Here is a 40,741-nt window from a genome sequence, read left to right on the forward strand (position 1 = left end):
GCGGGTCCATGTCGGCCCCTACATGACGGCGGAAAGGAGCTTCACGAAGCCAATGGCCGCGGCGAACAAGCCTGCTGTGGCGACGAAGGGGTACCAACGGGCCTCGGCATTTATCTTCGCCGTCTCGGCCATGAGCTTTCCGATTTCGGCGCGGACCTTTTCCAGCTCGTCGGGGGACATCGGCCTCGTCTCGATCTTTGGGGGCATGGTGCGGTTCCTAGCGTAACACCGTGCCCCGTAGTGTTCGTCGAACGCTCCAGACGTGCATGGGCCGCACGGCTCCCAGTTCGGTTGGAACCGTCCGCCCGTTGCCGTCAGCCACGCCCGTGTCTGGCCTCCGTGCGGCGGGCGACAAAGACGCCGAGCGCGGCGAGCACCACGGTAATGGCGAAGTTCGCCGCGAAGGCCGCGGTATGCGACTTGTCGAGCAACGCGGCGAACAGTGAGCCACCGATGGCCAGCGTCGTGGCCACCATCAACGATTCGCACAGTTGCAGCGCCGAACTGTTCGCGCCTTGCTCGTGCTCGCCCGACATCGACAGCGCGAGCACGGCGACCGTGCCGTAGAGCATGCCCATGCCGAGGCCTGTCAGCAGCCATCCCGCGACCGACGCGAATACCGGCATCCACGCAAAGGTGCTCAACGATGCCGCCACGGTGCCGACCACCATCATCGCCGTGCCGCGGCGAAGCAGGGTCTGTCGCGACACCTTCGCGTAGTGTCCCTGGTACCACGAACCCGAGAACCAGCCGATGGCGCCGACGCTGATGGCGACGCCCGACCACATCGGCGAGAGCCCGTGTTCCCGCGCGAATGCGAGCGGAAGGAAGGCCTCGGTGCCGAAGAACGCGGAGGCGGCCACGCCGCGCAGCGCGATGACGGCCGGCAGGCCGCGGGCGGCGCGTAGCGTGCCGGCCGGAAGCAGCCGCTTGCCGCAAGCGAGCAGGAGGATGACCCCGGGGACGAGGATCGCGGCGGCGAGCCAGCCGCGTTCCTGTCCGGCAACGAACACGAGGCATACGCCTAGCGCGGCCCCGACGGCGTTGGCCATCCGGCGGCCAGTGCCAGTGCCGGCCTGGCCGGTCGGGCTGCCCAGCGAGCGCAAGGCGCCGCGAAGCGCCGCCGCGGCCGGAATGGCGAGCACAGGCACGCCGAGGAACACCCAGCGCCAGCCGACGTGCTCGACGATCGCGCCGCTTACGGCGGGCCCGATCAGGGCCGGCACGACCCAGCCGGCCGAAAAGGCGGCGAATACCTTCGGTCTCAGCGATTCCGGATACAACCGCCCGACGATCACATAGAGGGCCGGCGACAGGCATCCCGCGCCGAGGCCCTGGACCAGGCGTCCGATAAGGAGCGTGGGCATGTCGCGGGCGAATCCGGCGACGAACAATCCGGCCACGAATCCGACCAGCCCGGTCCACATCGCCGGTGCCGGCCCCTTGCGGTCGCTCCAGCGGCCCGACAGGGTCATGCCGATCACGCTGGTGGCGAGCACGCCGCCGAAAGCGAGCGCGTAGGCCTTCAGGCCGTCCAGGTCCCGCGCCACGGTGGGCATGGCCGTGGTGACGGCCAGCGCCTCGAAGGCGACCAGCGAGATGAGGGCCACCATGCCCACCGTGGCGGCGCGATAGGGCGGGGCGAGAATGCCTTGGGCCTCGTCGGCCAGGACGGGTGCGTCGGACGTTGCCACGTTCATCGGGTTTCCTTGGGGGACGGGGAGTCTCGCACGGTTGCGTGGGGGAACCGGGAGGCGCAGGATGCAACCTCAACCATTGTTGAGGTCAAGCGATGCGCGAGCTGAGTGTCGGCGAGGCGGCAAGGCGGGCCGGGGTGGCGGTGTCGGCGCTGCACTTCTACGAGCGCAAGGGCCTGATCCGCAGCCTTCGCACGGCGGGGAACCAGCGCCGGTATGCCGCCGACGTACTGCGGCGGATCGCCGTGATCCGGGTGGCGCAGCGCGTGGGTATTCCGCTGGAGGCGGTGCGGCAGGCCTTCGAAGCCCTTCCGGACGAGCGGACGCCCACCCGTGAGGAATGGGCTCGGATGTCCGCCAGCTGGCACGGGGAGCTGGACCGCCGGATCGCCCAGCTGGTCAATCTGCGGGACCGCCTGACCGACTGCATCGGCTGTGGCTGTCTTTCCCTGACGGCCTGTACCCTCGCCAATCCGGACGATCGGCTGGCCGACGGAGGGGAGGGGCCAAGGCGTTGGGAATCCTCGTGAGGCAGGTTGCGGCGGCGCCGGGGCAAAACGTAGAATGGGCAGTCATTTGCGGGGTTTTTTGCCGCCAGGGGGAAGGTCGCGGCGGCCGGCCCTGCATTCGCGGCGGTCCCATTGTTTCGGTTACGGCGGACGGATGTCCGCCATCGCGCCACGTCCGTGGTGGTTTCAGGAGAGGTCATGCAGGTTTCGGTTGAGAATGTGGGCAAGCTCGGGCGCAAGCTCACGGTGAAGTTCCCGGCAGAGCGTCTCGAGACGCAGGTCAGCGAGCGCATCGCGGAAATGGGCCGTACGGTGCGCCTCAAGGGCTTCCGTCCCGGCAAGGTGCCGACCAACGTGATCAAGCAGCGCTTCGGCGCGCAGGTCCGCGGCGAAGCCCTCTCCGATCTCATCGGCAGCACTCTTCGCGAGGCCTTCCAGCAAGAGAAGCTGCAGCCGATCGCCAACCCGTCGGTGGACACCACGGGCAACGCCGAGAACGGCGAAATCGCCTACACGGCCACCTTCGAAGTGATGCCGGAGTTCCCGGCCATCGACGTCTCGTCGATCGAGATCGCCCGTCCGAAGGCCGAAGTGAAGGACGCCGACATCGACAAGATGATAGAAACCCTTCGCACCCAGCGCCGCAGCTTCGATGAAGTCACCCGCGCCTCGAAGGAAGGCGACTTCGTCATGTTCGAATACGCCGCCGAATCGGGCGACTACCGCTTCCCGGCTGAGGGCCTGGAGCGCGCCGGCAGCGTGCTGGGCTCGGGCACCCTGTTCAAGGCGCTGGACGAGGCCCTGACCGGCCGCAGCGCGGGCGAAGACCTGGTCCAGGACGTCGCCTTCCCGGAAGACTTCCGTAACCCGGACCTGGCCGGCAAGACCGCCAAGGTCACCTTCAAGATCGTGAAGGTACAGGAGCCGAACCTCCCGGCCGTGGACGCCGACTTCGTGAAGATGTTCGGCGTGGCCGACGGCGACATCGACACCTTCCGCAAGGAAGTCCGCGCCAACCTCGAGCGCGAGCTCAAGGCCACGCTCATGGCCCGCCTCAAGTCGGAAGTGGCCGAGAAGCTGGCTGGCGCGCATCCGGACCTCGACGTACCGGACCTGATGGCCAACGCCGAGGCGCGCAGCCTGGCTTCCGGCAACCTGCCGCGTGGCCAGGAGCCCAGCCCGGAAATGGTGGCCGAGGCCCTGCCGTTCGCCCGCAAGCGCGTCATCGCCGCTCTCCTGATGGGTGAGATCGCGCGCAAGAACGAACTCCGCCTCGATCGCAAGCGTCTGAGCGACATGCTGGCCGCCATCGCTTCGACCTACGAAGAGCCGGAAAAGGTCATTGAACTGTACAACGGCGACCCCCAACTGATGTCGGGACTGCAGAACCGCGTCATGGAAGACCAGGTGGCCGAGTGGGTGGCGGACAACGCCAAGACCACCGACCAGGAACTGAGCTTCGACGAGGTAATGCGGCCGATCGGCGCCTGAGGGCGTCGGTCGTCGTAACCCCGGGCCCCACACGTAGGAGAGACCGCATGTCCATGGCTCCGATCCAGAACCTCAACCTGGTGCCCATCGTCGTCGAGCAGACCTCGCGCGGCGAGCGTTCGTACGACATCTATTCGCGCCTCCTCAAGGAGCGCGTGATCTTCGCGGTCGGTCCGGTCGACGACTACATGGCCAACGTCATCGTGGCCCAGCTGCTGTTCCTGGAGTCGGAAAATCCGGACAAGGACATCAGCCTGTACATCAACAGCCCCGGCGGCTCGGTCACCGCGGGCATGGCGATCTACGACACGATGCAGTTCGTGAAGCCGGATGTCAGCACCATGTGCATCGGCCAGGCCGCCTCGATGGGCGCCCTGCTGCTGGCGGCGGGTGCAGCGGGCAAGCGGTACTCCCTGCCGCATTCGCGCATCATGATCCACCAGCCGTGGGCCGGCGGCATCTCCGGCCAGGCGACCGACATCGAGATCCACGCCCGTGAGATCCTGACGATGCGCGAGCGCCTGAACGCGATCCTCGCCCGCCACAGCGGCAAGACGGTGGAAGAGATCGCCCGCGATACCGAGCGCGACCGCTTCATGAGCGGGGCGGAAGCCCAGGCTTACGGACTGATCGACTCGGTGCTCGACAAGCGTACGGTCGATACCGTCCGTTCAGCTTGATTGTACTTTTTCGCTTGTGAAAACCGGCACTTCGCCCCTCCTTCCGGGGGCGGAGTGCTGTGCTATTCTCAAAGCGCACCTGGATTCTCAGTAGGGCCCAAAGCATGAGCGACGAGCGGCAGAGCCGTTCCAACGACGGCGGCAAGATTCTTTACTGCTCTTTCTGCGGCAAGAGCCAGCACGAGGTTCGCAAGCTGATCGCTGGCCCCAGCGTGTTCATCTGCGACGAATGCGTCGAGCTGTGCAACGACATCATCCGCGAGGAACTGGAAGAAAAGGCGGCCTCCGGCCGTACTCAGCTTCCGAAGCCGCGCGAGATCATGGAGGCGCTCGACCAGTACGTGGTTGGACAGACGCGCGCCAAGAAGGCGCTGTCGGTGGCCGTGTACAACCATTACAAGCGCATGGAATCGCGCCAGAAGAACGACGACGTCGAACTCGGCAAGTCGAACATCCTCCTGATCGGTCCGACCGGTTCGGGCAAGACGCTGCTGGCCGAGACGCTGGCGCGCCTGCTCAACGTGCCGTTCACGATCGCCGACGCCACCACGCTCACCGAAGCGGGTTACGTGGGTGAAGATGTCGAGAACATCATCCAGAAGCTCCTGCAGAAGTGCGACTACGACGTCGAGAAGGCGCAGAGCGGCATCGTCTACATCGATGAAATCGACAAGATCTCGCGTAAGAGCGAGAACCCGTCGATCACCCGCGACGTGTCGGGCGAAGGCGTGCAGCAGGCCCTGCTGAAGCTCATCGAGGGCACGCTTGCCTCGGTGCCGCCGCAGGGTGGCCGCAAGCATCCGCAGCAGGAATTCCTGCAGGTCGACACGCGGAACATCCTCTTCATCTGCGGCGGCGCGTTCGCCGGGCTGGAGAAGGTGATCCAGCAGCGTTCCGAGACTACCGGCATCGGCTTCGGCGCCGAGGTCCGCTCGAAGGAGCGCACCGAGAACGTCGGCAAGATGCTGTCGGAAGTGGAACCGGCCGACCTGGTCCGTTTCGGTCTCATTCCGGAATTCGTCGGCCGCCTGCCGGTCGTGGCCACGCTCGACGAACTCGACGAGGCTGCCCTGGTGCAGATCCTCACCGAGCCGAAGAACGCCGTCACGAAGCAGTTCCGCAAGCTGTTCGACATGGAAGGCGCCGAGCTGGAGTTCCGGCCCGAGGCCCTGTCCGCCATCGCCCGTCGCGCGCTGAAGCGAAAGACCGGCGCACGCGGATTGCGCACCATTCTCGAACAGGTGCTGCTCGACACGATGTTCGAACTGCCGTCGCTGGAACACGTCAGCAAGGTGGTGGTCGACGATGCCGTGATCGACGGCCAGGCCGAGCCCTACCTCATCTACCGTGGCAACCTGCAGCAACAGCGGATCGCGGGCGAGGGCGGCGACGCGGCCTGATCTTAGTCCGTAGGTAAATCCGGCGGCCCCGGCGTCCCACGACGCCGGGGCCGTTTTTCTTTGCGCGGCGCGGTCTTGATGGATCGTTCGCGAACCACCACTTGACGTCTATGGCGGCTCCGGCGCAGTGTCGAGCTGCGCCCCACACACCTGAGGGAAACCCCAATCACATGGCGAAGATTCGCAGACAAACCACGAGTGGAGCCGAGCTCGACCTGTTGCCGGTCCTGCCCTTGCGCGACGTCGTCGTCTACCCGCACATGGTCATTCCGTTGTTCGTCGGGCGCGACAAATCCATGCGCGCGCTCGAGCGGGCGATGGAAGGCGAGCGGCAGATCCTGCTCGTGGCGCAGAAGAGCCCCGACATCGACGATCCGGCCATCGGCGACCTGCATTCCGTAGGCACCCTGGCGGGCGTGCTGCAGCTGCTGAAGCTCCCGGACGGCACCGTGAAGGTGCTGGTCGAGGGCCAGTCGCGCGTGCAGATCGACGCCTTCGAAGACGATGCCGGCATGATGAGCGGGCGCGCAAAGGTCATCGAGCCCATCTACAGCAACAACGAGCGCGAGCTGGACGTGGTTTCGCGCTCGCTGGTGTCGCTCTTCGAGCAGCTGGTGAAGCAGAGCCGCAAGCTTCCCCCGGAAATTCTTGCGACCCTTTCCGGCATCGACGATCCGTCGCGCCTGGCCGATTCCATCGCCGCCCACCTTTCCGTGCGCATGGCCGACAAGCAGCGCGTGCTCGAGACGGCCGACGTCGGCCAGCGCCTCGAACTGCTCATTGGCCTCGTCGACGGCGAAATGGACCTCCAGCAGGTCGAGAAGCGCATCCGCGGCCGCGTGAAGTCGCAGATGGAGAAAAGCCAGCGCGAGTACTACCTCAACGAGCAGATGAAGGCCATCCAGAAGGAACTGGGTGAGGGCGAGGAGGGCGCGAACGAGATCGAGGAACTGCAGAAGAAGATCGACGGCGCCGGCATGCCGCCGGCCGTGCTCGCGAAGGCGCGTCAGGAATTCAACAAGCTGAAGCAGATGTCGCCGATGTCCGCGGAAGCCACCGTGGTGCGCAACTACCTCGACTGGGTGGTTGGCGTGCCGTGGAAGAAGCGCAGCAAGGTGCGCAAGGACCTCGCGCTTGCGCAGGAAACGTTGGACGCCGACCACTTCGGCCTCGAGAAGGTGAAGGAGCGCATCCTCGAATACCTCGCCGTCCAGCAGCGCGTGAACACGATGAAGGGCCCGATCCTGTGCCTCGTCGGTCCGCCCGGCGTGGGCAAGACCTCACTCGGCCAATCCATCGCCAAGGCCACGAACCGCAAGTTCGTCCGCATGAGCCTGGGTGGCGTGCGCGACGAAGCCGAGATCCGCGGCCATCGCCGCACGTACATCGGTTCCATGCCCGGTCGCATCGTGCAGAACCTCAACAAGGTCGGCACGAAGAACCCGCTGTTCGTGCTCGACGAGATCGACAAGATGTCGATGGACTTCCGCGGCGATCCGTCGTCCGCGCTGCTCGAAGTGCTCGATCCGGAGCAGAACAACGCGTTCAACGACCATTACCTGGAGGTCGATCTCGATCTCTCGGAGGTCATGTGGATCGCCACGGCGAACTCGCTGAACATTCCGGGTCCGCTGCTCGACCGCATGGAAGTGATCCGCATCCCGGGTTACACCGAAGACGAAAAGCTCAACATCGCGCAGAAGTACCTCCTGCCCAAGCAGCTGAAGGCCAACGGCCTGAAGGCGGAAGAACTGGAAGTGGGCGAGGACGCCCTGCGCGACATCGTGCGTTACTACACGCGCGAGTCCGGCGTGCGCAACCTCGAACGCGAGATCTCGAAGATCTGCCGCAAGGTGGTGAAGGAGCTGGCGCTCGGCACCGTGCCCGATAAGGCCAGGGCCAAACCGGCCAAGGCGACGAAGGCCGCCAAGGGCAAGGTCGCGGCACCGGGACACGTGCGCGTCGATGGCGAGAACCTCGACCACTACCTCGGCGTGCGCCGCTTCGACTTCGGCCGGGCGGAGCAGCAGAACGAAGTGGGCCTCGTCACGGGCCTTGCCTGGACCCAGGTGGGCGGCGACCTCCTCAGCATCGAGGCCTCCGTGGTCCCGGGCAAGGGGCGCCTCGTACACACGGGCCAGCTCGGCGACGTCATGAAGGAATCGATCCAGGCGGCGCTCAGCGTCGTGCGGGCGAGGGCGGCTGCGCTGGGCATCGAGCCCGACTTCCACGAGAAGCTCGACATCCACATCCACGTGCCGGAGGGCGCCACGCCGAAGGACGGTCCGAGTGCGGGTATCGCCATGTGCACGGCGCTCGTCTCGGCGCTGACGAAGGTGCCGGTGCGCTCCGAGGTCGCCATGACGGGCGAGATCACGCTGCGCGGCCGCGTGCTGCCGATCGGCGGGCTCAAGGAGAAGCTGCTCGCGGCGCATCGTGGCGGCATCACCACGGTGATCATCCCCGACGAAAACAAGAAGGACCTTGTGGACATCCCGGAGAACATCACCAGCTCGCTCGACATCCATCCGGTGAAATGGATCGACGAAGTTCTCGACCTCGCCCTCGAGCGGCCACTGGGCCTCAAGAAGACGGACGAGAACGGCAACGCGGTGGAAGTGCCGCGCGCGCAGGGCAAGCGGGGCAAGGGCAAGTCGTCGCCGTCGCTCACGCATTGATCTTTCATCGTTCCACGATACGAACAAGGGCGCACTCCAGTGCGCCCTTTTCGCTTTCGTCGTTCTGTCATCGACCCTTGCCGATAATCGTTTTTTGCCTTGCGCGCAAGCCTCCCCGGACGATGCACATGTGCTGAAAGCCTTGGTATTGCTTGTCTTGCGATGGTGGGGGGGCGCTGGTATAAAGGCCACACCGCCATCGCCGCGCCGCAAGGGCGCCCTGGATCGCGGGGTTGCCGTTTTCGTTGCCGAAAGGTGGCGTTCGCAGCCTGACGTCTTCTCGTGAAGGATCGCCGTCCGGCGATTCGAATTACCTTTGAAGGGAGTTACGTAATGAATAAATCCGAGCTTATCGACGCCATCGCCGAAAAGGCCGAACTGTCGAAGGCCGATGCGGGCCGCGCCCTGCAGGGCCTCATCGAAGCCGTCAAGGACGCCCTGAAGAAGGGTGACGATGTCGCCGTCGTTGGCTTCGGCACCTTCAAGGTGCGCAGCCGCGCAGCCCGTACCGGCCGCAACCCGCGCACGAACGAAGAGATCAAGATCCCGGCCTCGAAGGTCCCGGCCTTCACGGCTGGCAAGGCGCTCAAGGATCACGTAAACTAAACGGTCTTACCGTCGAGGGTGCTTAGCTCAGCGGTAGAGCGTCGCCTTTACACGGCGCTGGTCGGGGGTTCGATCCCCTCAGCACCCACCAGACGGAAGTGGAGTGGTAGTTCAGTCGGTTAGAATGCTGGCCTGTCACGCCGGAGGTCGCGGGTTCGAGTCCCGTCCACTCCGCCATTGGTCCGCAAAGGCGCCCGCGTGGCGCCTTTGTTTTATCTACCGCCGGCAAGGACTTGCCGGCGCAACCTTCGCGAGTCGCATCATGCTGCAAGCCCTGCGTAACAAGATCCATGGCTGGCCCGCCGCCATCGTCCTCGGAGTCTCGGTTTTCGCCGTCGCGTTCTTCGGCATCGAGTCGTACTTCGTCTCCCACGTGGACACGTACGTCGCGAAGGTCGGCGAGCACGAGATCTCGCAGCAGGACTGGCAGCAGCGCCTCAATGAACTTCGCCAGCAGGCCGCGCAGGATCCGAACTCGCCGTTCACGGCGGCCGACCTCGAGAAGCCGGAGCTCAAGCAGCGCGTGCTCGACGGCATGATCAGCCAGGCCCTGTTGCAGCAGGCGAACACCGACCTCGGCCTTGCCGTTTCCGACGCCAGCGTGCGCAGCGCGATCGCCGGCGATCCCGGCTTCCAGGTCAACGGCCAGTTCAGCCCGGAGACCTATCGCGCCGTGCTCGCCATGCAGGGCATGAGCCCGGGCATGTACGAGCAGCGCGTGCGCAGCTCGCTCGCCACCCAGCTCATCCCACAGGCTATCTCAAGCACCACGCTGGTCAGCGACGCGGACGTCGATAGCTTCTTCCGCCTGCGTTTGCAGCAGCGTGACCTCCGCTTCGTCGCACTGCCGCGCCCTTCGCTTACCGATGCGAACGTGCCGGACAGCGAGATCGAGGCGTTCTACAAGTCGCACATCGCCGACTACACCACGCCGGAACAGGTGTCGGTGCAATACCTCGAAGTGAAGCAGGCCGACCTGAAGGTGGGCGAACCCACCGACGAGCAGCTTCGCGAGTACTACGACAAGTTCAAGCAGCGCTACGCACAGCCGGAGCAGCGCGAGGCTTCGCACATCCTGGTGAACGTGCCGAAGAACGCCACGCCGGAACAGCAGAAGGCCGCGCTGGAGAAAGCCAAGAAGATCGCCGCGGAAGCTACGCCAGAGAACTTCGCCAAGCTTGCCGCCGAGAACTCCGATGACTTCGGTTCGAAGCGCACCGGCGGCGACCTCGGCTGGCTGGAGAAAGGCGTGGCCAACGCCGCCTTCGACACCGCGTTGTTCGGCATGAAGAAGGGCGAGATCACGAAGGAACCCGTGCTGTCGCCGGAAGAGGGTTACCACATCATCTGGCTGCGCGACGCCCGCGATGGCGACGCCAAGCCCTTCGCCGAGGTGCGTAGTCAGCTCGCCGCCGACTGGGCGAAGAGCGAGGGCGAGCGCCTGTACAACGAGCGCGCCGGCCAGCTCGCCGACCTCGCGGAGCGCAACCCTGGCTCGCTGGAGCCGGCGACGAAGGAACTCGGCCTCGAGATCAAGACGTCGCCGCTGTTCGGCCGCGACGGCGGCCCCGGCATTCCGGCCGATCCGAAGTTCGTGACGGCCGCGTTCGCAGACGACGTACTCGCGCAGGGCAACAACTCGTCGCTGGTGCAGATCGGCAAGGGGGACGCGTTGGTCATGCACCTCGCCAAGCACAATCCGGCGGCGCCGAAGGCACTTGCCGAGGTCACCGACGCGATCCGCCAGCGCATCCTCGACGAGCGCGTCGACACGCTGGCAAAGCAGAATGCCGACAAGATCGTCGCGGACCTCGCCAAGGGTGGCGACGTGGCGGCACTCGCGAAGGCGCCGGTGCGCACGCTTGCGGGCGTTGAGCGCAGCAAGCTCGCCACACTGACCGACGTGCCCCCGGCCATCCTGCGCCAGGCCTTCACGCTGCCGCATCCGGTGAACGGCAAGCCGAGCTGGACCACGGTGAAGACGGACAACGGTGCCTATGCCCTGGTGGCCGTGGACAAAGTCGTCGACGGCGATCCGGCGAAGGTCGAGAAGGCGCAGCGCGACGCACTGCGCGGCCAGATGATGGACGCGATGGCGCAGGCGGCCACGCTCGAATACGTCGAGGCGCTGAAGGCCCGCGGCGAGATCAAGATCGCGCAGGACCGGATGTAAGACTTCCGAAACGACCCGCAAGCTGGATGGACTTCCAGCTTGCGGGCCGAGGGTTGATCGGTGGAACCCTCACACGCTTGATACTTCCTCGTGCAGGTCAGCCCTGCGATGGACCTGGATCGCGTCCTTTGCCCTTTCCGATCTTCGCCACCGTCTTGCGTCCCTTGTTTCCGCTGGGCATCGCCTCGCTTCCGCGCGTGTCCAGGCCTTTTTTACTGCCCGCCAGCATTCCCCGGTCGTTGGCGCGATCCGCGCCCGCCGCGGGTTTCCGCAGGTTCTCCGGCAGCGGAGGTACGGGTGGAACGTCCGCGCTGGCCTGCCCGCTGATAAACGAGCGCGCCTTTCGCAACAGCTTCCCGGAACCGGATTCTTTTTTTGCCAAGCTCACGGTGGAAGCGGACGCCTTAGGCGCCAGTTTGTTCGCCGTTCCTGGGACTTGACCGTAGTCGGACGACGCCGCACTTGCCTTGGCGTTCTCGATTTTGGCTGCGTTTTCACCGAAGAAACTCGCGAGTTTTTGGTTACTGCGGAGTGACCCCTTTGCATTAAGTTCCTTCGCGGTGCGAACCGCCGACTGGTCGGGGTTGGGAGCGAATGTGACCGAGGCGAGACTGGGAGAAGGAGAGGGAGAACGAGAGGGGCCACCGGGTTCGCTCGCCATCCGCAATCCGCTAGGGGATTCAGCGCGCATGGGATGTCGATCGGGGCCGGTCGAGCCGACGGACGGAAGGCTTGACGTGCTGGTCGTGCTTGCCACGCTTTGGGCGTCGAATGGTGCACCTAATCTTCCCAGGTCGGACGAAGAACCCTCCACCTGGTTCCTCGGGATTGATCCCTTGGTCATCTTTTTTGGAAGATTGGTTAGCGACTTCGAGGCGTTTGTCATCGACTTCGACAAATTCGTAAACGATTTCGACGCCTGTTTTTTCATACCCTTCAGTTTACTTTTCATCTTTCTTTTCCTGCTTGTGCATCGTTGATGGCGCTTGCGTCCGGCCGGATCGCAAGCTTCTCGCGGCTATTCAGGGTCGGGTCCTCCTTCTTCGCCTTACGCGGACGACTGGTTCCTGTTGCGTGCCGGGTGTCGACGGAGCTGACCTCTGCCGCCAACTGCCTGAAAAATGTCTTCATGTTCGTGGCTTCCGATAGTGATTACCTGTTTAACGCGCGGTCGTCAGAGCGACGGCCCGCTCCTGTCGCTGCCACGACTTTTCGTGCTTGAAAGCGAGGGACTGCGCGAAGGCGGATCGATCGCCCGTTGCTTGCCCCTGGCTTTTTCGCTCATCGGAGGGTGGGCAGGAGGATTGTTTTCTTGTTGGATTCGTCGCTGCTCCCGCAATTTCTGTTGATTGCGGAAGAAGGGCGGTACCTCGACACCTGACTTTTGCTCGTCACCGCTCTTGCTGCGGTTGGGTAGCGGTGGCAAGGGACGCACTGTCTTGGAGACGTTCGGGGCGGACTGGCTGGCGCCACCGTGACGGTAGGGTCCGGCGTTTGCGTGGCCTGGTGGCGTGACCGGGCGGGACGCTTCCGTGCGCATGCCTTGTTGTTCCCGCACCGCGAGCGCGTCAGCATGCGCAAGGCGCGACGTGGATGCATGCTGACGGCGGTCGGACGCCCGGGCGCCTTGAGCCACCATGAGCGTCGCTTCATCGGTGCTCAAGGTGGGACCGGCGGTCTTCTTTCCCGCCAACTTGTCACGGTCTGCTTGGGTCAACTTGGCGAGCCCGGCATTCAATTTCGACAGAGAGTCTCGATCGAGGGCTCCCTGCGGCCGACGAAGCGGCTGCAATGCCGGTATCGGCGGCGGCACCAGCGATGACATCGCAGCAACCAAGCCGTCTTCGTACGTGGCAATCAAGGTATTACGCTTGCCATTCGGCGAAGCGCGGTCGGAGGAAGACGGGGCCGTCTGGTTCGTCTCGGCGTTCCTTTCTTTTTTCTTCCGTTTACCGGGTATGAGATCGGTTAACCATCGCATGTCATTACCTCTCTGGTGGTGGTGAGGTCATTCATTTCCCGCCGATCGCGGTTTCCACGCTCGTCAGGGACGGCAGCGTTCGGCCTGCGGCAAGGTCGCCGGCAATGTTGTCGCGGATGCGTTCCATGAATCGTCGATACGCATCGGGCGGCAGTCGTTCGTCGGCCGCCGCCGCGATGGTGTCTTCCAGCGCGAATGCGTGCTCGAGCGCGGGATGGTTTCTTATGGCCGATATGCGTTCATCGGCGGTAAACGCGCCCAGGTAGGACGACACTGCGTCCCGTGCAGATTCCGATAAATGAAGCGCTTCGCCCATGCCCGCCTCGTCGTGTGTTGCCTGGAACTCGTCGATGGCATCGACATTCCCCGTTCGGGACAGCTCCGGCTGCTCGGCGTCGATATCGGTGATTTCCGCGTAGAAGTTGTCCGCCATCAGTCCGGCTTCTTCTTCCGACACATGCACTTCGTCGTCATCCGGCGCGTCGTCGTCGTGGGAAATCGGATCCGGGTAGACGATGGCCTCGATCACCGGCAACGGTGCGGTGGGAACATCCGGCACCGGCATCACGCGGCTCTTGAAGGTTTCTTCCTGGTACCAGCGGATCTTCGTCGCCTTGATCGGAGGGCATCCGCGCGCAAAGATCAGTTCCTCGTCCTGCGTGATGTTCTTGACCTCCTGGGGAAGCATCAGTGCGCGCGACTGTTCGTTGAAGTTCACCGAGCGCGATCGCGGTTGCCCCATGCCGCCGCTGCGGGAGGTGGACTTCACGTTGACGGTGAAGTTGCCCATCTCGCGGCTGATCTCCGTCGCCACGTCCATGTCGGCCGGGGTGTAGCAGATGCGCACGGCGTGGTTCTGGAAGAAGTTCTTGGCAGCGTCCTCGCCGTACACCTCGCGCACCTGGCTGGGCGACTGGAAGATCGGCAGCAGGCGCACGCCGTAGCCGCGGAGGAAGGCGATGGCATCCACCACGATCTGCAGTTTTCCCAACGAACGGAACTCGTCGAGGATGAGCAGGCATTGGTACTTGAGCGACGGATTGTGCTCGGGAAGCTCGCGGGTATTGATGTCCACCACCTGCTGGAAGAAGAGGTTCAGCAGGGGCGCCAGGCGGCTGAGGTTGTCCGGCGTGATGCCGATGTAGACGGTGATGCGCCGCTCGCGAAGCGCGCGGAGATCGAAGTCGTTCTCGGTGGTGGCGGCGTCGAGGATGGGATTGAGGAACAGCTCGAAGCGCGAGGTGAAGGTTTTGCGGATCGACGTACGCGTGTTGTCCGCCGTGTTGATGTAGTCCTTCAGCGAACTGGAACACACGATGGAAAGCGGCTTGTCGCTGCGTTCGCGGTGCTCGATGAGGGCGGTGAGGTTCTCGTCGCTGCCTTGCAACGCCTCGCGCGCCACCTGGCCCAGCGTGCGCGGCTTGCCCTCCGTCTCGAACACGTACAGCACCAGGCCAAGGAAGAGCGAGCGGCAGCTGGCCGTCCACAGGGGATCGGTGCCGGGTACGTCGGGAAAGATGATGTTGCCGATCTTCTGGATGTCGTCGACGATCAGGCCAGGGTCGTCGCGGATGTACGCGAGCGGGTTCCAGCGGTGGGTGTGCCGCTCCGGCGAGGCGGGGTCGAACAGGTATACCTCGTGACCGTTGGCCTTGCGGAAACCCGCGGTGAGCGTCCAGTTCTCCTTCTTGATGTCCAGGACCACCGCGGAGTGGTTCCAGTTGAGCAGGTTGGGGATGACGATGCCCACGCCCTTGCCCGATCCGGTGGGTGCCGCAAGCATGATGTGCGGCAACTGCTGCAGGCTGGCCGTGAGGAAGCGATTGCCCTGGCGGCCGAGGATGACGCCATCGCCCTGGTTGGTCAGCAAGCCATGCCTGCGCATGTCGGAGGCCCGGGCGAAGCGCGCACTGCCGTGCAACGACTGGCGCGGCTTGACGAAGGCAAGCGCGAGCGGTGCGAGCAGGGCCAGGGTGGCGGCACCGGCGCCGATCAGCAGCGGTTTCCTCACACCGGTCGCGGTGCCGTAGCTGCCGTAATAGTCGAACCACGTGCCCAGGCCCACGTCCTGCGGCACATTGCGAAAGAGCACCAGCAGGAACACATAGCCGGCGACATACATCCACACGGGCACTGCGGTGGCGAGCAGGCCGATAGCGACTGCCGCCTTAACCCAGGATGGTGCGCTTGCGTTGAGGTTCATAATAAATTCCCGTAACGCGACGGCGGCCGTCCACGACGCTGAACTGCACGACGATGTCGACCAGCATGAACAACAGCTGCTTGATGTCTTCGCGGGCAAGCTGCGAGCCTCCCGCCGATTCCTTCACCAGCAACATCAGCTGCTCGATGGCCAGCTGCGGACTGGTGGCATGCACCGACGTGATCGACCCGGGATGCCCCGAGTTCACGTTGCGCATGAAATAGAACGCCTCGTCGCTTCTCAGCTCGGCCAGCAGGATGCGGTCCGGCTTCATGCGCAGGCACGATTCCAGCAATGTTTTCGGCGTCGCCTTGCTCACGCCTTGCCCGTCCTTGGAATAGAACAGGCGAACGTGGTTGGGCTGGTGCAGGATCTCCAGCTCGGGGGTGTCCTCGATGGTGATGAGGCGCTCGTGCGGCGGTATGAGATCCACCAGCGCCTTCATGATCGTGGTCTTGCCCGAACCGGTGGCGCCGGAAATGACGATGTTCTGGTGCGAGCGCACGGCAAGTTCGAGGAAGTCCCGGATGCTTCCTGCGTGGAGCAGGCGGAGCAGTTCCTCTTCCACGGCGAGGTTGCCGTGTCCATGCACGGTCACCTTCTCGAACGCGCCGCTGCGTTCGTAATCGTCGAGCGTGAGCCGCAGCTGCGACGGCTTGCGGATCGTCAGGCTGACCGTGCCCGGGCGCACGGCAGGCGGCACGATGGCCTGCACGCGTTCACCGGAGGGCAGGGCGGCCGATACGACCGGCGCGGTTTCGGAGATCGTCTGCTGCGTGGACGTGGCGATCAGCTTCGCCAGCATGCGCAGGTGGTCGTAGGTCAGTTCCGGCATCTCGTGCCGCGTCCAACCGCCGCTGCCTTCCGTCCAGGCCTCGCCCGGCTGGTTGACCACCACCTCCGTCACCATGCCGGCCAGCAGCCGGCGCAGGGGCGCGAGATAGGTTTCCACCGCCGAGAACGGAAGTGCCGGCTCCGCCTTTGGCGCGACATCGATGTCCCTCAGGGGCACGCTCATGTCACGTTCCTTCCGAAGGCTGCGGCGTGGTCGCCGAAAGTCCGTACACGCCGCTGAAATCGACGTCGCGTGCCACGAAGATCGAGATGTGTCCACCCTGGGCCTTGTCGAGCGTGGGCGGAATGTTCACGGTGTTCTGGAGGATGGTGGACACCGCGTCGTTCGAACCGCTCGCCGCCGACGCGCCGAAGTTGAGCGTGTTGCCACCGTTCTCATTCTTCGACGACTCGTACTGGCTGAGGTCGTTCACGAACGAAACAAGAAGCGCGGCACCGAAGCGGGCCCAGAAGTGGTTGTTCACCACGCCGTCCAGGCCCGAGCGGCCGAGCGCATCCGTGGAAGGGGAGTCGATGTTCACGATCACGCCATGCGGCGTTTCCACGCGTGTCCAGAGCACGAAGATGCGATCCAGTCCCGGCCGCAACTGGGCCGACTGGTACTGGCCCACGACGCGAGAGCCCTTTTCGAGGAGAAGCACCTCGCCATCCGTGGAGTAGATGTCGCGCGTTAGCAGGCACGACGTCATGCCCGGTTGCTGACTGTTGATCGCGGTCACCAGTACGCAATCGAGGAACGTACCTTGCGTGATGGTGAGGTGCGGATCCGCCAGCAGCGACGCAGACACACCGTTGCCCCGCGTTGCCGTGAGCGCGTTGCCGAGGCTGGAGCCGCCCGCGCCGGGTGCGCCAGGCGCACCGGGCTGCGCCAGCGCCAGTCCCTGCGCACCATCCGCGGGGCCTGGCTTGTGCACCGTCGCCAGCAGCGGTGCCCGGCGACGGCGCGCGGCGAGGGCGAGCGCGGCTCGCTGCTCATCGCTCAACTGTGCCGGTGGAGGCGGCGCGGCAGCCGCGCCGCCGCTCGCCGTGGCAGGCAGGGGAGGCTTGTCGACATGCCTGGCGGCGAACGCGTCGCGTGTCATCGTCGGTAACACGGTGGCCGCCGCCTTCGCCTCCTCCTTGCCCGCGTTACGCTCGCGCAGGTTGCCGAGCAGCCTGTGCACGCCCAGCGAGATCAACATCACCACGGCGGCCGCAACGAGGAACAGTACCAGCCAGCGATTGCCGCGACGGTTCTTGCCCACCTGCGGTATGCCACGGCCCTGCTCGGTCTCGGTGGGTACCTGTTCGCCGGGCATACTCATCGCGTGTGGCCTCCTGTCGTTTGCTTGTTGTCGGGCATGGGCCATCCGCCCGGGCCGAGCGGGGGCGGCAAGGGCTGGCCCTGCGCCCCGTTACCGTTGGATCGGGTGGTAGGCGTGGTGGACGGCGTGGCGGGAACGTCCGGGGCACCGCCGGCCGTTGCCTTCACCGTGCGGGTTACGTCGGGCGACGCGGTGCCCGTTTGCGACGGCACGCCGTAATAGTCGTAGCTGCGGTTCTGGATGCAGGCCACGGACTTGCCGCGACGGAGCACGAAACGCGCGGCCGTGCGTTGCACCACGTAATACTCGCCGCGCATGCTGGCGTTCACGATGCTTTCGTCGCCTTCCTTGTCCACGATGAAGATGGCGGGAATTTCCTGGGCCGCTGGGAACCGCATATAGGTGAAGCGGCCATCGTCGAACACTTCGGACGGCTGCATGTCGCGCCCGCCACAGCCGTAGTAATTCCAGTTGCGTGCTTCGGGCGGTTTCGCGAACGCCTGCTGCACCTGGCGCTTGCTTGCCATGGCCGCGCCGTGGGCGTCGTCGTCCGGATAGACGTAACGCACCTGGAAGTACATGTCGTGGCTTCTGCCGGAGGAACGGCCGTGGACGTCGCTCGCGTCCAGCGAAATCTGGTAGACACGCTTGTTGGTGACCACGGTCATGTTGGTGACGGCGTTGTCTTCGCTGGGCTTGACGAAAAGATGGTTGGCGGCCGGGGCCACCTCCCATGCCACGGAATCGCCGAGCGCGATGTTCTCCGTCGTTTCGCCGGGCGCGAACTGGATATCGGTGGAATAGCCGTAGTGGCCTACCACCTTCACTACATCGGCCGGGTTGTACAGCACGTCCTTGATACGGGCGTCGTAACGTCCGTCCTTCGGCTGCGCTTCGGCGTGGGCCACTCCCGTGGCCATGGACAGGGCGATCAGCCCCCAGGCAAGTCGTCGCATCGTCAGCTTCCCGTTGCCACCGTGACCGGATCCAGCCGGTAATCGTCCACCTGGAAGCCCACCGGATTGACCAGACGCGCCTTGGCGTCGACGGCGGTTTTCATGTAGCGATAAGTGATCGTCGCGATCCAGCTGGTGTCGCGCGGCGCGGCGTTGGGGAAGCGCTCCACGCGCGAGAAACGCACCTGTGCGACGCCCTTGCCAAGGAAGGCGATCGAGTTGACCGCGATCTCCACGGTTCCGTCGGTGCCGTACACCTTGGTGGGCGATTGCGGGTTGTCCGGCTTGATCTTGGCGGTATAGGCGTCTGCCACGTTGCGGGCCGACATCAACGACACCGCCTCGTAATCGGGGTATGCCATTGCCGTGGAGTATTCCTCGCGATAGTTCACATAGCGGGCAAGGAAGTACTTGTCGATCGCTTCATTGAAGGTCACGGTCTGTTCGTCGAGATGGGTCACGATGTCCGTCGCTCCGGTGTTCTTGTCGACGCGCACCACGAAGGGTTCGACTGTCTTCAGCGGCGTGAGCAGGGCCACCGCCACGCAGGCCACGAGCCCGGTGGCCATGCCGCCCGCGGCCACCATCCATGCGCGCTGCTCGCTCTTGCGGGCCCGCGCGATTTCGTCGGTTTCCCAGTATTTCGAAGCTTCGGCGAAAGCCTTGATGGACGCGTCGGTCATCGGGAAGGATCCTTGCCGCCGGGCACCAGGTAGTGGTCGGGCGAGTTCAGCGGGTAGTAGCTACCGGAGCAGCGAGGGGGCTTGTCCATGCTTCTGGCGCAGCCGGTGACGCCGGTGGCCATGGCCGCGAGGAGGGCCATCCATAGGAGTGATCGCATCGGGTGGGTCTCTGTGTTCGCTGTCTTCGTGGAATGCGTCAGCCGCCGGAATAGGTTTTCCTGGCCAGTCCCTGGACACGGGAAAGCGGCGAATTGAGAGAGGCGGCGCCGTACTGGCTGCCAAGGCCGCCACGGCCGCCTTGTCCGCCGCCGAGCGAGGGGGCGCCGAGGCGGCTGGCGATTCGATTGCCGGACCCGGCCAGGCGCCCGGCGAACTGTTGCGCCGACATGGCGATGCCCTGGCCCAGCGCGGCGGCCATCACCTGGGTCTGCCACAGCACCGTGATGATGGCGATGGCGGCAGTCAGTACCTTCACCATGTTGAGGATCGTGTCTTCCCAGCTGTCCTGAGGTAGCGCGGTGACGAACTTGTCGAAGACCGAGAAGCACAGCGACACGGCCGAGGCGACGAGGAGGAAAAGGATGGCCATGCTCACCACCTGGCCCAGCCACGCCTCGAAGAAGCGCTGCGTGGTCTGGAAGATGGCCATCAGGATGAAGAACGGCCCCACGGCGAGGAGTAGCGCCAGGGAAATGAAGGTCACGAAGACGATCCCCGTCGCGATGGCGACGATGATCGCCACGACGAGGTAAAGGATCATCGCGATGAGGTAATAGCCGATGGCACCGTCGAAGATGCTCAGGCTTTCCGCCATATCCCACGCCTTGCCGGCGATCTGCAGGCCCTGGGCGAGGGCGTTGTCGAGGATGTCGGCGAGCGTGGCCGCCCCTCCGCCGGCGGCCGCCCCGGAACCCGGGGCGACCATCGTCGAGGCAAGTTCCGCCGGCGCGTGGACGAAGAATTCCACGATCACCGCCTGGTAGTCGCTCGCGGTGAGGCCGATCAACGAGATGGTGACGATACGCAGGATGCGCCGGATGCCGTCGCCGAATGGCTCGTGGATCTGGCCGCTGGCGATGCCGGCACCCCAGAGCAGCACATAGATCACCATCATGTCGGCGGCCGGGCGCGCGATGGCTTCGATCAATGTCTGCGAGTTGGTCTGCGCGAACTGCGTGATCGTGTCGACGATGCCGTCGAGGAGAAAGTGCGCCACGCGTGTGTTGTCGGCAGCACCGCCGCCGTCCGCCGGAACAGCCTGGAACATGGGTCAGTAGCTCCTGCTGTTGCGGCCGAACATCTTTTGCTTGGTCTGGACTTCGCGCACCTTGTCCGCGTGCTCTTCCATGTTTTCCAGCGCCTGCGTCTTCACGAGCTCATTGGTGATGTCCGCCGTTTCCAACTGGATGCGCGCGGACAGGTCGGCCGTGTCCTTGAGGCTCATCGCCGTCGCGATCTTCAGCCGCAAGGCGTCCAGCCGCGCCGAATGCTGCACGGCGTTCTGGTAGATGTCCTCGTTGGCGGCCATGGAACTGGCCGCGCTGTCGAGGTCGGCGGACATGGTCCCCTTGGCGAACGGGTTCACCTTGGAGAAGAACGACTGCGACGTGCTGGAGCTATCCTTCTGGATCGAACGCGCCATGTCGCTGGCCGCGCCGCTGGAGTTCATCAGGTTGAGCGTGCCCCGCGCATCGCCGGGCAGGCTGTCGTCGGGCTGGAACGAAAGGTTGCCGAACTGCGTGGCGCCGGAACCGATGGCGGTCTTGACGTCGTTGAGCCTTTCCACCGTTTCGGCGGCCGATGCGGCGGTCTTCGTGGCAATGACGACTTGCGTGGCAAGCGAAGCATTCGCCGCGGTGAGTTCCGTGTCGGCATCAGGCGTGGACACGACGAATTGCGCCTTGGCACCGGGGGCGACCAGGCCGGCGACAAGGAACAGGCCGAAGGCCAGGACGTGGAAGGACGTGGATTTCATGGTCATCTCCTGTGGGGTATCGATTACCCGCGTTCCCTGCGCATGGCGTGGAACACGGGCAACCAGTCGTCCGGCCGAGCGCCCGCGCGGGCGATGGCGCGCTCGGCGAGATCGACCGTGCCGGCGGTTCCCGACAGCACGGCCAGTTCGTCATCGAAACCGCGGAGGTTCAATTCGCAGACGGTGGAATTGGGGCCTTGCTTGAACAGGAAGCCGCGCAGGTTGGCTTCGACCATGTCCTTGCGGACGATGTCGTATTCGCGTTCGGACAGCTTGAAGCCGTCGACGTAGTCGTCACGGGTCGCTTTCGCATTGGGCAGGTAAAGCTGCGTCACGCATTGTTCGATCAGTTGCTTGCTGATACGCGAACGCAGCACGTCGGAGGGGCTTTGCGTGCCGAACAAGGCCAGCGCATTGCGCTTGCGGTAGGTCTTCACCGCGTCCAGCGCCTTGCTCTCGAAGTACTCGTCCATCAGCATCTTCCAGAACTCGTCCATGTTCAGGATGAAACGGCGGCCGTCGATCAGCTGCTCCATGCGATGGAACAGGTACATTACGGTGACCGTGCGCGTTTCGTCGTTCTCCAGGAAGTCGGTCACGTCGTAGCCGAAGTGGCGGCCATCGGCGAGGTTGATGAGATCGACGGGGTTGTCGAGCAGCCAGCCCAGCGATCCGCCCGCACACCATTTGCGGAAGCGCGCGGCGTTGCCGTCGGGATCGGTGGGGTCGAGGAACTCCAGGATCGACGAAAAGCGGCGCGCCTCGAACGGCATGGCGTACACGCCGTTGACGGCGTCCTGTACCTCGCGTTCCCGGTTTGGCGAGAAACGGAAGGTCGGATCGTCACCCTTGATGCAGCGCCGGACCAGCTGCATCACCATGGCCCGGTTGCCCGGGGTGTCTTCCATGGCGCACGGATTGAAACCCGTCGGTACGCCATTCTTCAGCGTGAAGTACTGGCCGCCCATGGCCTTGATGAAGATCGCCTGACCCTGGTCCTTGTCGAACGTGAAAACCGTGGGTTTGTATTTCTCCGCCTGGGCTAGCATGAACGTCTGGATCACCGTCTTGCCCGCGCCCGTAGGCCCCAGCAGCAAGGTGTGGCCGGCCACGCGATCGTCCGCGTCGCTCTCGGTGACGCCGCGCCGCGATGAAGGCGGCAGGTGAAAATTGAAGTAGAACGGCGTGCCGGAGGTGGTCTTCAGCAACGTGAGCGCCGGCCCCCACTGGTTGCCGCCGAAACGGCCATGGGGGTAGTTGTGGAAACCGGTGTATCCGACGATGTTGCTTGAACTGATCGGTGCCGGCCGCGGCCGCATGCGGAAGTTGCCAGGCAGCTGTGCGAAGAACGCCGCTTCGATGCATTCGTCTTCGCGCGCCACGAGGAAGCCCGCCTCACCGAGCACGGCGCGGCTGATGGCGATGCGTTCGGACAATTCCTTTTGCGTGTCGCCGAGCAGCATCATGCTCAGGTGGTGCTCGCCGAAGACGACCCGTCCGGCGGTCAGGTCGTCGAGCGCCTGTCCGATATCGCCGATCTGCGAGGCAGAGGTATCGTTCGCGTTCACCAGCAGGCGCTGCTGCTTTTGCAGCGCTTCCGACGCCTTCTGCCTGCCGAACACGGCAAACGACTGCGTCAGCACGAAAGGGAAGGGCACCGTCAGCAGCATGTTCAGGTGCCCTGGCTCGGTGCGCTCCACCTGGTACGACGCGGCGCCGAGCATGGCGCCGATGCGAACCTGCGTCGCGCCGCGGATCTCCATCTGGTCGACGCCGAACGAGACCCGGCTGTTCACCATGCCGTAGCGCACCGATCCCTTGGGCACCGGAATGCGCTGCCATTCGCCGTTCAGCAGCATCGCGAACAGCTCCAGGGGCTCGGAACACACCACGCCCTTGTGCTCGTACAGTTCCAGGCGGCGCACGCCGTAGCGAGAGAGGCCCGCCATGATGGAGTCCGTGATCTCGTCGAGGCGCTCGTTGCTCTCGTGGATGCTCTCCAGCGCCGCCTCATGGTTTCGCCGCTGGCCGAAGCGCAGCACGTTCGACTTGCCCGACCTGGCGCGCACGACGATGGTCAGGTAGTGCGAATTGACCATCATCTCCAGGCCGCCCAGGCTGGTCCGGTAGCGCTCGTTCAGACGGCCGGCGAAATCCTCGCCGAAGCTGCCGTCGGGGTAGTCGCTCCGCGCTTCCCGGACCGTATGCATCCAGAACGCGATGTCTTCGCTCGCCACATTGCGTATGAGCCCGGTAAGGGCGTCGTGCCAAGCCTGGATGTCGGCATCGTCGGCCGCTTCGTGGGCGACGCCGGCGATCTTGAGGGTCGTCAGCGTGTCGCCGGCCTGCGTGCGCAGGTTGTATTTCGAAACATGCGAGGAGAACGGAATGTACTCCGCCAGCGGTTTCGACTGGTTCATCAGGGGTTGTTTCGGCGACAACATGTCTTCAGCGCCGCGAGCGGGTGGGCAGGGCGGCATAGGAACCGCTGCGCCAGTAGGCGCGGTCCCTGTGCGTCGCCTTGGTGGTGAGTTGCAGGGAGAGGTAGCGGAACGCACGCGGATCGCGTGCGCATACCAGTCGCGCGAGCCCGTAAAGCACGATGCCCATGCCCAGCGCGGCGATTTTCCACGTCACGTCGAGCTGGATCAGGTTCGCGACAAGGAAGCTCACCGCGCTGCTGCCGACGATGAAGATCAGCGCGTCCACGGGCAGGCCGAACAGGGTGGCCGGGCGGGTCAGGCCGCCGAAGAGGGGGTCGCTGCGGAGATCGGCCACGATCAGCCCCCCGATCCATAGAGAGCGTCGACCACCTCGGTCGCCAGACCGGCCACTACCGCACCGATGATGACCTGTCCCACCGTGGCCCATGACATGCGGCCGAAGGCGGCCAGGACACCGGACCCGATCACGGACACCACGAGGATCGCGTGCACGGCGGTCTTGATCCAGTTCACCGCGCTGTTCGACTTGGTGGTAAGGGATCCCAGGTCCTGGGCCAGTGCCAGGTTCGGGCACAGCATTATGAAAGCGACTATCGCCAATCCCATTAATGTGGAAATGAGAGCGCTGCGGTCAAGGGAATAAGTCGATTTATTGGCGTGTATCACTGCATTTTCCTGTCGATCGGCAATAGGCTTTCTTGACCCCTATCCAGGGGCCTGTCCGGGTGAATGGAAATCGGTAATTCCCGCTGATCAGGGTCCTTCCATGGACCCGCATACCACGGCTATTGGGTTGTCTGATTGACGCTGGTAACGAATGAGGCCTGGGGAGTCGCCGATACGTGCTGGTTGGGATCCGGCTTTTCGGCCGGAGGCGCTTCCTCTTGGCGCCACCGGGCCCGAGCGAACACGTCCCACGCCGGTGGTTCGCCCTGTGTCGCCACACCTTGGCGCTCCATACCTTCGCGCAGGGACTTCTCCACGGCGTCAGGAGGCTCGCCGCGGGCGACCCGCGCGTTTGCCTCGCGCAGCATGTCGTCGACCATGCCATGGGCGTCCATCGACCAGGCCCACTGGGCGAACGAAAGCAGCAGGAGTGTGCATCCCGATCTTATGGGAATTTTTGTTCTTGGCATTTTGGGGGATTAATACCGTGGAGCGCCGTGCGATAAAACAGGGCCGCGTCCATCTCGATTGGGGATTCGATAAGCCATTAGTAACGCATGCCTCCCCTTGGTTATTGCTCCCCCAAACGGGGGTAATGGGGACAGAGGTGCGCGATTGGTGACACGGTTCGCAATTCATGCAATGACGCATGCCGGCGATGCAACCTTCCAGCGAATCGCCGTATCGACTCGCGCGGTCCGGAACATGCGGAAGCGCATGGAAGGGCGCAGCGATTACAATGGCGGCCTTGACGCGTCGAAGGAACTATCCGTGATCATCCAACCCAAGGTCCGTGGCTTCATCTGCACCACCGCTCATCCGGTGGGCTGCGCGAAGAACGTCGAAGAACAGATCGCCATCACCAAGGCCAGCGGCGCGTTCGCCGACGGTCCGAAGAGCGTGCTCGTCATCGGCGCGTCCACGGGTTATGGCCTTGCGTCGCGCATCACGGCCGCCTTCGGCCACGGTGCCGCCACGCTCGGCGTGTTCTTCGAGAAGCCGTCGAGCGAAACGAAGACGGGCACGGCCGGCTGGTACAACTCGGCCGCCTTCGACAGGCTTGCGCGCGAGGGTGGCCTCTTCAGCCGCTCGATCAACGGCGATGCCTTCGCCGACCAGACGCGCGCCCGCGCCATCGACATCATCCGTAACGAGATGGGCGGCAAGGTCGACCTCGTCGTCTATTCGCTGGCGTCGCCCGTGCGCAAACTGCCGAAGACCGGCGAAGTGGTTCGTTCGGCACTGAAGACCATCGGCGAGACGTTCACCGCGTCGTCCGTCGACACGAACAAGGACGCCGTGGTGCAGGCCACGGTGGAGCCTGCGACGGAGCAGGAGATCAAGGACACCGTTACCGTCATGGGCGGCGAAGACTGGGCGCTGTGGATCGACGCGCTGAGCGAAGCCGGCGTGCTCGCGGACAACGCCACCACCATCGCCTATAGCTACGTGGGCACCGAGATTACCTGGCCCATCTACTGGCACGGCACGCTCGGCCAGGCCAAGCAGCACCTCGATCGCACGGCAAAGGAGCTCGGCGTGCGTCACGCCGCCAAGGGCCTGCGTTCCTACGTGGGCGTGATGAAGTCGGTGGTCACCCAGGCCAGCTCGGCCATCCCGGTCATTCCGCTCTATGTCTCCATGGTGTTCAAGATCATGAAGGCGAAGGGCATCCACGAAGGCACTATCGAGCAGATCAACCGTCTGTTCCACGACCGCCTGTACCGCGCGGACGGAAAGGCGGCGGAGACCGATGCGGAAGGGCGCCTGCGCCTCGACGACTGGGAACTTCGCGACGACGTGCAGGGCGAATGCAAGGCGCTGTGGCCCACCGTCACCACGGAAAACCTCTGGCAGGTCACCGACTACGCCGGCTACAAGCACGACTTCATCAAGCTGTTCGGGTTCGAGGCGAAGGGTGTCGATTACGACGCCGACGTGAACCCCGACGTGCAGTGGGACGTGGTGCAGCTTTAAGCGCCGGCATCCGCGATACCGGGCCGCACGAGCGTGCGGCCCGGCCGTTTACGCGATCAGCGGGAAGCGGAGAGCTTCAGCACCTGTCCCGGCTTCACCGCCTGCGTCCGCAGGTCGTTCCACTTCATCAGCTGTTCGACGCTCACCTGGTGACGGCGCGCGATCGACCACAGCGATTCGCCGTTGTTCACCTTGTGGAAGACGATCTGCGACTCGTCGCGCGCGGCGCTCTTCGCGGACTTCTTCGGCGCCTTGGCGATGCTGCCCTTGTTCTTACTCGTGCCCTTGCCCTTGTCACGCGACTCGGCGGCGGCGGCAGGCAGCGAGGCGACCGCTTCGTCGGCGACCTCGGCGACGGCATCGGGTGTATCGGCCGACGCGACCGGGCCGAGCTTGTACTGGTCCGCCGCGGATTTCGGTAACAGCAGGCTCGAACTGATCGTGCCCTTGGCCGTGCGGTACGCGGGGTTGAAGTCGCGCAGGTCGTCCATCGACAAACCCGACTGTTTCGCCGCCTGTGCGAGCGACTGCGGGCTGGACACCTGCACGACCTGCAGGGCGTCTTCGGTGTCGCGCTTCGGCAGCGACACATTGAAGCGCGCGGGGTCGCGCACGATGCATGCGATGGCCATGAGCTTCACCAGGTGCTCCCTGGTGCCGGCCTTCATCGGTACATCGGGAAGGCCCTCGTCGCTCGTGGGGCCACCGTGCTTGTCGAGCTTCTTCTTCAGCCCGAACTCGCCCGCGTTGTACGCGACGTCTACCAGGCGCCAATCGCCCAGGTCGTCGTAGTAGCGGCGCATCATGTTCATGACGGAGTCGGTGGACTTCGCGATGTCGAGCCGTTCGTCGTAATTCTTGTCCACGCGCAGGCCCAGCGTGCGGGCGGTCTGCGGCATGATCTGCCACATGCCCGCCGGGCGGTTCTTGCGGGCCGGCACATGGCGGTACTGGCTTTCCACCCACGGCAGCAGCGCGAATTCGCCTGCCACGTTGTGCTTCACCGCGGCCTTGTGTGCATACACGATCAGCGGGAGCACTTCGTTCACATTCTGCTCGAAGCGGTTCGGTTGCTTCGTATAAGCGCGTGCCCACGCGAGCACCTGTGGATCGGCGTCGCAGCCGGGCAGTGCGAAGCTGTCGCGCATGCCCGACCAGAAGTCGGCGGGTTGCGCCGGTCGCAGCAAGTTCGGCGCTACCGCCACGTCCTCCACCGGAGCCACGGGTGCGACCGTCGCGACGGGCGGTTGCGGTACCGGCTTGGGCACGCTGCCCGCGCATGCGGTCAGGAAGAGGGGAATCAGGGTGGGCAGGAGACGACGGTGAAATGCGTTCATGCGGTAAACGTGTCCTTGGCCTGCCGCAACGCGGCGAAGCGCTCCACTCGCGTGGCGTGCTCATTGCCACGGGCGCGGACCCAGTGGGCGATGGCATCGCTGTCCACACGCAGGAACGGGTTGCTGGCGTACTCGTCGGAGAGGCGTGTCGGAACGCTTGGCTTGCCTTCCTCGCGAAGCCGGGCCACTTCGTCGGCACGGCGGTGCAGGTTCACATTTTCGGGCTCGACACTCAGCGCGAAGCGGATGTTCGCCGCGGTGTATTCGTGCGCGCAGCACACCAGCGTGTCGGGCGGAAGGTCGGCGAAGCGGTCGAGGGAGGCGAGCATCTGCTCCGGCGTGCCCTCGAAGAGGCGGCCGCAGCCGACGCTGAAGAGCGTGTCGCCGCAGAACAGGAAGCCTTCGCCGGCGTAGGCGATGTGCGTGCTGGTGTGGCCGGGCACGCCGATGACCTTGAACGACGCCTTGGGAGCATCCAGGGTGACCGTGTCGCCGTCGGCGACGATCTGGGTCTTGTACGGGATGCGCGTGTCGAGGGGCGCGATCACCTCGACATCGTGATCCCGCACCAGATCGAACACGCCGCCGATGTGGTCGTTGTGGTGGTGCGTCAGCAGGATGGCCGTCAGCCGCCAGCCGCGCTTGGCCAGCGCAGCTTCGACGGGGGCGGCTTCACCGGGATCCACGACGAAGGCGTTGCCCTCGTCGTCGGCGACCAGCCAGATGTAGTTGTCGCTCAAGGCCGCGACGGGGACCCAATGCATCGGGGTGACTCCGTTACGTCGATAGGGCGCGAACACCCAAGGAATGGCCGCCGGGAAAGGGTGCAAACCGGGCGGGGCGGCCGGACTATATCAGCCGGGTATATCTCGCTCGTTAGAATCTCATTAACCATCTACGAGCCGTCCAACCCCAGTAGACTGCTAGCCCATGGCCCAGTTCACCCCGGACATTTACGCCACGCCGCAGGTCGGCAAGCTCCTGGCGGATGAGACGCGCGTGCTCGCGCCAATGCTGGCGCGGTGCACGGGCGAGCACGGCTTGCACCTCACCGCCGCCGCCCAAGGCGAGCCGCCCGCCATTCCGCTGCTTGGGCACTGGGCCACGCTCCGCGTGTCCGGTGCGGCCCTGGGGGGCGATGTCAGGGCGAGTGGCCTGGAGGCGCTCCCGTTCACGGACGAGGCCTTCGGTGTCGTTCTCCTGCGCCATGCACTCGAGACCACGGCCCGGCAGGACAACCTCCTGGACGAGGCCATCCGCGTGCTGGCGCCGGGCGGCATGCTGGCGATCACCGGCATCCATCCCGTGGGCCTCTGGTCGCCGTGGGTGGCGAAACAGAGCCGCGGCGTCCGCCCGCGCCTCACCTGGCCCTGGTGGTGGAGCCAGCGCCTGGTGCGCGACGAATTCGAACTGTCGATGCCGCGCCGGCTGGGCAGTGCCTGGCCGCGCGCGGGCGGTGCTGCCGTCGGCGAATCGCTGGTGGGCGGCGGTTATCTGCTGGTGGCGCGCAAAAAACGTCCGGCGGCGGTACCCTTGCGCCCCCGTGCCGCTGCCGTGCCCGCGCCCATTCCAGGGACGCTGGCCTCCGGAGCGCGTCGCAACGCCCGCGAATCGATCACCTGAAGTAAGTCATGACAGAAACCGTTGAAGCGTTCACCGATGGCGCCTGCCTCGGCAATCCCGGTCCCGGTGGCTGGGCCGCGCTGCTCCGAGCGAAGGGCATCGAGAAGATGCTTTCCGGCGGCGAAGCCGACACCACGAATAACCGCATGGAAATGATGGCGGCCATCTCCGCGCTGGAAGCGCTCACCCGCCGCTGCAACGTGCATCTGATGACGGACTCGAAGTACGTGATGCAGGGCGTGCAGGAATGGGTGCCGAAGTGGCGCCGCAACGGCTGGAAAACCGCCGACAAGAAGCCGGTGAAGAACCAGGACCTCTGGATCCGCCTGGACGCCGCCGCCGCCGCACACACCGTCACCTGGGAATGGGTGAAGGGCCACAACGGCCACGTGGAGAACGAGCGGGTCGACGTCGCCGCGCGCGACCAGGCCATCATCTACAAGGCGAAAGGAAAGGTGGCATGAGGCAGATCGTGCTCGATACGGAAACCACGGGCCTCGAAGCGCACCTCGGTCATCGCATCATCGAAATCGGCGCGGTCGAAATGATCGGACGCCGTCCGACCGGGCGCACGTTCCACACCTATCTCAATCCCGAACGCGCCATCGACGAAGGCGCGCGCCAGGTCACCGGCATCGAGGACGAGTTCCTGCTCGACAAGCCGCTCTTCCGCGACAAGGTGGACGAGTTCCTCGACTTCATCCGTGGCGCGGAACTCATTATCCACAACGCGGCGTTCGACGTGGGCTTCATCAACGCCGAGCTGAAACTGGCGGGCGCGCATTACGGTCAGGTCACCGACCATGCGACCGTGCTCGACACGCTGTTGATGGCGCGCACGATGTACCCCGGCCAGCGCAACAGTCTCGATGCGCTGTGCAAGCGCCTCGGCGTGGACAACACGCATCGCGACCTGCACGGCGGCCTGCTCGACGCCCAGCTGCTAGCGGACGTCTATATCGCCATGACATCGGGGCAGGTGGCCCTGGACTTCGCCTTCGACGCATCGGCCGACGATCGCGGCGCGAACGCGCTCGGCGAAATCGTCATCACCCGCCGCCCGATCGTGCTGCGCGCCACGGACGAGGAACTGGCGCTGCACACGCAACGCCTCGACGCCATCGACAAGGCCGCGGGCGGCCAGAGCATCTGGCGCCGGCTGGAATCCGAAACCGTCCACTGAACCTCACCGCGGGGCCCCGGCGCGTATCGGGGCCACGCGAGTGCGCATCTGGGTGCCCTGTTCAACGGCGGCTTTTATTCACCCAGCGCCACGCGAGCCAGCATCCGACGAGAGCGGCTGCGTCAAATAGCGCAAGAAGGGGCAGAGGGTTGCTCCATTTGTCCATATTCGTCGTTCTTCCGAAGTATGGCGGTCCGTCACCGAAATACTCGCTATAGACCTCGGCATTCAGGATGGCGACGACCAGGACGATACCGAGAGTCAACAAAGCAACAGACAGCTTCTTCATGATCGGTGCGGCAAGTTGTAGTCCACTGTCAGGATGCAATAGATGTTTTCCCTGCCATTGACCTTTTCCTTCAGGTCTTTCGCAAATCGATCCATGTGAGCCCACAAATCGATGCATCCGGCGCTTCCAGGTGTGGTGCCGCCATGGATGAAGAATCCGCCACGTCCATGGGTTTCAGTATCTGGGAAGGGGTGGATGCTAAGGCGATGATTTCCCCACGCGGATCGGGACGCCGGTCGATACCAGGCGTTTGACCACAGTTCTGCGGGCGCCACCCAGTAAACCCCTTCGGGGATGGGACCTTCATTGCTCAGACGCTGACGGTCAATGGAGTACCTGAAGCCATCTGGCGTCAGGCGTCCCGAGACGGCTGGGTAAGACTTCCCAAAACCCGGCATCCTGAGATATCCGCCGTTGAACTCCAGCCGAAGGTGGCTTCGTATGCCTGTCAGGATAGCGGGCCACCCGCGCTCGGCGGAATACCGGCTTGCATTCATCGTTCGTGTCCATCGTTAATGACGGGCAACGATAGACGTCACGGGATCTTCCTTGAATAGAGGAATTCTGAATTTTCTAGCGATTGCCAGCGCAGGGTGCGTTGGTAGTCACAAACGCATTTGGCCCGGCAAAGAGGCCTCAGGGCCTCATTTCACCAGCAAGGCGCGCTAAGCATCGATGCGTATTACCCGGCGGCGCGCAGCAGGATCGCCGTGATGTTGTCCCGCCCCTGGCCACCAAGTGCTTCCAGCAGCAGGTGGTCCACGCACTCCTGCGCCGCGATGTCGGTGCGCGCGACGATCTCGCCGATGCGTCGGTCGTCCACTTCGTCGGTCAGGCCGTCCGTGCACAGCAGCAGCCGCGCACCGTCCGTGAGCTCGCCGCGCGCCAGCCCGATGTGCAGCTGATCCGGCGAGGTGATGCCCAGCGCCTGGGTCAGCACGCTGCGCTGCGGGTGGATGCGCGCCTGCTGCTCGGTGAGCTCGCCGGTCTCGACCAGTGCCTCCACGATCGAATGGTCATGGGAAAGGCGCTGCAACGCGCCGTCCCATCGATAGATGCGGCTGTCGCCGACCCAGGCGGCCTCGTAGTGCCGCCCGGCGATCCGCACGGCGGCGATGGTGGTGCCCATCGGCCGCGATTCCGACAGCCCGCTGGAGCGCGCGATCAGGGCCTCGTTCACCCGCTGGATGGCGTCCACCAGTGACTGCCCGGCGGCCACCTGGGCCACCACGCCGTCTCGCGCCGTGGCGGAGGCCACTTCGCCGTGGCGATGCCCACCCATGCCGTCCACCACCAGGAACAGCCCGAGCCCGGCGTCGGCGTAATAGGTGTCCTCGTTGCGTGTGCGGCGAAGCCCCGTATGCGTGCCGTGTCCGAACTCGATCATGTGCGCCTTGGAAAGTGCATGGGGAAGGGCGCCACGGGCGCCGGATGCCCCGGCAGGATGCCGCATCGAAACCCTGTTGTCACGGCACGGAAGACCCACTATGATTGCGGGCCCGGCCGGGCTCAAACCCTGCCGTCGACCGTTCCCGGAGAGGTGGCAGAGTGGTCGAATGTACCTGACTCGAAATCAGGCGTACGTGTAAGCGTACCGTGGGTTCGAATCCCACCCTCTCCGCCACTTGATACAAGTCGTTGAACGCCCAGACACCGCAAGGTTGCTGGGCGTTTTCCGTTACGGCATCGGTGTGGGTCAGAAGCATATGCGCTTACCGCACCGTTTGCTTCGGCATACGTCCGGCATTTTCTACTTCCGCTTGATCGTTCCGCGTGGACGAGGTCGCCTTGCAAAAAATGGACGAATGGGCCAACACGTCGCGGAGAAAGTGCCAAAGCACAGACGTCGACGGCATTCCTTGCAGTGTTTCGATCTCGGCTCTTTGATGGCACCCTCGGGCGCCCTCTAACCTCGGAGCCTCCATGGCGATGCGTCGTCCCCGATCAACTTTACCCGCTTCCAAGTCCAACTCACAGGCGAAGCCGAGCGCTCTCAGGGGCAATGTCCCAGGTAAGAAGCGCGCGTTCTCCGATCTTCCCTCGACATGGCTGCTGATCCTTGGCGCGATGTCCTTTCTGCTTTTCGCGTGGATTGCGTCGGTGGTTTACAAGGTGACTCCTGAAGCCGTGGCGGTCGGCAATGGCAGATCACTCTGGGACTGGGGTTGGGGCGGGGTTCGTATGTTCGTACTACTCGGACTGCTGTCCATTCCCATGTGGTTGGCCTGGACGCTTGCGGCGCGCTGCCAGGCCCTCATTGTCGAACGCCACTTCAAGTGAACTCGAGTTTTGGAATAGCCGGTCGCGGAACTGTCAATATGAAAAAGCCATTGTCAGGCTCAAGAATGTGAAACATGTGTCGATAAGGTGGGGTTGGACTACTTCCAACTTTCGGCCCTAAGGAGCGACACATGACCGACATTACCCCGACAGCCAACTCCAACACCGAACAGACCTTCATCGAAAATGCGTTCGGCACCGTCACCACTAAGCGCCTGGTGTTCTACCGCGCCAAGAGCTGGTTGAGCGGAGGGTCCCGTCAGGACATCCCACTCCAGCATGTCACTTCCGTTCGCCTCGACATCTCCCGCTCAATCTTCGTTGGCATCCTCTTGCTCCTCATTGGCGTCAGCTGCCTTGGGTCAGGAAACCTGGTCGCAGTGATCTTCGGGCTGGTCGCCATTTTCTTCGGCACGCTGCTCATCTGGGGCTCGCCCACCGTGGTTGTGAACACAGCAGGTCAGGACTTGAATGTTGCTAAGGGCTGGCCGTGGGTCCGTGGTGAAGCCAATGCGTTCGTTGAGGGGCTGCGCGGTCAACTGTTCCGGTCCTAAGCCGCGCGAGCGGGGACTACCCATTCTGCCGGGGGTGGGTAATGCAACCCACCTCTCATCCAGTCTGCAGAAGAGCCCGCCTAGTGCGGGCTTATAGTGACTTTTCACGGAGGCCGGTGAGTGGGCATAGAGTGCCTCACGGCACATGCGTTGAGAGGGTTTCGCGAGGTTTTCTCGGTTATGCCGACTCAGCCCGCTCCGGGCACCAACGCGTTTCTACCTTTGCAGATAGAGATTGACGATGATGCCGGCCGCGATTGGCACGATGATCGCCGCACCGATAGCCATCCAAAAACGCGTCCGCCTGGGGAGAAGTGCAAGGATCAGGAACGACAAGGCACCTGCGCAACTGGCAAAGGCGCGCGAGGTCGTCGGTTCATCCCAAGGCCTGGTCAGCAAGACATAGGCAGCTGCGCAACAAACGATCCCCAGCCGCGTTTGCCAGCTGAGATTCCACTCCCGCGCTATCCCCATGAGTCTCCTCCGAAGCCCGTGCCGTGCCAGGCAGAGCTTCGCACGCTTAGGCGTCCGCTTGAAGGAGCGTCGCGCCCTATGCTGGTTGGAAGCATCGGCTCAGCGGGACCTGGAATTCCTGGTAATGGCATCCACCAAGCGCAGGATCTGCTCCGTCGACTTCAAACACACGGGCTCCAGCGATTCATCCTTCGCATCCACCCGTTCCACCACTTGAATGGCCCTGTGCGAGAGCTCGTCGAAGCCGTAATGCTTTGCCCTCACGGCGATGGAGCACGCACGGAAACGCACTTCGTCAAGGTCGCCCTGTCGGGCGGCCTCGTCGAGCGCGGCCGAATCCAGGATCAGATCCGTCCAGGCGATCACCCATTCCGCCGACATGTCCATGGAAGCTCCCTTGGCTTTCGCAAGGGACAGATGATGGGCGCGGCGGGTGAAGGTGCCGAAAATGTGCCTTCTAGACGCGTTGGAAGCGTTCAGGCGGGTAGCGGCGGGAGTCCTACGCCGCGTGCAACCCGCGTGCAGGTGGCGTATGCGAACGCATGCAGTCTCAAGCTTCCAGCGGATCGTCGCCGTGCAGTTCGTCCATCCAGCCCCGGCGGCGGTTGAGCGCCCATTCGACCTGCGCGGCGAACGCCGCATCGATGACGGCGCCCTGGTCCATGGCGGCCAGTTGTTGCCCCGACACGTTACCGAGATGTTGGGCTTGTTCGTCGTATCCGGAGAACCCTTCGCGCTGGAGTTGGGTCAGGACGGCGCGGAGGTTGACGTGGCGGGCGTGTTGGATGGGCATGGCCGGGTCCCTACCTTGGGTGGTCCTCATAGTCGGCAGCGTTGGAACAAACTTGAGGTCTTTCTCTCCGTCGTTATGTGAGCGCCGTCATGACGCGGACACGACGGTATGGCGAATCGGCCACGTGGACGCTGGGAGGGCGTCGGCCGCTGCCGGTGCACGTTTCCTGCACACAGGAGTCACTAATGAACGAGAAATCGCGCGAGCATCGCCCGCAGTCCGGCGACCGGAACAACAACTATGTCGCGGAGGGCGACCAGCCTGTCCACAAGGAGCGGGACGAGAAGATCGAGAAGGGCGAGGAAAAGATGGAGAAGCTGCGCAAGCGCGACGAGGGCATCCGCTAAAGCGGCGGAACATATCGGAACGATCGGACGGATGGGAACGATGAACGTGTTTGGCGGCATCAAGCGGACGATCGTGTCGGCCGTCGAGGGCTTCAGCGACGACGAACTCATGACACGCGCCGCTGCGTTGTCGTTCTACGCCGCGCTCTCGTTCGCACCCTTGTTGCTCCTCTTGGTCTGGCTCGTGTCCATGCTGCATCCGGCGTGGCAGGGCGAGCTTTCGGAAGCTCTGGCGGGCGTGGTGGGTGAGAAGGCGGCCCAGGCGCTGAACGTCGTGATCGAGAGCGCGAAGTCGCACCCGAAACTCGGCGACCTGGCGGGCATCATCGGCATCGTGGTGACCTTTTTCGGTGCGTCGGCGGTGTTCGCCCAGTTGCAGGCCACCCTTGATCGGGTCTGGCGCGTGAAGGCGAAGCCGGGTGAAGCCGTCGGTGCATGGTTGCGTGCGCGGGCACGCGCCTTCGCCCTGCTGGGCGGCATCGCCTTCATGATGATCATCTCCTTCATCGTGAGCGCGTTGATCCAGGCACTGGTCCGGGGCGACGGCATGGTGTGGAAGGTCGCCGAGTACGCCATCTCGGTACTGGTCTTCGGCACGGCCTTCGGTGCGATGTACAAGGTGTTGCCCGACGCGGTCATCTCGTGGAGCGAGGCGCTCATCGGCGCGGTGCTCACCACCGTGCTGTTCCTCGCGGGCAAATACGCCATCGGCCTCTACATCCAGTACGCCAACGTCGGGGGCGCCTATGGACCGGCAGGGGCCTTCATCGTGTTGCTTACCTGGACGTACTACTCGTCGATCATCGTGCTGATGGGCGCGGAGCTGACCCGCGGCGTGGCCGATGCGCGAGGCAAGCCCATCCAACCCAGCGAGCACGCGGTGCGGATCGAAGCGGCACCCGCCGAGGTCCCCGACGACACGCGGGCTGAGCCCGCACGGCGCCTGTAGTATGTTGGCTGCAGGTGGCGCCGTTCCTGCCGCCACGGGAACTTGAGCATGCTCCAGAAAGTGGCACCGGAGCGGCACGAAGAACCGGCCATGCGCGAGGTGCTCGACGGGCGCCGGCAGGGCCTCTCCGCGCTGTTGCCGTTCGCGGGTCCGGCCATCGTCGTTTCGGTGGCCTATATCGACCCCGGCAATTTCGCGACGAACATCCAGGCGGGTGCGCGCTACGGATACGGCTTGCTCTGGGTGGTTGTCCTGGCCAACCTCGTGGCCATGCTCTTCCAGAGCCTTTCCGCGCGGCTGGGCATCGTTACCGGCCGCAATCTCGCGGAACTGTGCCGCGAGCGCCTGCCCAAGCCGCTGGTGTACCTGATGTGGGTGGTGAGCGAACTGGCCGCCATGGCCACCGACCTTGCCGAATTCCTCGGCGGGGCCATCGGCCTGGCGCTGCTGTTCCACCTGCCGCTGCTCGTGGGCATGGGCATCACGGCGGTGGTCACCTATGGGCTGCTCCTGCTCGAAGGCAAAGGATACCGGCGGCTTGAACTGGCGATCGGCGCCATGGTGGGCGTGGTGGGCCTTTCCTACCTGGCGGAGCTCTTCATCGCGCCCGTCGGCTGGCAGTCCCTCGGACAGCAGATCTTCGTGCCCAACCTGCCGGACAGCGCGGCCATCGCCATCGCGGTCGGCATCATCGGCGCGACGGTCATGCCGCATGCGCTGTTCCTCCACTCGGGCCTGACCGAGCGCCGCGCGCGACCGAAGACGACGGACGAGCGCCGCCGCATCATCCGGTTGTCCAACCTCGAAGTGGTGCTGGCGCTCTCGGTGGCGGGCCTGATCAACCTCGCCATGGTGGTCATGGCCGCGGGCGCGTTCCACGGCAGCCATCCGGACGTGGCCAAGATCGAAACGGCGTACCAGACCCTGGTTCCGCTGCTCGGAGGGGCGGCGGCCACGATCTTCCTCGTGTCGCTGGTCGCCTCGGGCTTCTCCAGTTCGGTGGTGGGCACGATGGCCGGACAGATGATCATGCAGGGATTCGTGGCGTTCCGCATTCCGCTCTGGCTGCGCAGGGCCGTCACGATGCTGCCCAGTTTCGCGGTCGTCATCGCGGGCGTGGACGCCACGCATGCGCTGGTGATGAGCCAGGTGGCCCTCAGTATCGCGCTGCCGTTCCCGATGATCGCGCTTGTCTGGTTCACCAGCCGCAGCGACCTCATGGGGCCGTTCCGCAACCGCGTGCCGGTCACCGTCGCCGCCGTCGTGGCGGCCCTGGTGGTGTTGGGTCTCAATGTGGTGCTCCTGCTGGACACCTTCGACGCCGTCTCGCTCTAGCATCCCTGGCGTCCAAAGCTGCTAACCTCCCGCGCCTGACCGACCGGAGATTGCCATGAGCCTCATCCAGACCCCCGTTTCCTACGGCGAACTGATCGACAAGATCACGATCCTGCGGATCAAGCTGCAGGAGATCAAGGACGAGGCCAAGCTGGCCAACGTGCGTAACGAACTCGAGCTGCTCGAGGCCACCTGGGGCAACGATGAGGCGTCCAAAGTGGACATCGCCGACGAAACGCGCCGCCTGCAGGAGGTGAACCAGCGCCTGTGGAATATCGAGGACGATATCCGCATGAAGGAGCGTGCGCAGGCGTTCGACGATGAGTTCATCAAGCTCGCCCGTTCCGTGTACATCGAGAACGACGAGCGCGCGGCGATCAAGCGTGAGATCAACGTGAAGCTGGGCTCGACGCTTGTCGAAGAGAAGTCCTATCAGGACTACCGCGCCCCGCAGGCCTGACTCCGCAGCCTTGACCATGTGGGAGCCGCTTCAGCGGCGAAGGGTGCTCGCGGCGAGGTTGCCCGCTGCCGCGGGATCGCCGCTGAAGCGGCTCCCACAGAAGCAGGCCCCACAGAAGCAGGCCCCACAGAAGCGGGCCCCAGAGAAGCAGGCCCCACAGTTTTTTTAGCCGTTCAAGCGCAGCTGCAAGTGCGCCGCGCACGCCTCGAAGCGGTCGATCATCTCGTCTACCTGCACGAGGTCCATCACGCCGGGCTTCTCGATCTTCGTGCCCCACGGGATCTCCGAGGCGGGCTTGCCCAGGAATTTCCGCGACGCCTCGTCGTATTTGTCGACACACCAGCGGCGGTCGGAGTAGGGCCCGGACCGGTGCGGGTTGCTCGCCGCGTGCAGGCCCAGCACCTTCACGCCTGCCGCATTGGCCATGTGCATCGGGCCGGAATCCGGCGTGAGGATCATCGAACTGCGGGCGAGCAGGGCCATGAACCGCTTCAGCGTGTCCTTGCCGGTGAGGTCGAGCGGTGCCTGCTGCACGGCCGCCAGGATGGCGTCGGCCAATCCGCGCTCCGCCGCCGAGGGGCCGCCCACGAGGGCCACGCGCATGCCGCGCGCCATGGCATGGTCGACCAACGCCGCGTAGCGTTCCACGCGCCAGTTGCGCACCGTATGGCTGGACATCGGGCTGACCAGCAGCGTGGGGGCGTCGCCCGGGAGTTGCTCGGCTGCCCATGCGTGGGCCTCGCCGGGCACGGGGATGTCCCAGCGCACTTCGGTCTGCTTCAGCCCCAGCGGCTCGATGAAGCTGGCCATGGCGTCCAGCACGTGGTCGCCGCTGCGCGCCGGAATTCGCTCGTTGACGAACAGTCCATGCAAGTCCTTCGAGCGCGCCCGGTCGTAGCCTATCCTTCGATCCGCCTTCACGGCGAGGCTGAGGAGGTTCGAGCGCAAGGCCACCTGCATGTGGAGGAGGGCATCGAACCGTCGCCCGGCAAGCGCCTCGCGCACCGCCTTCATTCCGGCGCGGCCCGCGCCCTTGTCGAACGTGACGAACTCGACGCCCGGAAGGTCGCCGACCAGGCGCCGTTCCAGCTTTCCGACGATCCAGGTGATCCGCGATTCCGGCACCTGCGACTGCAAGGTACGCACCAGCGGGACGACATGGGTGACGTCGCCGATGGCCGAGGTGCGCAGGATGCAGAGGCTGGAGTCTCCCGGCGGGAGTGGGCGGCTTGGTAGACTGGGCACGAAAGGGTTACCGGATGGGTGAGGCCGCGGAAGGCGGCCGGCAAATGACAGAGCAACGAGTGGAGCAGGGCGCGGGCGGTACGATTCTGTTCGACGCGGCCCGTGTACCTCAAGTCGACGCCGACTGGTTCTCGCCCCTTCGCTGGCGCGAGCGGGGGGCATTGCGCTCGCAGCCGGGCGGCCGGGGCGGCGTGGCGATCATCGACACGCCCGCGGGCGAAGCGGTGCTTCGGCATTATCGCCGGGGCGGCATGGTTGCGCGCATCTTCGGCGACCGCTATCTCTTCACGGGGGGCGACCGTACCCGCAGCGCGCGCGAGTTCCGCCTCCTGGCGGAACTGTCGCGGCAGGGACTGCCGGTGCCTGCACCGATTGCTTCGCGGTACGTGCGGCAGGGCCTCCGTTATTCAGCCGATCTCATCACGGCGTTCATTCCCGATGCCGCCACCCTGGCCGAGCGGCTCGCCGACGGTGCGTTCAACGCCGCGCTGGCGGGCAGGGTGGGTGCCACCATCGCCCGGTTCCACCGGGTGGGCGCGTGGCATGCCGATCTCAACGCCCACAACATCCTGGTGAACGGTGACGACACCTACCTCATCGACTTCGACCGCGGGCGCCTGCGCCGTCCGGCGGCAGGTTGGCGCCATGCCAACCTTGCCCGGCTGAAACGGTCGCTGGTGAAGCTTGGCGCGCGGGATGCCGCGGGGGACACCTTCGACGCCGAATGGTGGCCCGCACTGGTCGAACACTACGAACGGAACCTGCGCGCATGAGCTGGAACCTGCATTTCCTCGGCGCCGGCTCTTCGCAGGCCCTCGAACTCGGATCCTCGTCCGCCGTGCTCGAGCGCGACGGCAAGCCGGTGCTCCTGATCGATTGCGGACCGGAAACGTTGCACCGCTACATGGCGGCCTATGGCAGCCTGCCACCTGCGCTGTATGTCACCCATGCGCACATGGATCACGTGGCCGGCATGGAAGGCCTTTTCCTGCGCGCGTGGTTCGACGAAGCACGCCGTGGGCGCCTGAAGGTTTTCCTGCATGCCGCGCTGCTGCCGTGGCTGCAGGCGCGGGTGGCCGATTATCCCGGTGCGCTCGCCGAGGGCGGCGTGAACTACTGGGAGGCCTTCCATCTCATTCCGTGCTCGCGCGGCTTCTGGCACGAAGAGCAATGGTTCAACCTGTTTCCGACGCGGCACCACGTGCACGGTACGTCTTACGGCCTGGCGCTTCGCGGCAGCTTCGTCTTCACCGGCGATACGCGGCCCATTCCCGAAGTGCTGGCCGTCCATGGCGTGAACGGCGAGCTCATCGCGCACGATTGCGGGGTGGTCGGCAACCCGTCGCATACCGGTGTGGACGACCTCGAGCGCGAGTACGACGAGGAGTTCCGCCTGCGCATGGCGCTGTACCACTACGGCAGCGCCGCCGACGGCGACACGCTGGTGTCGCGCGGCTATCGCATCGCCCGCCCGGGCGAGCGCCTGGCGTTGCCCGAGCCGCACCCGCCGGGTCCTGCCGCAGGATGAGAAGCTTCGTGTGGGGGCCGCTTCAGCGGCGATGGGGGCTTGCGGCAGTCGGGCCCGCTGCCGCGG

At 64.7% G+C, this 40,741-nt stretch carries 43 protein-coding genes, 3 tRNA genes and 1 pseudogene; 22 read left to right on the forward strand and 25 right to left on the reverse strand.

Annotation, left to right across the window (positions count from 1 at the left end):
* Positions 1–18: 18 nt before the first annotated feature.
* Together ACPYOD_RS13930 and ACPYOD_RS13935 are read right to left on the reverse strand one after the other, a co-directional pair.
* Entirely contained in the window at positions 19–207 is a 189-nt protein-coding gene (locus ACPYOD_RS13930; RefSeq protein WP_481302328.1) for a hypothetical protein, read from the reverse strand.
* Positions 208–314: 107 nt separating this feature from the next.
* Complete coding sequence (locus tag ACPYOD_RS13935; RefSeq protein WP_481302329.1) at positions 315–1,700, reverse strand: MFS transporter; 1,386 nt, start codon at positions 1,698–1,700, stop codon at positions 315–317.
* A gap of 92 nt (positions 1,701–1,792) precedes the next feature.
* Here ACPYOD_RS13935 and soxR point away from each other — a divergent pair, with 92 nt between their 5' ends.
* The 9 genes from soxR to ACPYOD_RS13980 all read left to right on the forward strand — a co-directional run bounded on the left by soxR (position 1,793) and on the right by ACPYOD_RS13980 (position 11,234).
* Positions 1,793–2,227 carry a redox-sensitive transcriptional activator SoxR gene (gene soxR / locus ACPYOD_RS13940; RefSeq protein WP_481302330.1) on the forward strand — a complete coding sequence of 145 codons (435 nt, stop codon included), beginning with the start codon at positions 1,793–1,795 and terminating at the stop codon, positions 2,225–2,227.
* Positions 2,228–2,404: 177 nt separating this feature from the next.
* Positions 2,405–3,697 (forward strand): trigger factor, encoded by a 1,293-nt coding sequence (gene tig, locus ACPYOD_RS13945; protein WP_481302331.1) that lies wholly within the window; start codon positions 2,405–2,407, stop codon positions 3,695–3,697.
* Between the two features lie 53 nt (positions 3,698–3,750).
* On the forward strand, positions 3,751–4,377 hold the full coding sequence (clpP, locus tag ACPYOD_RS13950; protein WP_414675145.1) for an ATP-dependent Clp endopeptidase proteolytic subunit ClpP: 627 nt from the start codon (positions 3,751–3,753) through the stop codon (positions 4,375–4,377).
* Between the two features lie 104 nt (positions 4,378–4,481).
* The gene (clpX, locus tag ACPYOD_RS13955; RefSeq protein WP_481302332.1) at positions 4,482–5,777 is read left to right on the forward strand and encodes an ATP-dependent Clp protease ATP-binding subunit ClpX; all 1,296 of its coding nucleotides are present in this window, start codon (positions 4,482–4,484) and stop codon (positions 5,775–5,777) included.
* Between the two features lie 170 nt (positions 5,778–5,947).
* Positions 5,948–8,455: an endopeptidase La gene (gene lon, locus ACPYOD_RS13960; RefSeq protein WP_481302333.1), complete on the forward strand. Its 2,508-nt coding sequence runs from the start codon at positions 5,948–5,950 to the stop codon at positions 8,453–8,455.
* A gap of 333 nt (positions 8,456–8,788) precedes the next feature.
* A complete protein-coding gene (locus ACPYOD_RS13965; protein ID WP_072321387.1) occupies positions 8,789–9,061 on the forward strand; it encodes an HU family DNA-binding protein in 273 nt (90 codons plus the stop codon).
* 16 nt (positions 9,062–9,077) lie between these two features.
* Positions 9,078–9,152: transfer RNA gene (locus tag ACPYOD_RS13970), tRNA-Val, on the forward strand.
* A 9-nt stretch (positions 9,153–9,161) separates the two neighbouring features.
* A tRNA-Asp gene (locus tag ACPYOD_RS13975) sits at positions 9,162–9,238 on the forward strand.
* 85 nt (positions 9,239–9,323) lie between these two features.
* On the forward strand, positions 9,324–11,234 hold the full coding sequence (locus ACPYOD_RS13980) for a SurA N-terminal domain-containing protein (RefSeq protein WP_481302334.1): 1,911 nt from the start codon (positions 9,324–9,326) through the stop codon (positions 11,232–11,234).
* 97 nt (positions 11,235–11,331) lie between these two features.
* On the opposite strand, the gene ACPYOD_RS13985 is transcribed toward ACPYOD_RS13980, so the two are convergent.
* The 15 genes from ACPYOD_RS13985 to ACPYOD_RS14055 form a co-directional block, all read right to left on the reverse strand.
* Positions 11,332–12,186: a hypothetical protein gene (locus ACPYOD_RS13985; RefSeq protein ID WP_481302335.1), complete on the reverse strand. Its 855-nt coding sequence runs from the start codon at positions 12,184–12,186 to the stop codon at positions 11,332–11,334.
* The gene (locus ACPYOD_RS13990) at positions 12,183–12,365 is read right to left on the reverse strand and encodes a hypothetical protein (RefSeq protein WP_481302336.1); all 183 of its coding nucleotides are present in this window, start codon (positions 12,363–12,365) and stop codon (positions 12,183–12,185) included. The genes ACPYOD_RS13985 and ACPYOD_RS13990 overlap by 4 nt, the downstream gene beginning before the upstream one ends.
* A 43-nt stretch (positions 12,366–12,408) precedes the next feature.
* On the reverse strand, positions 12,409–13,215 hold the full coding sequence (locus tag ACPYOD_RS13995) for a hypothetical protein (protein ID WP_481302337.1): 807 nt from the start codon (positions 13,213–13,215) through the stop codon (positions 12,409–12,411).
* 31 nt (positions 13,216–13,246) lie between these two features.
* The gene (locus ACPYOD_RS14000; protein WP_481302338.1) at positions 13,247–15,418 is read right to left on the reverse strand and encodes a type IV secretory system conjugative DNA transfer family protein; all 2,172 of its coding nucleotides are present in this window, start codon (positions 15,416–15,418) and stop codon (positions 13,247–13,249) included.
* The gene (virB11, locus tag ACPYOD_RS14005; protein ID WP_481302339.1) at positions 15,384–16,436 is read right to left on the reverse strand and encodes a P-type DNA transfer ATPase VirB11; all 1,053 of its coding nucleotides are present in this window, start codon (positions 16,434–16,436) and stop codon (positions 15,384–15,386) included. Before virB11 ends, ACPYOD_RS14000 begins: the two co-directional genes overlap by 35 nt.
* Before the next feature lies 1 nt (position 16,437).
* Positions 16,438–17,577 carry a type IV secretion system protein VirB10 gene (gene virB10, locus ACPYOD_RS14010; protein WP_481302340.1) on the reverse strand — a complete coding sequence of 380 codons (1,140 nt, stop codon included), beginning with the start codon at positions 17,575–17,577 and terminating at the stop codon, positions 16,438–16,440.
* Complete coding sequence (gene virB9 / locus ACPYOD_RS14015; RefSeq protein ID WP_481302341.1) at positions 17,574–18,533, reverse strand: P-type conjugative transfer protein VirB9; 960 nt, start codon at positions 18,531–18,533, stop codon at positions 17,574–17,576. The genes virB10 and virB9 overlap by 4 nt, the downstream gene beginning before the upstream one ends.
* A 2-nt stretch (positions 18,534–18,535) precedes the next feature.
* Complete coding sequence (locus tag ACPYOD_RS14020) at positions 18,536–19,216, reverse strand: VirB8 family type IV secretion system protein (RefSeq protein ID WP_481302342.1); 681 nt, start codon at positions 19,214–19,216, stop codon at positions 18,536–18,538.
* Entirely contained in the window at positions 19,213–19,374 is a 162-nt protein-coding gene (locus ACPYOD_RS14025; RefSeq protein ID WP_481302343.1) for a hypothetical protein, read from the reverse strand. The genes ACPYOD_RS14020 and ACPYOD_RS14025 overlap by 4 nt, the downstream gene beginning before the upstream one ends.
* Positions 19,375–19,412: 38 nt before the next feature.
* Positions 19,413–20,483, reverse strand: coding sequence for a TrbL/VirB6 family protein (locus ACPYOD_RS14030; protein WP_481302344.1), 1,071 nt, complete (start codon positions 20,481–20,483; stop codon positions 19,413–19,415).
* 3 nt (positions 20,484–20,486) lie between these two features.
* The gene (locus ACPYOD_RS14035; protein WP_481302345.1) at positions 20,487–21,191 is read right to left on the reverse strand and encodes a type IV secretion system protein; all 705 of its coding nucleotides are present in this window, start codon (positions 21,189–21,191) and stop codon (positions 20,487–20,489) included.
* Positions 21,192–21,214: 23 nt separating this feature from the next.
* Entirely contained in the window at positions 21,215–23,611 is a 2,397-nt protein-coding gene (locus ACPYOD_RS14040; RefSeq protein ID WP_481302346.1) for a VirB4 family type IV secretion/conjugal transfer ATPase, read from the reverse strand.
* 28 nt (positions 23,612–23,639) lie between these two features.
* Complete coding sequence (locus tag ACPYOD_RS14045) at positions 23,640–23,969, reverse strand: VirB3 family type IV secretion system protein (RefSeq protein ID WP_481302347.1); 330 nt, start codon at positions 23,967–23,969, stop codon at positions 23,640–23,642.
* A gap of 2 nt (positions 23,970–23,971) precedes the next feature.
* Complete coding sequence (locus ACPYOD_RS14050) at positions 23,972–24,301, reverse strand: TrbC/VirB2 family protein (RefSeq protein WP_481302348.1); 330 nt, start codon at positions 24,299–24,301, stop codon at positions 23,972–23,974.
* 119 nt (positions 24,302–24,420) lie between these two features.
* Positions 24,421–24,681, reverse strand: coding sequence for a hypothetical protein (locus ACPYOD_RS14055; RefSeq protein WP_481302349.1), 261 nt, complete (start codon positions 24,679–24,681; stop codon positions 24,421–24,423).
* A 391-nt stretch (positions 24,682–25,072) separates the two neighbouring features.
* On the opposite strand from ACPYOD_RS14055, the gene fabV reads away from it, so the two are divergent.
* Positions 25,073–26,278 carry an enoyl-ACP reductase FabV gene (fabV, locus tag ACPYOD_RS14060; RefSeq protein WP_481302350.1) on the forward strand — a complete coding sequence of 402 codons (1,206 nt, stop codon included), beginning with the start codon at positions 25,073–25,075 and terminating at the stop codon, positions 26,276–26,278.
* Between the two features lie 56 nt (positions 26,279–26,334).
* Here the strand turns inward: fabV and ACPYOD_RS14065 are convergent, their stop codons facing one another.
* Both ACPYOD_RS14065 and gloB read right to left on the reverse strand, forming a co-directional pair.
* Entirely contained in the window at positions 26,335–27,615 is a 1,281-nt protein-coding gene (locus ACPYOD_RS14065; protein WP_481302351.1) for a transglycosylase SLT domain-containing protein, read from the reverse strand.
* The gene (gene gloB / locus ACPYOD_RS14070) at positions 27,612–28,379 is read right to left on the reverse strand and encodes a hydroxyacylglutathione hydrolase (RefSeq protein WP_481302352.1); all 768 of its coding nucleotides are present in this window, start codon (positions 28,377–28,379) and stop codon (positions 27,612–27,614) included. The genes ACPYOD_RS14065 and gloB overlap by 4 nt, the downstream gene beginning before the upstream one ends.
* Before the next feature lie 166 nt (positions 28,380–28,545).
* Here gloB and ACPYOD_RS14075 point away from each other — a divergent pair, with 166 nt between their 5' ends.
* Genes ACPYOD_RS14075 through dnaQ form a run of 3 tightly spaced genes read left to right on the forward strand, consistent with a single transcriptional unit; the run spans position 28,546 to position 30,421 of the window.
* Entirely contained in the window at positions 28,546–29,238 is a 693-nt protein-coding gene (locus ACPYOD_RS14075) for a methyltransferase domain-containing protein (RefSeq protein ID WP_481302353.1), read from the forward strand.
* Between the two features lie 8 nt (positions 29,239–29,246).
* On the forward strand, positions 29,247–29,702 hold the full coding sequence (gene rnhA / locus ACPYOD_RS14080; RefSeq protein WP_481302354.1) for a ribonuclease HI: 456 nt from the start codon (positions 29,247–29,249) through the stop codon (positions 29,700–29,702).
* Positions 29,699–30,421, forward strand: coding sequence for a DNA polymerase III subunit epsilon (gene dnaQ, locus ACPYOD_RS14085; protein WP_481302355.1), 723 nt, complete (start codon positions 29,699–29,701; stop codon positions 30,419–30,421). The genes rnhA and dnaQ overlap by 4 nt, the downstream gene beginning before the upstream one ends.
* Positions 30,422–30,482: 61 nt before the next feature.
* Here dnaQ and ACPYOD_RS14090 read toward each other — a convergent pair whose 3' ends face one another.
* The 3 genes and pseudogenes from ACPYOD_RS14090 to ACPYOD_RS14100 form a co-directional block, all read right to left on the reverse strand.
* Entirely contained in the window at positions 30,483–30,827 is a 345-nt protein-coding gene (locus ACPYOD_RS14090; RefSeq protein WP_481302368.1) for a hypothetical protein, read from the reverse strand.
* Positions 30,828–30,835: 8 nt separating this feature from the next.
* Positions 30,836–31,207: pseudogene (locus ACPYOD_RS14095) on the reverse strand (hypothetical protein); the annotation flags it as partial.
* A 185-nt stretch (positions 31,208–31,392) separates the two neighbouring features.
* Entirely contained in the window at positions 31,393–32,097 is a 705-nt protein-coding gene (locus ACPYOD_RS14100) for a PP2C family protein-serine/threonine phosphatase (protein WP_481302356.1), read from the reverse strand.
* A 147-nt stretch (positions 32,098–32,244) separates the two neighbouring features.
* Here ACPYOD_RS14100 and ACPYOD_RS14105 point away from each other — a divergent pair.
* The 3 genes from ACPYOD_RS14105 to ACPYOD_RS14115 all read left to right on the forward strand — a co-directional run bounded on the left by ACPYOD_RS14105 (position 32,245) and on the right by ACPYOD_RS14115 (position 33,544).
* Positions 32,245–32,334, forward strand: a tRNA-Ser gene (locus ACPYOD_RS14105).
* 299 nt (positions 32,335–32,633) lie between these two features.
* Positions 32,634–32,990: a hypothetical protein gene (locus tag ACPYOD_RS14110; protein ID WP_481302357.1), complete on the forward strand. Its 357-nt coding sequence runs from the start codon at positions 32,634–32,636 to the stop codon at positions 32,988–32,990.
* A gap of 131 nt (positions 32,991–33,121) precedes the next feature.
* Positions 33,122–33,544: a hypothetical protein gene (locus ACPYOD_RS14115; RefSeq protein WP_481302358.1), complete on the forward strand. Its 423-nt coding sequence runs from the start codon at positions 33,122–33,124 to the stop codon at positions 33,542–33,544.
* Positions 33,545–34,117: 573 nt separating this feature from the next.
* On the opposite strand, the gene ACPYOD_RS14120 is transcribed toward ACPYOD_RS14115, so the two are convergent.
* Positions 34,118–34,405 (reverse strand): hypothetical protein, encoded by a 288-nt coding sequence (locus ACPYOD_RS14120; RefSeq protein ID WP_481302359.1) that lies wholly within the window; start codon positions 34,403–34,405, stop codon positions 34,118–34,120.
* A gap of 163 nt (positions 34,406–34,568) precedes the next feature.
* Positions 34,569–34,811: a hypothetical protein gene (locus ACPYOD_RS14125; protein WP_481302360.1), complete on the reverse strand. Its 243-nt coding sequence runs from the start codon at positions 34,809–34,811 to the stop codon at positions 34,569–34,571.
* A 185-nt stretch (positions 34,812–34,996) separates the two neighbouring features.
* Here ACPYOD_RS14125 and ACPYOD_RS14130 point away from each other — a divergent pair, with 185 nt between their 5' ends.
* The 4 genes from ACPYOD_RS14130 to ACPYOD_RS14145 are packed head-to-tail and all read left to right on the forward strand — an operon-like array spanning position 34,997 to position 37,902.
* Positions 34,997–35,158, forward strand: a complete 162-nt coding sequence (locus tag ACPYOD_RS14130; protein ID WP_481302361.1) for a hypothetical protein — start codon at positions 34,997–34,999, stop codon at positions 35,156–35,158.
* A gap of 40 nt (positions 35,159–35,198) precedes the next feature.
* Positions 35,199–36,107, forward strand: a complete 909-nt coding sequence (locus tag ACPYOD_RS14135) for a YihY/virulence factor BrkB family protein (RefSeq protein ID WP_481302362.1) — start codon at positions 35,199–35,201, stop codon at positions 36,105–36,107.
* Positions 36,108–36,155: 48 nt separating this feature from the next.
* Positions 36,156–37,442, forward strand: coding sequence for an Nramp family divalent metal transporter (locus ACPYOD_RS14140; RefSeq protein WP_481302363.1), 1,287 nt, complete (start codon positions 36,156–36,158; stop codon positions 37,440–37,442).
* Positions 37,443–37,497: 55 nt separating this feature from the next.
* Positions 37,498–37,902 (forward strand): DUF6165 family protein, encoded by a 405-nt coding sequence (locus ACPYOD_RS14145; RefSeq protein ID WP_481302364.1) that lies wholly within the window; start codon positions 37,498–37,500, stop codon positions 37,900–37,902.
* 165 nt (positions 37,903–38,067) lie between these two features.
* On the opposite strand, the gene ACPYOD_RS14150 is transcribed toward ACPYOD_RS14145, so the two are convergent.
* Positions 38,068–39,147, reverse strand: a complete 1,080-nt coding sequence (locus ACPYOD_RS14150; protein ID WP_481302365.1) for a glycosyltransferase family 9 protein — start codon at positions 39,145–39,147, stop codon at positions 38,068–38,070.
* 44 nt (positions 39,148–39,191) lie between these two features.
* Here ACPYOD_RS14150 and ACPYOD_RS14155 point away from each other — a divergent pair, with 44 nt between their 5' ends.
* The gene (locus ACPYOD_RS14155) at positions 39,192–39,920 is read left to right on the forward strand and encodes a 3-deoxy-D-manno-octulosonic acid kinase (RefSeq protein WP_481302366.1); all 729 of its coding nucleotides are present in this window, start codon (positions 39,192–39,194) and stop codon (positions 39,918–39,920) included.
* Positions 39,917–40,675, forward strand: coding sequence for an MBL fold metallo-hydrolase (locus ACPYOD_RS14160; RefSeq protein WP_481302367.1), 759 nt, complete (start codon positions 39,917–39,919; stop codon positions 40,673–40,675). Before ACPYOD_RS14155 ends, ACPYOD_RS14160 begins: the two co-directional genes overlap by 4 nt.
* The last annotated feature ends 66 nt before the right edge of the window (positions 40,676–40,741 follow it).

Source organism: Luteibacter sp. HAY1-4A, assembly GCF_056755355.1.

Bases quoted from the DNA above. Each gene is read 5' to 3' on its own strand.
- rnhA (WP_481302354.1), top strand. From the start codon at position 29,247: ATGACAGAAACCGTTGAAGCGTTCACCGATGGCGCCTGCCTCGGCAAT.
- clpP (WP_414675145.1), top strand. From the start codon at position 3,751: ATGGCTCCGATCCAGAACCTCAACCTGGTGCCCATCGTCGTCGAGCAG.
- tig (WP_481302331.1), top strand. From the start codon at position 2,405: ATGCAGGTTTCGGTTGAGAATGTGGGCAAGCTCGGGCGCAAGCTCACG.
- ACPYOD_RS13965 (WP_072321387.1), top strand. From the start codon at position 8,789: ATGAATAAATCCGAGCTTATCGACGCCATCGCCGAAAAGGCCGAACTG.
- ACPYOD_RS13990 (WP_481302336.1), bottom strand. From the start codon at position 12,365: ATGAAGACATTTTTCAGGCAGTTGGCGGCAGAGGTCAGCTCCGTCGAC.
- ACPYOD_RS14145 (WP_481302364.1), top strand. From the start codon at position 37,498: ATGAGCCTCATCCAGACCCCCGTTTCCTACGGCGAACTGATCGACAAG.
- ACPYOD_RS14135 (WP_481302362.1), top strand. From the start codon at position 35,199: ATGAACGTGTTTGGCGGCATCAAGCGGACGATCGTGTCGGCCGTCGAG.
- ACPYOD_RS14020 (WP_481302342.1), bottom strand. From the start codon at position 19,216: ATGACCGACGCGTCCATCAAGGCTTTCGCCGAAGCTTCGAAATACTGG.
- ACPYOD_RS14110 (WP_481302357.1), top strand. From the start codon at position 32,634: ATGGCGATGCGTCGTCCCCGATCAACTTTACCCGCTTCCAAGTCCAAC.
- virB11 (WP_481302339.1), bottom strand. From the start codon at position 16,436: ATGAGCGTGCCCCTGAGGGACATCGATGTCGCGCCAAAGGCGGAGCCG.
- virB9 (WP_481302341.1), bottom strand. From the start codon at position 18,533: ATGCGACGACTTGCCTGGGGGCTGATCGCCCTGTCCATGGCCACGGGA.
- ACPYOD_RS14100 (WP_481302356.1), bottom strand. From the start codon at position 32,097: ATGATCGAGTTCGGACACGGCACGCATACGGGGCTTCGCCGCACACGC.
- ACPYOD_RS14075 (WP_481302353.1), top strand. From the start codon at position 28,546: ATGGCCCAGTTCACCCCGGACATTTACGCCACGCCGCAGGTCGGCAAG.
- ACPYOD_RS14160 (WP_481302367.1), top strand. From the start codon at position 39,917: ATGAGCTGGAACCTGCATTTCCTCGGCGCCGGCTCTTCGCAGGCCCTC.
- ACPYOD_RS13935 (WP_481302329.1), bottom strand. From the start codon at position 1,700: ATGAACGTGGCAACGTCCGACGCACCCGTCCTGGCCGACGAGGCCCAA.
- soxR (WP_481302330.1), top strand. From the start codon at position 1,793: ATGCGCGAGCTGAGTGTCGGCGAGGCGGCAAGGCGGGCCGGGGTGGCG.
- virB10 (WP_481302340.1), bottom strand. From the start codon at position 17,577: ATGAGTATGCCCGGCGAACAGGTACCCACCGAGACCGAGCAGGGCCGT.
- ACPYOD_RS14065 (WP_481302351.1), bottom strand. From the start codon at position 27,615: ATGAACGCATTTCACCGTCGTCTCCTGCCCACCCTGATTCCCCTCTTC.
- ACPYOD_RS14025 (WP_481302343.1), bottom strand. From the start codon at position 19,374: ATGCGATCACTCCTATGGATGGCCCTCCTCGCGGCCATGGCCACCGGC.
- ACPYOD_RS13930 (WP_481302328.1), bottom strand. From the start codon at position 207: ATGCCCCCAAAGATCGAGACGAGGCCGATGTCCCCCGACGAGCTGGAA.
- ACPYOD_RS14155 (WP_481302366.1), top strand. From the start codon at position 39,192: ATGACAGAGCAACGAGTGGAGCAGGGCGCGGGCGGTACGATTCTGTTC.
- ACPYOD_RS14035 (WP_481302345.1), bottom strand. From the start codon at position 21,191: ATGAAATCCACGTCCTTCCACGTCCTGGCCTTCGGCCTGTTCCTTGTC.
- ACPYOD_RS14040 (WP_481302346.1), bottom strand. From the start codon at position 23,611: ATGAACCAGTCGAAACCGCTGGCGGAGTACATTCCGTTCTCCTCGCAT.
- ACPYOD_RS14090 (WP_481302368.1), bottom strand. From the start codon at position 30,827: ATGCATCGATTTGTGGGCTCACATGGATCGATTTGCGAAAGACCTGAA.
- ACPYOD_RS13980 (WP_481302334.1), top strand. From the start codon at position 9,324: ATGCTGCAAGCCCTGCGTAACAAGATCCATGGCTGGCCCGCCGCCATC.
- clpX (WP_481302332.1), top strand. From the start codon at position 4,482: ATGAGCGACGAGCGGCAGAGCCGTTCCAACGACGGCGGCAAGATTCTT.
- ACPYOD_RS13995 (WP_481302337.1), bottom strand. From the start codon at position 13,215: ATGCGATGGTTAACCGATCTCATACCCGGTAAACGGAAGAAAAAAGAA.
- ACPYOD_RS14000 (WP_481302338.1), bottom strand. From the start codon at position 15,418: ATGAACCTCAACGCAAGCGCACCATCCTGGGTTAAGGCGGCAGTCGCT.
- ACPYOD_RS14130 (WP_481302361.1), top strand. From the start codon at position 34,997: ATGAACGAGAAATCGCGCGAGCATCGCCCGCAGTCCGGCGACCGGAAC.
- dnaQ (WP_481302355.1), top strand. From the start codon at position 29,699: ATGAGGCAGATCGTGCTCGATACGGAAACCACGGGCCTCGAAGCGCAC.
- ACPYOD_RS14125 (WP_481302360.1), bottom strand. From the start codon at position 34,811: ATGCCCATCCAACACGCCCGCCACGTCAACCTCCGCGCCGTCCTGACC.
- ACPYOD_RS14120 (WP_481302359.1), bottom strand. From the start codon at position 34,405: ATGGACATGTCGGCGGAATGGGTGATCGCCTGGACGGATCTGATCCTG.
- gloB (WP_481302352.1), bottom strand. From the start codon at position 28,379: ATGCATTGGGTCCCCGTCGCGGCCTTGAGCGACAACTACATCTGGCTG.
- ACPYOD_RS14055 (WP_481302349.1), bottom strand. From the start codon at position 24,681: ATGGTCGACGACATGCTGCGCGAGGCAAACGCGCGGGTCGCCCGCGGC.
- lon (WP_481302333.1), top strand. From the start codon at position 5,948: ATGGCGAAGATTCGCAGACAAACCACGAGTGGAGCCGAGCTCGACCTG.
- ACPYOD_RS14030 (WP_481302344.1), bottom strand. From the start codon at position 20,483: ATGTTCCAGGCTGTTCCGGCGGACGGCGGCGGTGCTGCCGACAACACA.
- ACPYOD_RS14140 (WP_481302363.1), top strand. From the start codon at position 36,156: ATGCTCCAGAAAGTGGCACCGGAGCGGCACGAAGAACCGGCCATGCGC.
- ACPYOD_RS13985 (WP_481302335.1), bottom strand. From the start codon at position 12,186: ATGAAAAGTAAACTGAAGGGTATGAAAAAACAGGCGTCGAAATCGTTT.
- ACPYOD_RS14115 (WP_481302358.1), top strand. From the start codon at position 33,122: ATGACCGACATTACCCCGACAGCCAACTCCAACACCGAACAGACCTTC.